General features: G+C 38.4%; 40 protein-coding genes and 2 pseudogenes. 21 read left to right on the top strand and 21 right to left on the bottom strand.

Annotated elements, in window-relative coordinates; all coding sequences use genetic code 11:
• Positions 1–216: 216 nt before the first annotated feature.
• Both FJR37_RS05325 and FJR37_RS05320 read right to left on the bottom strand, forming a co-directional pair.
• Positions 217–3,015 carry an Ig-like domain-containing protein gene (locus FJR37_RS05325; protein ID WP_254434518.1) on the bottom strand — a complete coding sequence of 933 codons (2,799 nt, stop codon included), beginning with the start codon at positions 3,013–3,015 and terminating at the stop codon, positions 217–219.
• A 1,619-nt stretch (positions 3,016–4,634) separates the two neighbouring features.
• Positions 4,635–4,868 carry a hypothetical protein gene (locus tag FJR37_RS05320; RefSeq protein WP_027402261.1) on the bottom strand — a complete coding sequence of 78 codons (234 nt, stop codon included), beginning with the start codon at positions 4,866–4,868 and terminating at the stop codon, positions 4,635–4,637.
• A 362-nt stretch (positions 4,869–5,230) separates the two neighbouring features.
• Here FJR37_RS05320 and FJR37_RS05315 point away from each other — a divergent pair, with 362 nt between their 5' ends.
• Complete coding sequence (locus FJR37_RS05315) at positions 5,231–7,273, top strand: NAD(P)/FAD-dependent oxidoreductase (RefSeq protein WP_168465494.1); 2,043 nt, start codon at positions 5,231–5,233, stop codon at positions 7,271–7,273.
• 400 nt (positions 7,274–7,673) lie between these two features.
• On the opposite strand, the gene dnaX is transcribed toward FJR37_RS05315, so the two are convergent.
• Together dnaX and priA are read right to left on the bottom strand one after the other, a co-directional pair.
• The gene (gene dnaX, locus FJR37_RS05310; protein WP_168465493.1) at positions 7,674–9,992 is read right to left on the bottom strand and encodes a DNA polymerase III subunit gamma/tau; all 2,319 of its coding nucleotides are present in this window, start codon (positions 9,990–9,992) and stop codon (positions 7,674–7,676) included.
• Positions 9,993–10,645: 653 nt separating this feature from the next.
• Complete coding sequence (gene priA / locus FJR37_RS05305) at positions 10,646–13,114, bottom strand: primosomal protein N' (protein WP_168465492.1); 2,469 nt, start codon at positions 13,112–13,114, stop codon at positions 10,646–10,648.
• A gap of 1,106 nt (positions 13,115–14,220) precedes the next feature.
• On the opposite strand from priA, the gene FJR37_RS05300 reads away from it, so the two are divergent.
• The 5 genes from FJR37_RS05300 (at position 14,221) to FJR37_RS05280 (ending at position 19,167) form a co-directional block, all read left to right on the top strand.
• A complete protein-coding gene (locus FJR37_RS05300; protein ID WP_039200267.1) occupies positions 14,221–15,390 on the top strand; it encodes an RpoD/SigA family RNA polymerase sigma factor in 1,170 nt (389 codons plus the stop codon).
• A gap of 232 nt (positions 15,391–15,622) precedes the next feature.
• On the top strand, positions 15,623–16,108 hold the full coding sequence (locus FJR37_RS05295) for a GNAT family N-acetyltransferase (protein ID WP_039200265.1): 486 nt from the start codon (positions 15,623–15,625) through the stop codon (positions 16,106–16,108).
• A gap of 258 nt (positions 16,109–16,366) precedes the next feature.
• Positions 16,367–16,705, top strand: coding sequence for a cytochrome c6 PetJ (gene petJ / locus FJR37_RS05290; RefSeq protein WP_039200264.1), 339 nt, complete (start codon positions 16,367–16,369; stop codon positions 16,703–16,705).
• A gap of 177 nt (positions 16,706–16,882) precedes the next feature.
• Positions 16,883–18,505, top strand: coding sequence for an energy transducer TonB (locus FJR37_RS05285; protein WP_168465491.1), 1,623 nt, complete (start codon positions 16,883–16,885; stop codon positions 18,503–18,505).
• A 98-nt stretch (positions 18,506–18,603) separates the two neighbouring features.
• On the top strand, positions 18,604–19,167 hold the full coding sequence (locus FJR37_RS05280) for a hypothetical protein (protein ID WP_168465490.1): 564 nt from the start codon (positions 18,604–18,606) through the stop codon (positions 19,165–19,167).
• A 57-nt stretch (positions 19,168–19,224) separates the two neighbouring features.
• Here FJR37_RS05280 and FJR37_RS05275 read toward each other — a convergent pair whose 3' ends face one another.
• The 8 genes from FJR37_RS05275 to FJR37_RS05240 all read right to left on the bottom strand — a co-directional run bounded on the left by FJR37_RS05275 (position 19,225) and on the right by FJR37_RS05240 (position 27,850).
• Entirely contained in the window at positions 19,225–20,328 is a 1,104-nt protein-coding gene (locus FJR37_RS05275; RefSeq protein ID WP_039200261.1) for a fatty acid desaturase, read from the bottom strand.
• A 438-nt stretch (positions 20,329–20,766) separates the two neighbouring features.
• Positions 20,767–21,648, bottom strand: coding sequence for an ACP S-malonyltransferase (gene fabD, locus FJR37_RS05270; protein WP_168465489.1), 882 nt, complete (start codon positions 21,646–21,648; stop codon positions 20,767–20,769).
• Positions 21,649–21,726: 78 nt separating this feature from the next.
• Positions 21,727–22,728, bottom strand: a complete 1,002-nt coding sequence (locus tag FJR37_RS05265) for a beta-ketoacyl-ACP synthase III (protein ID WP_039200259.1) — start codon at positions 22,726–22,728, stop codon at positions 21,727–21,729.
• Positions 22,729–22,947: 219 nt separating this feature from the next.
• Entirely contained in the window at positions 22,948–23,973 is a 1,026-nt protein-coding gene (gene plsX, locus FJR37_RS05260) for a phosphate acyltransferase PlsX (RefSeq protein ID WP_027402242.1), read from the bottom strand.
• Between the two features lie 236 nt (positions 23,974–24,209).
• Positions 24,210–24,347, bottom strand: coding sequence for a DUF4351 domain-containing protein (locus FJR37_RS05255; RefSeq protein WP_371416098.1), 138 nt, complete (start codon positions 24,345–24,347; stop codon positions 24,210–24,212).
• A gap of 63 nt (positions 24,348–24,410) precedes the next feature.
• The gene (locus FJR37_RS05250) at positions 24,411–24,614 is read right to left on the bottom strand and encodes a hypothetical protein (protein WP_152608789.1); all 204 of its coding nucleotides are present in this window, start codon (positions 24,612–24,614) and stop codon (positions 24,411–24,413) included.
• A 298-nt stretch (positions 24,615–24,912) separates the two neighbouring features.
• A complete protein-coding gene (locus FJR37_RS05245; protein WP_168465488.1) occupies positions 24,913–25,743 on the bottom strand; it encodes a DUF4351 domain-containing protein in 831 nt (276 codons plus the stop codon).
• A gap of 634 nt (positions 25,744–26,377) precedes the next feature.
• The gene (locus tag FJR37_RS05240) at positions 26,378–27,850 is read right to left on the bottom strand and encodes a leucyl aminopeptidase (protein ID WP_168465487.1); all 1,473 of its coding nucleotides are present in this window, start codon (positions 27,848–27,850) and stop codon (positions 26,378–26,380) included.
• 175 nt (positions 27,851–28,025) lie between these two features.
• On the opposite strand from FJR37_RS05240, the gene FJR37_RS05235 reads away from it, so the two are divergent.
• From FJR37_RS05235 to FJR37_RS26840, 7 genes are all read left to right on the top strand, one after another.
• Entirely contained in the window at positions 28,026–28,526 is a 501-nt protein-coding gene (locus tag FJR37_RS05235) for a thioesterase family protein (protein ID WP_168465486.1), read from the top strand.
• Positions 28,527–28,579: 53 nt separating this feature from the next.
• Positions 28,580–29,188, top strand: coding sequence for a hypothetical protein (locus FJR37_RS05230; RefSeq protein ID WP_039199260.1), 609 nt, complete (start codon positions 28,580–28,582; stop codon positions 29,186–29,188).
• Positions 29,189–29,939: 751 nt separating this feature from the next.
• Complete coding sequence (locus FJR37_RS05225; protein WP_174763393.1) at positions 29,940–30,704, top strand: cobalt-precorrin-6A reductase; 765 nt, start codon at positions 29,940–29,942, stop codon at positions 30,702–30,704.
• A gap of 109 nt (positions 30,705–30,813) precedes the next feature.
• The gene (locus tag FJR37_RS05220; RefSeq protein ID WP_168465485.1) at positions 30,814–31,149 is read left to right on the top strand and encodes an alfin; all 336 of its coding nucleotides are present in this window, start codon (positions 30,814–30,816) and stop codon (positions 31,147–31,149) included.
• 156 nt (positions 31,150–31,305) lie between these two features.
• On the top strand, positions 31,306–32,151 hold the full coding sequence (locus FJR37_RS05215; RefSeq protein WP_168465484.1) for a DNA adenine methylase: 846 nt from the start codon (positions 31,306–31,308) through the stop codon (positions 32,149–32,151).
• The gene (locus FJR37_RS26845) at positions 32,144–32,500 is read left to right on the top strand and encodes a hypothetical protein (protein ID WP_254434517.1); all 357 of its coding nucleotides are present in this window, start codon (positions 32,144–32,146) and stop codon (positions 32,498–32,500) included. Before FJR37_RS05215 ends, FJR37_RS26845 begins: the two co-directional genes overlap by 8 nt.
• Before the next feature lie 116 nt (positions 32,501–32,616).
• Entirely contained in the window at positions 32,617–33,024 is a 408-nt protein-coding gene (locus FJR37_RS26840; RefSeq protein WP_254434516.1) for a hypothetical protein, read from the top strand.
• Positions 33,025–33,454: 430 nt separating this feature from the next.
• Here FJR37_RS26840 and FJR37_RS05205 read toward each other — a convergent pair whose 3' ends face one another.
• Positions 33,455–36,376 (bottom strand): tetratricopeptide repeat protein, encoded by a 2,922-nt coding sequence (locus FJR37_RS05205; protein ID WP_052149722.1) that lies wholly within the window; start codon positions 36,374–36,376, stop codon positions 33,455–33,457.
• A 275-nt stretch (positions 36,377–36,651) separates the two neighbouring features.
• Entirely contained in the window at positions 36,652–37,299 is a 648-nt protein-coding gene (locus FJR37_RS05200; RefSeq protein WP_254434515.1) for a hypothetical protein, read from the bottom strand.
• 123 nt (positions 37,300–37,422) lie between these two features.
• On the opposite strand from FJR37_RS05200, the pseudogene tnpA reads away from it, so the two are divergent.
• Positions 37,423–37,779, top strand: a pseudogene (gene tnpA, locus FJR37_RS05195) (IS200/IS605 family transposase).
• Between the two features lie 3 nt (positions 37,780–37,782).
• Here tnpA and FJR37_RS26835 read toward each other — a convergent pair.
• Both FJR37_RS26835 and FJR37_RS05185 read right to left on the bottom strand, forming a co-directional pair.
• Positions 37,783–37,896, bottom strand: a pseudogene (locus FJR37_RS26835) (element excision factor XisH family protein); the annotation flags it as partial.
• 123 nt (positions 37,897–38,019) lie between these two features.
• Entirely contained in the window at positions 38,020–39,159 is a 1,140-nt protein-coding gene (locus FJR37_RS05185) for a TRAP transporter substrate-binding protein (protein WP_039199256.1), read from the bottom strand.
• A 262-nt stretch (positions 39,160–39,421) separates the two neighbouring features.
• Between FJR37_RS05185 and FJR37_RS05180 the strand changes: the two genes are divergently transcribed.
• From FJR37_RS05180 to FJR37_RS05170, 3 genes are all read left to right on the top strand, one after another.
• Complete coding sequence (locus tag FJR37_RS05180; RefSeq protein WP_039199254.1) at positions 39,422–40,228, top strand: Uma2 family endonuclease; 807 nt, start codon at positions 39,422–39,424, stop codon at positions 40,226–40,228.
• Positions 40,229–40,469: 241 nt separating this feature from the next.
• Positions 40,470–41,093, top strand: a complete 624-nt coding sequence (locus FJR37_RS05175) for a TRAP transporter small permease subunit (protein ID WP_174763392.1) — start codon at positions 40,470–40,472, stop codon at positions 41,091–41,093.
• A gap of 9 nt (positions 41,094–41,102) precedes the next feature.
• Entirely contained in the window at positions 41,103–42,446 is a 1,344-nt protein-coding gene (locus FJR37_RS05170) for a TRAP transporter large permease subunit (protein WP_039199252.1), read from the top strand.
• 88 nt (positions 42,447–42,534) lie between these two features.
• On the opposite strand, the gene FJR37_RS05165 is transcribed toward FJR37_RS05170, so the two are convergent.
• Complete coding sequence (locus FJR37_RS05165; RefSeq protein WP_235334439.1) at positions 42,535–42,966, bottom strand: putative toxin-antitoxin system toxin component, PIN family; 432 nt, start codon at positions 42,964–42,966, stop codon at positions 42,535–42,537.
• On the bottom strand, positions 42,944–43,162 hold the full coding sequence (locus tag FJR37_RS05160; RefSeq protein WP_039199250.1) for a hypothetical protein: 219 nt from the start codon (positions 43,160–43,162) through the stop codon (positions 42,944–42,946). Before FJR37_RS05160 ends, FJR37_RS05165 begins: the two co-directional genes overlap by 23 nt.
• 539 nt (positions 43,163–43,701) lie before the next feature.
• Here FJR37_RS05160 and FJR37_RS05155 point away from each other — a divergent pair.
• Positions 43,702–43,887: a hypothetical protein gene (locus tag FJR37_RS05155; protein ID WP_168465482.1), complete on the top strand. Its 186-nt coding sequence runs from the start codon at positions 43,702–43,704 to the stop codon at positions 43,885–43,887.
• Positions 43,888–43,970: 83 nt separating this feature from the next.
• Here the strand turns inward: FJR37_RS05155 and FJR37_RS05150 are convergent, their stop codons facing one another.
• From FJR37_RS05150 to FJR37_RS05140, 3 genes are all read right to left on the bottom strand, one after another.
• Positions 43,971–44,549 (bottom strand): Uma2 family endonuclease, encoded by a 579-nt coding sequence (locus tag FJR37_RS05150; protein WP_028091459.1) that lies wholly within the window; start codon positions 44,547–44,549, stop codon positions 43,971–43,973.
• Positions 44,550–44,808: 259 nt separating this feature from the next.
• Entirely contained in the window at positions 44,809–45,252 is a 444-nt protein-coding gene (locus FJR37_RS05145; RefSeq protein ID WP_027402220.1) for a type II toxin-antitoxin system PemK/MazF family toxin, read from the bottom strand.
• Positions 45,246–45,488: an AbrB/MazE/SpoVT family DNA-binding domain-containing protein gene (locus FJR37_RS05140; RefSeq protein ID WP_027402219.1), complete on the bottom strand. Its 243-nt coding sequence runs from the start codon at positions 45,486–45,488 to the stop codon at positions 45,246–45,248. Before FJR37_RS05140 ends, FJR37_RS05145 begins: the two co-directional genes overlap by 7 nt.
• A 374-nt stretch (positions 45,489–45,862) precedes the next feature.
• On the opposite strand from FJR37_RS05140, the gene aspS reads away from it, so the two are divergent.
• The 3 genes from aspS to FJR37_RS05125 all read left to right on the top strand — a co-directional run bounded on the left by aspS (position 45,863) and on the right by FJR37_RS05125 (position 49,940).
• Positions 45,863–47,650, top strand: coding sequence for an aspartate--tRNA ligase (gene aspS, locus FJR37_RS05135; RefSeq protein ID WP_168465481.1), 1,788 nt, complete (start codon positions 45,863–45,865; stop codon positions 47,648–47,650).
• 284 nt (positions 47,651–47,934) lie between these two features.
• The gene (locus tag FJR37_RS05130; RefSeq protein ID WP_168465480.1) at positions 47,935–49,188 is read left to right on the top strand and encodes an AAA family ATPase; all 1,254 of its coding nucleotides are present in this window, start codon (positions 47,935–47,937) and stop codon (positions 49,186–49,188) included.
• Positions 49,189–49,202: 14 nt separating this feature from the next.
• Entirely contained in the window at positions 49,203–49,940 is a 738-nt protein-coding gene (locus FJR37_RS05125; RefSeq protein ID WP_168465479.1) for a hypothetical protein, read from the top strand.
• Positions 49,941–50,073: the final 133 nt, after the last annotated feature.

Raw genomic sequence — 50,073 nt, 5'->3', positions numbered from 1 at the left:
GGGACTAAGGGGGGTAGCAATGTGATGAAAATTACGGAATAACACTTTTCAAACATCCTCTAAGAGAACTCCACAAAAAAGATGATTCAACCTTGTGGGATGGGCATCTTGCCCGTCCTTATATTATTAGCGGGCTTTTCGGCCCGCACCACAAGAAATTTTGGGATATTTTTTTAATTGGAAGTCTCTTACCCCTACCCGGAGAATCAAATAGGCTTACGCTATCGCTCCAAAAGAGAAAACCGCATCATTAAAATCGTAGTCACTTATCCCCACACCCGCAGGTAGATCTTCAAAACCAAAGGTGTTATTCCCAAAACTTCTCAAATGAGCCGCACCGTCCGGGTTAGCTACCCCAAAGCTAAAATAGGCTACAGGTAAAGTCGTGTAATTTTGCGCGGTAGCCGGACTATTATTAGGGTTCGCAGCAAAGAAAGCATTAATCGCTTGTTGGAGATTACCGGAGAAGTTACCACCATTAGCAATTACAAAGGGAGAATAGATTTTACCACCACTGACAACGACATCACTCGCAGCACCACTACTTGAACCCCCTACCCGCACAATAAAGTTATCTACTACCTTACTCAAAGCGGCTTTCGCATAACCGATTTCCCCGGGTTTAATGCCATTTACAGACCCCGTTACATCATCCACCTCATAGAGACCGAACAGATTATTAAAAGCTGCGGTGGTCTGATTTAGGGCATTTTGCAGGGAGTTTTTGACAAGGGATGGGTTGTAGTTATTAGGAAATTCGTAGCCCAATTTATCAACAATACCAGTTAATGTACCTGCTTCCTTGGGAATCAGTTTATCAACAGGAGCAATTGAGATTAGCTGAGTTGGTGCTACTGTAGCAGTTGTAGCTTTACCCGTAACCGTCACCCTAACATCAGCACTTGCGGAAAGACTACCATCAGAGACAGTGTAACTAAAGACATCATTGCCCAAATAATTGCCATCTAACAGCGTATAGGTCAAATTATTGCCATTGATATCTACTTTGCCATATTTACCGTCGGTTTTGCCGGTGAGCTTTAAACTATCTCCTTCAGGGTCACTATCATTGTTTAAAGGGTTGATAGTTCCCGCACTTCCTTGACTGACAGATAATTGATCATTTTTTGCAACGGGAGGATCATTTACCGGAGTCAGATTGATTGTGATTGTAGCAGGATCAGATTCTACTTTTGGAGTACCATTATCAATCGCTGCTACTGTCAATGTGGCAACATTACCATTAGCATTAACAACGGGATTATATCGCAGATTAGCTAGGTCATTAACTAATATCTCTTGATTTTTAGTCACTTGTTGACCATTCACAAAGGTTAGGCTTCCAGCGGTTGGTAAACTTATTACCTTAATTGCCATTAAATCATTATTGTCTTCGTCTTGATATTTACCCTTGTCTTTGAAGTCTCCAATACCAAAACTTATTATTTGATCTTCTTGTCCATTTTGGGTGAAGCTTTGCAGATTTGGTTTTTTGTTATCATCCGTTGGGTCATTGGTAACATTAATAGTCACATTCGTAACCTGGGAAGTAGCCTCTGCTGCATCTTTAGCAATAATCCCTAATGTAAAACTATTAGGACTGCGTTCAAAGTCATTGGCTGCACTGGTCACTCCCTTGTCCGTCAGGGTGATTATACCTTGATTATTAATGTTAAAGAAACCAGAATCATTTCCACTGGCGATCGCAAAACCTGTTACAGCTATGTCATCCGTAGCCAAAACAGTTCCTACTTGGAAATTTGCTGTTTTGTTTTCAGTGTAGCTAAAGATTTGATTTGGTTTGACTTCGGGAGCATAATTTACATCTGTTACCGTGAGAGTGAAGTTGGTAAAAACATCAGGAGTATTACCTACGGTGGTATCATCAACATTGACTGTTACACCATAACTGTTCTTGGTTTCATAGTCCAACTTTGTGTCTTTTTTGATGTAAAGAACTGTTTCTTCTACTTCAAAACTAGTAGCATCTACACCTGTTAAAGAGATAGTATTGCTTCCTAGTCCATCATCCGTAATAACAATATCAGCTACTTTGAGCCTAGTTGTGGTACTTGTCCCTTCAGAAAGGGTTGTAATTGGATTTTGTAGAGTAATATTTGTGGGAGCTTGGTTTATAGGTGCAGCATCATCATTATTAATAGTCCCTTTCGCTGTACCATTATTAGGACTGATAACTGCACTATTTGTAGGATTACTCAAACTAACAGTGAAAGTCTCATTGCCTTCAAATAGGCTATCTTGAGTTGTTTGAACCGTAAAGGTTTTGCTAGATTCACCTGCTGCAAATGTGAGAATTTCTGTTTTTGCAGTTAAGTCATTTGCACTAGCTGTATCATCAGTACCAATAGACGTAGATACAGTTACACTGCGAGTAGTTTGCTTATCTCCTGTGCGGGTGACAGTAAAATTGATTGCACTTCCTTCTATTGCTGAAGCTGAAGTAATCGTAAATATTGGTAATTCATAATTTTGATTTTTAAGAATAGTAAATTGTGTATTATTTGCACTAATTACAGTGTCATTTCCTTGAGCCGAGAAACTGAGCTTGTCTAATTTGATACCGTCAATATCAATTCGCAGATTATCATCTGCGGGATTAAAGTCTGTAATGATATTTGGACTGTTGGGATATTCGGCATTAGCCAGCCAGAATGTATCTTTACCCGCGCCACCAGTTAAAGTATTGCCACCGCGATTACCAAAAATTGTGTCATCACCTGCGCCGCCTAAAATAGTATCATTACGGTCAGCAAAAATAATATCATTACCATCCCCACCATCTAAGGTATTGCCACCATTACCCTCAGAGTGGAGTTCATCATTTCCTGCTTCTCCAAAGAGTTTATCATTAGTATAGGCAAATAACTCATCATTCCCATCACCACCTTGAAGGATATTGTTTCCCCCTCCAGTTAAGGCATCAAGAATATCATCTTCTGCCGTACCAACTAGGGTGTAATTCGTGCTACCTGCTGGTACAAATGATGTTGTCATTGTCATGCTCCTGTTCAAAAATTAGTAGATACTGGTTTAAATTTGTTTACGTATTTTTATTAAAGAACGCTGATAGAACCAGGAGGAAATTTCGGCTCTTGCGTCTCTTTTATGGTGATTGAGGATTGATGATAACAAAACCCTTACGGGACAAGGGTTATAAACAATTATTTCCATATTTTCAATGAAATGCCTACACAATAGGGCTTTCAATGATTTTGAACTAGGTTTTCCATAAAAATAACCGAAGAACCGAAATTTCCAAAGGAAAGTTTCTACAAAAGTTTATCATAAAAATACCCGGTAAGTGGGAAACTCAGACACAAAGCGTGCTGAGAGGGAAACGACTCGTGCGGTTTTAACCGCCTTGAATATTTTTTCATTACCGCCTTGGAGTTGGTAAATTCGGTGTACTTTTGTAATGTACTTTCAACGGGACAATTACCGATTCAAAATTCCCAACTCTGTACGCATAATGTGTTGCTCCGAAGAGCCTCCCATTTCTGGGGTAATGTTAGCTGATGCCTACGGCACGCTGCGCGAACGTCAATGTTTTAAGAGCTTTTTAGACTTGCAACACTGTTTCAGTGACTTTAAAACTGTTTAATTGCAAATGACAGAGCAGGGAACTAGCTACGCATTCCGGGGTGTCGTGACTCAAAAAACGTAGTCAGTGAAGACTTAGACTGGTCAGTACAGCTTGCAATTTCTTACAAGCTCAGTCCCTTTAGGGCTGAGTTACTGACTGTTATTAAAATAATTGCATTTGAATGTTTCCATTTTTGCAATTAGAGATTTGTTGTTACTTATTCTGCTGTGAGGATTTTAGTTTTCTTGAGATTTAAAAAATGCCTAAAAATTTGACTACATAGCAAACTTATCTTAGATTGGTTAACAAATAAATAATTAAGGGTTAAGAAAAAATTAAAAAAACTAAGAAGATGTTTGAAAAGTTTTTAATGTATAAATAGGGCTTGCTGAATAAGTTGTCTGTGAGGGCAGGGAACAGTTTTAACTGTCTGGATATCCTCAATTTTCCAAATCCGACAAAGAAAAATTCACCTATTTTGAGACACCATTAGCCAAAACCTCTATCTATTATAGCATGGCGCAAATAAAGCAAGCATTCTTAATAGCCATTACGGGTTGGGGTAAATAAATTTCATACTGTTATACTCAACACGGCTTAATTATTTGATTCTGTAGGTAGAGGTAAAGCAAGAGCTTAAGCTCTTGCTTTAACCCTACAAATCAGGGTTTTTCGTGATTTTACAAAATTCCATCTCTCAGCCGTGTTTAGTATATTGATGAATCGTTTCTGGGCGCAGACCCTGCGCCCCTACTTTCAGGTCAAGTATCTTTAACTTCTGGAGATGTCTATTAATTACAATGCTTAAAAATGGTTGCTTTATTTACACCATAATATACTAGTAATTGCTACACCATTTACAATAAACAGTGACATACTCCACACACTCCCTTGTGCCTTGCGGTACTCTTGCGCGAACAGGTGAGTGTGGGCTTCTCGGCGACTCTTCTATGAAGACATTGACCGAGCTTTAAAGTCCTAAGAAAAAGACTTTTACGCTATGCTATCAGCAAGTCCTATTATAGGTGCATCAAGGAAAGTTTTCCCATACTTGAGCAACTAACTGACTTAACCAGCGTCTTTGTTGTCTATCTAACATTTGATCATCTGCTAATACTTGGGTCGTTAATTGATCTAAGGACTGACCCTGTGCGCGAACAACTCTAACTACACCAGCAATTACCGCAGCAACTAGTTCTTCATCAACTGGCTGTTTTCTGAGTGCAGATATTTCTTGGGGACTGTCTGGGATAGGATAATTCATGGCGTGGGTTTAGGAAATTTACAATATGAACAATAAACGTAAGAATTCAGGGGTCAGGAGTCAGGATGTAGGGGCGCAGGGCTTGCGCCCAGTCAGGAGTCAGGAGTATGGCTAACGCCACGCTACGCTATCAGGAGTTTAGGAGAAAGAAATTGAAGAATAGAGAATGGAATTTCTCCCCTGTTCCCTGTTCCCTGTTTCCTTCCATCTCAAACCTTATGTATCCTGAGTCCTTATACTTGATAAATCATTAAAATTCTTTATGGGATCTTTATGAAGTTAATCAGCGCAGATTCTAACCTAGTTTCTGCCTTTTTTTAATCTGTCTAACTGAGTAGATTGATAGGAGATATCAGAAAAATATGCAAGAACTTCTTTATTTAGAAATTCCTACGCCCGATACAGTATCCGTTAGCAAATGGCTACAAACAGATTTTGTTGTTGAAAATGGGCAAAAATTAGTTACCCCAGATGGTTTGCGGTTGAGAAGCGCGGTTCAAAGTACCACTGCTGGTGATGTGGAACTGTCTATATTTGTGTGGTCGGTGCAGCGAACAACTTATCTCAAGGTATTCCGTTGGGGAGATGAACCTTTTCCAGGGGAGAGAGGTATTCTCCAATCTCTGACACAGGAAATTAGAGGTCGCTTTCCTAATTGCTACCCGGAACTACCTGTCATTGATGCCCAAAATTCAATTTTCGCAGAGCTAGAACCTTATTATCCCTTAACTGTTAAGTATTTTCAGAAAATGTCTAATGGGGAATATCACCTCAACCGGGCTTACTGGTGGGAACAACGGTGGCGCGAAGGGGTAAGAAATCCGCAAAAGCCCCGTCAAGTGGTATTTTATCAAGGGAATAGTCAGGAAACATCACCTGTTCTTTCTCCTGCTGCTAGTCCTGAGTATGACCTGATTTATATTGGTGGTGCTTTGGGGTCAATTCATGCCGCCGTCATGGCTAAATTGGGCTATAAAGTGCTGTTGGTGGAAAGATTACCTTTTGGTAAAATGAACAGAGAATGGAATATTTCTCGTGATGAAATCCAAAGTTTAATCAATTTGGGTTTATTAACCAATGCTGAATTAGCAGAAATTATTTCAAGAGAGTATAAGGACGGTTTTAATAAGTTTTTTGATGGGAATAATCCTGCTAAGTTAAAATCCCCTGTTCTCCACACTCCTACTGTTCTGAATATAGCTTTAGATTCAGAAAGGTTACTAGCATTATGTGGAGAAAAACTTCAAGCTGCTGGTGGTGATATTTGGGACGAAACGGAGTTTTCCCAGGTGAATATTAGTTCTACACAAGTTGCTATTAATGTCAAACATTTGCCTACTGGAAATGAACGGCAAGTGAGTGGAAGGTTGTTGATAGATGCAATGGGAACGGCTTCACCGATTGCTTGGCAATTAAATGGTGGTCGGGCTTTTGATAGTGTGTGTCCAACGGTGGGAGCGGTGATTGAAAAGGGCTTTGAGCCTGGGGTTTGGGATTCTGAATATGGGGATGTTCTCTATAGTCATGGGGATATTTCTAGGGGACGACAGTTGATTTGGGAGTTGTTTCCTGGGGTTGGGGAAGAGTTGACGATTTATCTGTTTCACTATCATGAGGTGAATGAGCAAAATCCTGGTTCTCTGTTGGAAATGTATGAGGATTTTTTCACAATTTTGCCAGAGTATCGGCGTTGTGACTTGGATAAATTAGTGTGGAGGAAACCCACTTTTGGCTATATACCGGGACATTTTAGTGTAGATAGTAGCGATCGCACTATTGCAGTTGATAGATTAATTTCCATTGGTGATGCTGCTTCTTTGCAGTCTCCTCTAGTTTTTACTGGTTTTGGTTCTTTAGTCCGCAATTTAGACCGATTAACTACTCTGTTAAATATCGCGCTCAAACATGATTTATTAAGTCAGCAACACTTAAATAAAATTCGGGCTTACCAAAGTAATGTGGCGGTAATGTGGTTGTTTTCTAAGGGAATGATGGTTCCCACTGGGAAATTTATCGCCCCCCAAATGATAAATGCGATGCTGAATACTTTCTTTGGGTTATTAACAGATGAAACCCCGGAAGTTACAGATAATTTCATTAAAGATCGTTGTGATTGGTTCACTTTTAACCGTCTCGCTTTGAAAGCAGCCATGAAAAATCCGGCTTTATTATTGTGGATTTGGCAATTAGCTGGTTGGCGAGATTTATTACGTTGGCTGGGTAATTATGTGAGTTTTGCTCGTCATGCTTTAGTCAGTCTGATTTTGGGGACATGGTTTCCACAATTCTTAAAATGGAATCAATCTTGGTTAGAAAATCGCTTTCCAGGATTATGGTTACAATTGTTAGTAATTAACTATGCAATTTCTACTGGTAGACCACGATTACCGCCAGTGTTGCGTTAGTTTTAGGGACTTCCAAGAAATAAATTATCCTGATTAACGAACCACGGAGGCGCAGAGGACACAGAGGAATAAGGGTTTGAGAGATTTTTGCGTTAGGTGGTTTATCGGTTGTCAAGAGATTGCTTCCTTTCACTCGCAATGACAACTCATGCAGCACAGGTTTATTAGAGACTTCCAATCAAAAAAATATCCCAAAATTTCCTGTGGTGCGGGACGAATTGCCCGCTAATCATCAAGGACGGGCAAGGATGCCCATCCCACAAAATTGGATCATTTTTTTGTGGAGTTCTCTTAGGAACGCAAATTTAATAACCTGCAATTCTGATGTAACCTGGAATGGTGCGTTACGCTGTCGCTAACACACCCTACTTTTGCACCTTATTTAATTCACATTCCTTATTTAATTATATTCATCATCAACATAGGATTCATATATCTCCGGTGTTTCTGCGGAACTAACAGAGTCCGATAGTTGGAAACTGTCATCTGTCATCCGAATAATTTCTCCCGAAAAGAATTTGGCTAAACTTTCCGCAGCTTTAACGACTCCATCATGATCCCAATTTGATGGAGATGGTGACACTGGTGGCGGAGAAAGAGTTTGTACTGGTGCTGTATTGGTAACAACAGACTCAATTTGGACTGGTGTAGGTGATGGCGTGGATACTGTAGCTACTGGTTGTGGTGTGGGTTGTGGTTCTGGTGTTTGTTGATATGTTTGTTGCGGTGGTTGTTGAACTGGAGGAGAAGTTGGTGGTGGTGGATTTCTTCTGGTAGATGTGGCGTTTGCAGTGGTAGCTTTTTCTAAAGTAACTTGAATTTCTTGCTGGAAAGTTTGTCTAAAGGCTGTGGTGATAATAGGTAAATAAGATTTCACTTTGTCATACCAAACCGCTTTTACACCTACACGGGCAGTATTACCATTAAATTCCATTAAATGGCACATTTGACCCAGTAATGCTTGTGTGGGTAACTGTTGAATATGTCCACGAACTTGTTGCCAAAGTTGAGTTAAATCATATTGTGAACTTTCTCCTACTGGTTGATGGTTTATGGGTGGTGGAGATACAAGTTCTTGGGGTGGTGGTGGTGCGAAATTAACAGATGGATTATGATTTGTGGGTGGATATGCTGGTGGTGCAGCAACGGGTGGATATGTTGGGGTTGCGGTTGTATTGGTTCTTGGCGGGATATTTGCAGTTGGGATTTGAATATTGGCACTGGGTAATAATCCCAGTAATGTTACTTCTAACCATAACCGGGGTTGAGTGGTGTTTTTTAGTTGGACTTCGGCTGTTCTCAGATGTTGTTGTCCTAGCAAGATGGTACTGATGTCAAATTTTTGGGCAAATTCAACTAATGATGTCCAAGTTGACTGAGTACAAGCAACTAAATCTTGACGATTGGGGGCAGTTTTAGCGATGAGAAAATCTCGATAAAAAGCGGCGAGATTTTGGAGAATAATTAGGGGTTCTCGTCCTCTATCGAGGATTTTCCGGGTAGTGTCTAGGACTATTTCTGCTTGATCTTGAGCGATCGCTTCTAACAATCCAAATAGGTCTTTTTCGCTGACTGAACCCACCAAATCCCAAACTTTATCTGGTGTCACTTCCCCAGTGACTAAAGCTAATTGATCTAATAAACTTTCTGCATCTCTTAATCCCCCTTGGGCAATTTGTCCCACTAAAGTCAGGGAATCATGGGAAATATTAATACTTTCTTTATCGGCAATATGTGTTAAATGTTTTACCATTGCCTCTAACTGAATTCGTCGAAAATCAAACCTTTGACAACGAGAAATAATTGTTGGTAATACCCTTTGTGGGTCTGTTGTCGCCAGAACGAAAACAACGTGCTTGGGTGGTTCTTCTAGGGTTTTAAGTAACGCATTAAACGCTGCGGTACTTAGCATATGACAGTTATGTACTAGTAATCCATTAGCTACAAAGTTATGATTATCCTCAACTTCCAGATCATAAACTCGCTCAACTCCAGCGAGGTGAACAGATTCTACCTTCTCCAAATTTGTAAATGAGCGTGCCGCATCCACATTCACAGGGGATAGTATCTTCATTCCTTCTTTTACGTCTTTGGCTGCTATCCATCCCTGATCAGTCCTGATTAAATGATTACTTGTACACTTAATTTCTCTGTGAGTTGTTTTGATAACTAAAGTTTGCTTTTCCCCTTGATCTAACCAACGGACAACTTTTTTAAATTCCCATTTTTTAGAGGATTCATTGTAACTAAGAACTTTTTGTCCTTTAATATTCGGGTTGTCAATGCGAACAAGTCCGGTATTAGTGAGAATTAAAGAATCTCCTGTTAGACATTCATCAATCACATATACTTTATAACGGCACTGCATCGGGGCAAACTGCGCCCGTTCAATCAGTTCCCGGATATTATCAACACCAGTATTACTAGCAGCGTCAATTTCAATAACATCAGTAGAATAGCCTTTAGTAATACCCTGACAGATTTCACAAACGCCGCAGGGTTGGGGGGTTGGCTGGTTGCCTTGGAGACAATTGAGAGATTTAGCAAGAATTCTCGCACTGGAAGTTTTTCCTGTACCTCTGGGGCCAGTGAACAAATAGGCAGGGGCGATTTTCGCTGAGAGGATGGCATTTGTTAGGGTAGTAGCGATCGCCTCTTGACCCACTAGTTCAGCGAAGCTCTTTGGCCGATACTTATGGTGCAGTGGTTCGTAAGACATGGAGACAGGTTTAAATCCGTATATCCCAGGTAAATTTTAGGGTTTTACCATTCTAACAACTCATGGCACTCGATTTTGGATTGACAATTTTGGATTTTGGATTGACTCCACCCTAAGAGAACTCCACAAAAAGAAATGCCCAATGTCATTCTGTTCGCGCAGCGTGCCAGAGGCATTACGAAACGAAGTGTAGTGAAGAATCTCTTGAGATGCTTCGTTTCGCTAAGTAGTCGGATAAAATTAAATTCACTCGTTGAGAGAGAGAGACAGGGAACTCTTAACTGGGAACAGAAAAATCAATTGTGTAATTAATTCTGTCCCATTACTTAGATAATCAATTGATCTTTGACAACATTCACGACCATTATCAATTAAGTAGGTTTTCTAAAATCCTGTAAATCCTGATTCTGACAATAATTTATTTTCCGTTCTATAAAACTTACCCAAAATTACCAAAATCTAGACACATCTGGACAGCGATAAATCACCTTTGCAGTTTAAGGTGTTGCCTGGGGTCAGAGAAAAAATTAAAACCGTCCCTAACACAGCAGCAACGGTTAAGGGAATTTGTTGATCAACTAATTGAAGACTTGGACAAACAGTAATATATGGATAGTTATGGGGAGAAATTATCAAGCTGTTCCTACCCCCGACTACATAATATTAATGGGATCTACATCAATTGTTAAACTCACGGAAGCAGGAGAAAGCGATCGCACTTCTGGCCAATCTGGTAAATTAGGTAAAGCATCAGGAGCAAACTTGAGTAATATTTGCCAGCGATAACGGTTAGCTACTCGTAAAATACTAGCAGGTGCGGGTCCTAATATCTCAAACCCTTCCTTATCGTTTAAAAATGTAGCAATGATTTGGGCTGTATTTTGGACTTGAATCGGATCTAAACTACTTAACCGCAATAAAATTAATCTCCCATAGGGAGGATAATTCAGAGCTTGTCTTTGTGCTAACTCTGCATCACAAAAAGATTGATAATCATGTTTTTGCACAGCTTCAATAATCGGATGTTCTGGAGTATAGGTTTGGACAATTACCCTCCCCGGATCATCCCCTCTTCCTGCCCTTCCTGCAACTTGAGTCAGAGTTTGAAATGTGCGTTCATTGGCGCGATAATCAGATAAATGTAATAATCCATCCGCCGCAACTACACCCACAAGGGTAACTTGAGGTAAATCTAACCCTTTAGTTAGCATTTGTGTTCCCACTAATAAATGCGCTTCACCGTTAGCAAATCTAGTTAGGAGTTCACGGTGCGAACCTTTCTTTGTAGTGGTGTCGCTATCAAAGCGAATTATTTTCAAATTGGGAAATTGTTTAGTTAATTCTTGCGCTACCCGTTGAGTACCGCTTCCGAAAAACTTTAAATAAGGGGAACTGCATTCGGGACAATGGGGAGGATGTAAACGCCCATAATTACAATAATGACAGCGCAATAATTCTGGCGCTCCCGCTTCCACATGATGATAAGCTAGGGAAACATCACAATGGGGACATTCCAATACATAACCACAACTGCGACAAGAGACAAAGGTACTATGTCCTCGTCGGTGAATAAATAAAATTCCCTGTTGTTGTCTTGCTTCTAATTGTTGCAGTGCATTTTGTAACTTTCTACTAAAAATAGACCGATTTCCCTCTTTTAACTCTTGACGCATATCCACAATTTCCACAGGTGGTAATGGACGGGAGTTAATCCGTTCTGGTAACGATAAATATTGATGATTTCTACTTACCCAACTTTCTAAAGAAGGAGTCGCAGAACCTAAAATTAGCGGACAATGTTCTAATTCGGCTCGCCATTGAGCGACAGTGCGGGCGTGGTAAGTAGGAATGGGGGAATCTTGTTTAAAGCTGCTATCGTGTTCTTCGTCCAGGATAATTAAGCCTAGATTGGGCAAAGGGGCGAAAATGGCGCTGCGAGTCCCAATGATGATTTGCGGCTCTCCTGTGAGCATTTGTCGCCAAGTGTCGTAACGTTCACCGTCGGAAAGGGCGCTGTGATAAACGTGGACTTTGTTTCCAAATCTGGCGCGGAATCTGTCTGTGAGTTGGGGGGTGAGTCCGATTTCGGGAACTAAAACAAGGGCGGATTTTCCTTGTGCGAGTAATGGTGATATGGCTTGTAAATATACTTCTGTTTTTCCTGAACCTGTCACCCCATGTAACAATACTTGAGTAAATCCAGTTAAAGAATTAATTGTTTCTAAGGCGTTATTTTGGGCTGGTGTTAAGGATTTAGCCCAATCTCCGGCTACTGTGGGTCCTTGTTCTTGGCGTAATATTTCTCTGTCTTCAATGACTATATAGCCTTTATCTACTAAGGCTTTGAGTGTAGAAGTGCTGGTAGCGCAAAGTTGCAATAATTCACTTTGCCACATTTCTCCGCCTTGTCGGCGTAAAACTTCGACAATTTCTTTTTGACGGGTTGTTAAATCGTCATCATGATTATCCAGAAGTGTGACAGCTTTTTGTAATTTAGGTTGGGTGAGTCGTGGCGGTTCTAAATAGTTTTCTGCTAATCCCAAACGGATTAATTCCCGAATACCTCTATATGCAGCTTTAACTTTTTGTTGAATGTAGTGATAACTATAGTCTGCTGTTGGCGTTTTTTGTAAAAGTGTGATTACTTGCTGGGCTGTAGGGCTAATGTAAATAGAAAGATTTTCTCTACCCAAGGGAGTTAACCGCAAACGACGTTGTGATCTTCCTAATAATCCCGGTGGTAATGCGACGCGAATAACTTGAATTAGAGGTGTATAGTAATAAGCTGCAACTCGGTTAAGTAATATCCAATAGCCAGCAGGAAAAAACCCTTCACTAACCACATCTTCAACTTCTCGAATTTTTTCTAAGGGAATATCTAGATTAGGTTGAGTTAATAAGCGAATAGCGATCGCACCTACCTGTGTTGCACCAAAAGGAACACTTAAAATATCCCCTGGTTTGATTTCTAACTGTTCCGGTATTTTATAGGTAAATAAATCTGAACATCCTGGACAATCTACAAGCACTTCAACCCATTGAGACAACTTTGTTTGAGATTGATATAATCCTCCTGGTTCAGATACGGTTATAACCGATGAATTTACGCTAATACTATACATAACTTCTCAATTTATAAACAAATATTCTATTTACAGACTTGGTTAATTCTATTCAATCTTACTTAACTATATCCTTTGATTTTACCTGATGTAAATAGTATTTTACAATACTTCAATTACACATAATACTTGATAATCTGGAATTTATGTAATCTACCAGACAAATTATCTTCTAGTATCCGAGTAATAAATAGTTGAAAATTGATTTACATACTTGTGTCCTCAATCTACCAACCCTATCTTGAGAAATACATTCAGAGAATGAGTAATTATGAGTAATAGGCAATGAAGTAAGGATTCAAAATACAGAATAAATCTGAGATAACCCTTTTAGACAAATTCTTGTCTAACAAGTATTCTAACTCTTAAATACCCATACTATACCTATACTATGAGTGAATTAAGTGTTGAATTATTATTTCTAACTTCTTACGTGATTGTGTTATTAATTAAAACTCATTTTGAACTACGAAATCAGGCATAGAGCTTTTCCACCCATTGATAGATATTAAATATTTTTTCAATATGCGATGCTTTTAAACGATAAATATTATCCGGATTGTAAGTTTCTATTTTTGTATTTTGGATTATTTAGTAAATTTTCGTAGGAACAAATAAATCTAGTAACAACATGGCGATTTATCCAATTACTCTCATCTTCCAACCCGGACAAACATAGAAACTTTGCAAAAAATACACAAAAATTTAATATATAGCTTTCCTGGCTTATTCATGGAGGTGCTAAACAGACAACAGGCAACAAGCAATAGATTTTTTCACAGATCATTTAGGATGGATATATAGGAGTGTTTATCTACATTTTGGATATTTGTTAAAGTGATGATCAGGAGGGTTGACATATTTGCTAATTAAGAAAAGAACGAAGAATATGCCGATATATCTTCCAAAAAAGATAGTTTTTTGTGGGTGCTAAAACCAGTAATGATCATGGGTTGTATCTAGCCATAACCAAAAATAATGGACAAATACTGATTTACCTTCCAGATAAGGAATGATCAAAAAGGGAGTCTTTTGCTAGAGAAAAAGGGTGTATTTGTCCTGAAGGGAAAACTACCCAGTCTGAAACAGGCTGTTGTGATTAAATTATGTACCAAACAAAGCAACCATCCCTAAAGGAAACTATGAATCTTGCTGAATTGGGAACAATGGAAATACTAGAGAATATTACTGATCATGAAGAACCAACAATTGAGAGTTTAGATCAAGTAGTATATGAAGATACTGCAATTGTCGAAAACTTGGAATCAGAAGAACGCAATGGCGATGACATGGCCGCAGCCCGTCCTTCGGGATATAATAAAACCGAAAATGATGATGCTGTAGGCGCATTTTTTAAGGAAATGGCACGTTATCCACTACTCAAACCTGATGAAGAAGTGGAATTAGCCAGACGAGTCAGATTTTTGGAAGAAGTCAAAGAATTGCAAGCGGCTTTAGAATTGGAACTAGGAGCGTACCCTAGCAAGGTTCAGGTGGCTTCGCAATTGGAAATGACAGAAAAACAACTGGACAGCCGCTTGTATCAGGGTAGAGTCGCCAAGCGAAAAATGATTCGCTCCAATCTCCGGTTAGTTGTCTCTATTGCTAAACGATATTTAAATCGTGGTGTCCCTTTTCTCGATTTGATTCAGGAAGGAGCAATGGGTTTAAACCGCGCTTCTGAAAAATTTGATCCCGATAAAGGATATAAGTTTTCTACTTATGCTTATTGGTGGATTAGACAAGCAATTACGAGAGCGATCGCTAATGATGCCCGAACTATTCGCTTACCAATCCATATTGTTGAGAAACTTAATAAACTAAAAAAAGCACAACGGGAACTCAAACAAAAACTCTCTCGTAACCCAACGGAAGCCGAAATGGCTGAATCTTTGGAAATTACGGTTCACCAACTGCGTCAACTGCAACAACTTCGACGACAAGCACTTTCCCTTAACCACCGTGTCGGTAAAGAAGAAGACACAGAATTAATGGACTTGCTAGAAGATGAAGATAACCAGTCTCCCGAAGCAAAAATGAACGAAAACATGATGCGTCAGGAAATTTGGGAAGTTCTAGGAGACGTACTCACCCCAAGGGAAAAAGATGTCATTTCCCTCCGCTATGGACTCACCAGCAGCGAACCCTGCACCCTAGAAGAGGTAGGTAATATGTTTAACCTTTCCCGTGAACGAGTTCGCCAAATCCAAAGTAAAGCCATGCGAAAGTTACGTCGCCCCCACATAGCCAAACGGTTAAAAGGCTGGTTAGTATAAGTCATTAGTCATTAGTCAGTTGTCATTAAGTAGGTGGGCGTTAAAAATTGTCGTTGGGGTAAGGGAACAGGGAACAGTGAACAGGAAGGGAGTTTTGAGTGATTTTACTTTTCTTCACATACCTTTAAATTTTTCTGTTCACCTACTTAGTTAGTTGCCTGTGGTTAGAAAAAATTAGACCTCTTGAGTATAAACTGTGAATTAATGACCAATGACTAATGACTAATGACTAATGACTAATTTAATCATCCGTTTTGCCCAACCCAGTGATTCTCATACCCTATTTGCATTAATTCAAGGACTTGCAAAATATGAAAAACTATCCGATGCTGTGATTGGTAATGCTGAAGCCCTCAAAGATCATTTATTTGGTTCACCAAAATATGTAGACGCAATCTTAGCTGAATCTCAAGGTCAAGCTGTAGGTTTTGCTATATTTTTTCATAATTATTCAACATTTCTCACCAAGCCAGGACTTTACCTCGAAGATATCTTTGTTTTGCCAGAATATCGCCGCCAAGGTATTGGTAAAGCACTTTTGGCAAAGGTAGCTCAAATAGCCTTAGAAAAGGATTGTGGGCGCTTAGAGTGGAGCGTTTTAGATTGGAATGTGTCAGCCCAAGCATTTTACCGGAATATGGGCGCGGATATTTTAGATGATTGGCGGATTTGTCGTGTCACTGAAAAGGGTATTTCAGGATTAGCCAATCAAAAATGAAGTTTAAAAGATCAAGGAGGAATCCGAATAATTTACCTTTTATGTTTCATAATTAATTTCCTTTTGCTAATTGTAAATTTAAATTCACATAAATTTACCTTCAGCCTAAACCCTCAAGCTATCAATCAATTAATCGCCAATTTCCCATAATTGAGAACCAAGTTTGACAGCTTGTCGTTTGACTAATCCCACAAAATCAAATGAGAATTGTAGAGGATACTTGCACGGATTCAGACATTGTTGTAGAGAGAACACCACATGAAAAAGATCATCTCAGTATTATTAATAGGCATAGCCATCTTCACCTTTGCCTTCAGTAGTCCCGCTTTGGCCGCGGACGCTGCTAGTGGAGCTAAAGTATTTAGTGCTAATTGTGCTTCTTGTCATGCGGGTGGCAGAAATTTAGTTAATGCTGCCAAAACCCTGAAAAAAGCAGATTTGGAAAAGTACGATATGTACTCGGCTGAAGCAATTATTGCTCAAGTTACTAAGGGTAAAGGCGCAATGCCAGCCTTTAAGGGTCGGTTAAAAGCAGAGCAAATAGAAAATGTAGCTGCTTATGTCCTACAACAAGCTGATAACGGCTGGAAGAAGTAAAGTTACATCTAACTTGATGGCTTAACAATGTGCGGGGCTTTTCGCTTATTGTTCCTATAGTTATAGCAGTATTCACTCTTTGTGAAATCCAGCCAGCAACCCGCAAAGCCTGTAGGGGCGGGGTTTCCCCGCCCTCTATTGTATTACTGTCATATTATTAATAACTAATCATAAAATATGAGTTTATCAAGCATCACTATAGAACAGCGCGAAAAAGAGGCTGAAGCCTTAAAAACTTTCCTAGTTTTTAGTTTTATTGGCTCATTAGCATTACATACTGGACTACTAGCTTTAGCTATTAATAAATTCTTCTTCAAAGTACCTGAAGTTATAAGTGAACCAATTGAATTGACAATTTTGGAAACTCTCCCTCAGAAACCAATCCAACCAGCACTAGAGATGAAATCCCAACCAAAAATAAATTCTGGTGGTGGTAATCAAGGTGGCGAAATTTCCATACCTAAAAAAATAACTATTAGTAAAATTAACTCTTCTGTTGCACCTGTAAGCAAACAGTCTCAACCAACAGCCAAGAATAATCTTCTTAGTAAACAATCCCCAATACTCACGCCTCCTCAAACCGCAATCATACCAAATCTTGTAAAAAATACCCCAATAGTCAACACAAATCCTGAACCAACAATAGCACCAATCCCGACAGAAACTAAACCAATTCCAAAATTAGATGAAAATTCAAATACCCTAGCATCTACTCAACCTCAATCAGAAACTAAACCTACAGAAATCCCATTATTAAAGCCAGAAACTCAACCCAATATTAGTTCTAATAATATCCCCAGCAACTCCACTACTTCCACGCCAGTTTTGCAGAATAGAAATATTTTAAATAATTTAGGTAATCATCGCTGGAGAAATATTTTAGGTAAAGATTCCGGTAATGGTGTGGTGAATAATTCCGGTAATGGTGTGGGAAATAATTCCGGTAATGGTGTGGGAAACAATTCCGGTAATGGTGTGGGAAACAATTCCGGTAATGGTGTGGGAAACACAGCAAAGCCAGAAAATACACCAATAGCTACTGCACCCAAACCTCCCATCGAAAACAGTTCTAAATTGAATCGTGCGGATTGTCTACAGTGTCAAATTAAGTATCCAGAGAGAGCCAGACGGCGAGGCACAGAAGGAAATCCAGAAGTTGCTATTGACACAGATAATAAAGGTAATGTTACGAGAGTACGGTTGATCCGTTCCAGTGGTGATAGTGAACTAGATGAAGCTGCTCAAAAAGCTGCTCAAGAGTGGAAATTAACGCCCACAGAAGCAGGAAGAGAAGGAGTAAGAGCCTCGGTTAACTTTGCTATTAAAGGATCACAGCGTCACCGTAAACTTCAAGAACGCCAAATAGAAAAACAGCGAGAAGCCATTAATAAAAAACCGGAACAAGAAGCTGCTGCTTCCACTTCGATAGAATCACGTCAACGCAATCGCAGAAAAACGAATGTTATTATTACCGATATTCCATCCGAAAATATAACTAGACAGAGACAAGAATCTGCACCCTCCAAAAGTAAACCAGTTTCACTACCCCGTCAGTCTATTGAACCTGAACAACCCAAGCAAACAGAAGAATCTCCAGCCCGTCGCCGTTCAGTTCAGCCCGTAAAATCTGACACGAGTAATCAATCGGACGAAGGTAGAACCGAAAGAATACAAAAAAGTCAGAGACGCTTAACAGAAGTCCTCCGTCGTCGTCAAAAGTCTGCTGATTCACCACCAGCAGAATCTCCCGCACCACTAGAACCTGCGACTACATCACCAACTGAGTCTAAAAGTCAATAGTGCTAAGATTAGCACCTGACAACAGATTTTTAGTGTGAAACTTGGGTAAGTCCTATGCCAAAAAGCGTTACTCTAGATGATAAAGTTCAAAGATAATTATGACACCGGAAGACATAGCGGGTACGTTAACAGAGTTATTTAGTGCTGAAGTTGTAAAATCTATTGCCCCTGGTTCTTGGCAAGTAGAAACTGCTGATTTTCGGTTGTTGGTGCTGCTTTCAGAAGATAATACCTGGTTGCGGATATTATTGCCAATTATGCCTTTACAAGAAGCCGCAACCTTTATGACACAGTTTCTAGAGGCTAATTTTGATGATACTCAGGAAACACGATATGCTGTTTATGATGATGTAATTTGGGGAGTATTTCAACATAATAGTGGCACTTTGACTAATGGGGATTTTGCTAATGCGATCGCTCGTCTGATTTCATTATATCAAGCTGGTGTTCATGATGTTTTCAATAATTTAGTAGAAACTCGTATCCGCGAAATTATTAAAGCCGCAAAACAACAGGGACAATCCTTAGAAGCCACTATGCAAAATCTAGACCGTTTTTATGCCGAAGGATTATTAGGAGATATTGACCAAAATGCTCAGGGAAGAGAAAAAGTTTTGGCAGCTTGGCAAAGACAATTAGAACGTCTTTGGATGGAGATGTAATCGAGTTGACGGGGAAAGTCTCTACATTACTTCTCCATAGGTTCTGATTGAATTTGACTATATATCGCTGAGATTTATCCCTAAGATTGGACAGTTTACAAATTTATTTCCAGACCAATCTGTGAAAGTATGATCATTTTTGTAATGTCTGGGTGTTTGCATCATTAATTCCCAGGCTTTTCCCGCATTTAATAAGTTAAATCTTTCAGGGTAATATGTTTGTAATAGTTCTTGCACCATTGGCGCATAATCTGAATTTATGCCGGGGAAAATGTGATGTTCTGTATGGTGAGAAAAGTTTAAATGTAAGACATCAAATAGTTTAGGAACTCGAATAGAGAGACTATTAATGAGAGGATCATTTACATTTGTCATTCGGCACAACATATGATTGGTATAGATATAAAATATCAGCCCCGCATAGCCTATCCAAATGGGCAAGAAGTAGCTAAGAAGTAGTTTAATGGGGTGGAACTCCAGATAGGTTAAGATAGTGGTATGGATGGCGATAATCATGAGTAATTCTATAGCGATCGCCCGTTGTTCTTTCCCACTAACTGTAAAAGCCACTACAGGATACTCAGACTTACCATTATTGAATAATAAAACTGAGGTCAAATTCCGAAATGTGTGAACGCCCCAAGCATGACTCATTCCTATAAATAATAAAATAGGATTTACCTCAGATGACGGCACAAAAGCATTCTGAATCCATTTACCCCAATTTTTAGGTTGATTATCTAAATAATTACGATCTGGATCTTCCAAAGAATTTGTTTTATTATGATGTTCTCGATTGTGTACTGCTTTCCATAAAGTTGGCGGCATCCATAACATTGTGAATCCCAATAAGCTAATTATTTGTCTCAACCAAGGATTCGTAACTGTGCGGCTGTGAAGCAAATCGTGGGTACTAAAAAGCAAAACAATCACACTATTAGCCATCACTAATGCTAATGGTAAATACAGCCAAAGAAAATACCAATTCCAGTCATCAAGATGATTGGCAATTCCCCAACCTAAAATCATAATTGCCAGATTAATTAAGAGAATCCAGAGTTTATTGATATCAGGTAAAAATGCTTCTGTCGGCAGTAAAGGACGCAACTTTTTAGCATACTCTGCTTGCGTCATCCAAGTTTTTTGTTCAAGTGTATTCATGAATATTTTTAGGTTTATTTGCAGGTTGATTATGCCAAGTTCTAGGCAATTTCAAAAAAGTGTCAGGTTGGGTTTTTGGCTATCTTACTTTAATTTTGATAAATTACTGAGGTTCATTAACTAAATGTTTAAACAATATTTGTTAGTTAAGTTCAAACAATGAAATTGCGTAGGTTTGTTTGACGAAAGTAAACCAAACCCAACACTGTTCGGTCAAGGCGAAAAATCATTATATGGTAGGTTAGTTTGGGGAACGAAACCCAAGGTTTACGAGTATTTTTTGGGTTTCACTATCGTTCAATCCAATTTACATTTCCTTAACCGAACAATATTGAATGTTTAGATAATAGAACACAGACATCATAAAAAGTTTATGTTGCCAATACCGTCCCCATTAGGACTTATTTAATTTTGAATTGATCTGGCAAATCTACTACTTTATTCAGGTAACTCAGCAGCATTACGAATATTTTGTAAAATTAAACTAGGTGCAGTTCGTTTAACTAACCCAGTTAATACGTTTCCAGGACCAATTTCTACAACTTTCTCAATGCCATCTTCTACTAATTGCAAACAAATTTCTCGCCAGCGGACAGAACCAGTCATTTGTTGGGAAAGACGCTGTTTTAAAGTTTCCGCTTCTATTGCTGGAATTGGATCTACATTAGATAAAACTGGGACAGTTGCTGACTGAAAAATAACTGAATCGAGAACTTCTTGAAATTCTGTAGCGGCTGCTTTCATTAAATGGGAATGAAATGCACCCGAAACCTTTAAGGGGATAGCCCGTTTAGCTTTAACTTGTGAAATGACAGCCTGTACAGCGTCTGGAGTTCCAGAAATAACAACTTGGAGAGGACTGTTATCATTTGCTAAAACTACATCAGGTGTGGCGCTAATAACTTTTTCTAATTCTTCTCGGTCAAAGTTCATTAATGCTGCCATCATTCCCCCAGCAGCACTATCCATTAATTCTGCCCGTCGTTTTACCAAGTGTAATCCAGCCGACCATTCAAAGACACCAGCGACATAAAGGGCTATATATTCGCCTAAACTATGACCTGTAACTACGTCTGGTTGCTGTCCTTTTTCCCGCAAAATATCAGCAATAATACTTTCGATTACATATAAACTAGGCTGGGTATAAAGTGTTCTTGATAAGGTGTCAATATCACTTTGACATATATCTATTACAGACCAACCCAAAATTTCCTCAGCTTGAATAAATTTTTCTTTGGCAGATGGTAGAGTTAACAAGTCTATTCCCATTCCCAATGCTTGAGAACCTTGTCCGGGAAACACCCATGCAGTTTTAGTCATTTGTTATTAGTCGGTGGTCAGTTGTTAGTTGTTGGTTGTTATTAATTTTCTAATTCTCAATTCTCAATTTTTAATTATCTATCTTCCCCATTGGAAAATGGCTGCCCCCCAGGAAAGACCTGCACCAAAACCAGATGTGGCAATGATATCATTAGGTTTAATTTTCCCGGCTCGCACTGCTTCATCTAAAGCCAGGGGGATAGATGCAGCGGAGGTGTTACCATAGTCGGCGACATTGCTGATAATTTTATGTTCGGGAATCTCTAAGCGTTCAGCAACGGAATTGATAATCCTTTGATTCGCTTGATGTAATACTAGCCAATCTATATTTTCAACTTTGAGATTAGCTGCAAATAGGGCTTTGTCTATCACTTCTGGGACTTTTTGCACAGCGAAGCGGTAGACTTCCTTACCGTTCATGGTAATAGGATGATATTTGCCTGTAGATACGTGAATATCTGGCGTTAATTCTGTGCTAGAGGCGTTATAGGCTAGGTTGAGACAATTGTTTTGAGAACCATCGCTTTTGAGGCAAAATCCTAATAAGCGATCGCTCTTATTAGCCTGTAATACCACTGCCCCAGCCCCATCACCAAATAACACACAACTGCGTCTATCTTGCCAATCTACCCACCGAGAGAGGATATCAGCCCCAATTAAGAGTACATTTTGATAAACACCTGTTCTGATGTATTGTGCGGCTGTAACTAAACCAAAGACAAAACCAGAACAAGCGGCGGTTAAGTCAAAGGCGACTGCTTTGGTAGCACCTAATTCACCTTGAACACGGCAAGCAGTGCCAAATAGGTCATCAGGGGTGGATGTGGCCAATAAAATTAAATCTATGTCTGCTGCTGTGATCCCGGCGGCGGCAATGGCCTGTTGACTAGCCGCAGTGGCCAATGATGCCAGTGAGTCAGGGGGCAACGCTAACCGTCTTTGACGGATTCCTGTTCTTGAGGCAATCCACTCATCTGATGTTTCTACCAGTTGAGTTAACTCTTGGTTGTGTAAACAAGTTGCTGGGACTGCTGAACCACTGCCTGTAATTGCTATACCACCGTTAAAAAAATTTTGCACTTCTTTTTTTCCTCAATTGTCAATTGTCATTTGTAAATTGTCAGTTGTCTTGTTTGTAAGCATTAATAACGAGTACCAATGACAATCCCAATTTTAGATTTGAGATCAAGAACAATAGATTTATAAAAGTAATTATGAATCTAAAATCCGCAATCTAAAATTGGATGACAAGTGACAAATGGCTGTTAGCGGAGGATCTCTACTTTTGAGAAGTAATAGTTAACTACTTTCATTTTGGAGAATTTGATATTGGGATTGAAGTCTTTCTAACACCTGATTATCTACGGCTTCTTTAGCCATGCGAATGGCACTAAAAATAGATGGTGCTTGGGAACTGCCATGACCAATAAAACAAATACCGCTGACACCCAAAAGCAAAGCTCCTCCGTGTTCAGCATGATCCATGCGTTGTTTAACGCGCTTCAGATTAGGTTTTAAAATCGCTGTACCGATTTGACCATGTATCCCTTGGGGTAATTCTTCTCGAAGAATTTGTAGAATTACGCCCCCAACTGCTTCGGCAAATTTTAATAAAATATTACCCACAAAGCCGTCGCAAACAATCACATCAAATTCACCAGATAATACATCACGCCCTTCAGCATTACCAGTAAAATTAATTTGAGTATTTTCCCGTAACAATTGGTGGGCGCGGAGAGCTACTTCGTTACCTTTAGTATCTTCTTCGCCAATATTCAATAAACCTATTTTGGGATTGTCGGTTCCCAAAACATACTGACTGTAAATTGAACCCATAACTGCAAACTGCTCTAAAAATTTAGGGCGACAGTCTACATTAGCGCCGACATCCAGAATCATTACTGGCTTGCCGGCTTTGATGGTGGGGAATACTGTGCCAATTGCTGGGCGGTCAATTCCCGGTAATCTGCCTAATCGCAGCAAAGCTGATGCCATAGCTGCACCAGAGTGTCCAGCAGAAAATACAGCATCTGCCTGTTGATTTTTGACTAAATCCATCGCTATGTTGATGGAAGATTTCCGCTTGCGTCTAACTGCGTTGAGAGGATCTTCATCCATAGCGATCGCTTCCTCGGCAGGAACAATCTCCAAATCCGCCATAGTTGTCTTTGGCGGCATTATAGCCTCAATTTGTTGGGGATCTCCAACCAGTAATATTTTTACACCCAGTTCCTCTCGCGCCCGCAGTGCGCCGGCGACGATTTCAGTGGGTGCATGATCTCCCCCCATTGCGTCAATTGCGATCCTTACACCAGTCGATCCCATTGCTCAGAGCTTATAGAAACCTTACAAATTTTATCAGATTGCAATACTTAAAAATTTAAAATTCTCAAAAAAGCATAAGAAAATCTACTTTTTCTAAAATCAAGAGAATTAATATACTTAATTTCGTTAAAGTCCGCTTGCCAATACTTACTTGTAATTATATTTACTAGTATCCAAAAAAAATCAAAAATTTAGATTCCCGACTTTTTCAAAAAATCGAGAATCTGGAAAAAACCTTATAAACTTCTAGGAATATGTGTATCTAACCAAGTAACTAGATCAGATATTCCTGAAAAATCTAAAAACTCTTCTCCCAATATTTCTAATTGTTCAGTAGGCAATAAACGAATCCGTTCAACTATAAATGAATCCATTTCCCCAAACCGCCGATTTAAAAGACGATTCAGAACGGAAAGCTTCTTTCTGTTCTGATACTTTTAACCGAGACATTCGCCGACATCTGAGATATCGTGAATATCCAGTATAACATCACCAACTGAGTTAGTGAAGGTGGTATCCCACATTGCCTTAGAACATAATTCTAAGGCTCTTGATTGTCTATCAACGAGTTCAATACCCAAATTTTCTCTAGAACTACCAAGTTTTCTAAGGAAAGGTTTATTTTCTTTGTAGCCATTCAAGTCTATTCGGAACCATTACAGTTACTCAAAATATTTATTGACTTTAAATTAACTACAAAACTCTCGTATACATATATAATATTATGAACCTATTGTCGGGAAATGTCAATAGATGCCTGAAGATTTGATGTCCTATTCTTTGCTCCTATTTTTTCTCCTTTCTGTTCACCCTTTTGCAAAATATCCTGGTAAATTACAGATTCTTGCATAATATCCTCACTCAATAATTGACGAATTAGATTTTTCTCGAATCGCAAACCTGCTAAAATCTCAAAAAATCGAGAATCTGGAAAAAATCCTATAAACTTCTGGGAAGGTGTGTATCTAACCAAGTAACTAAATCAGATATTCCTGAAAAATCTAAAAACTCTTCTCCCAATATTTCTAATTGTTCAGTAGGTAATAAACGAATCCGTTCAACTATAAATAAATCCATTTCCCCAAACCGCCGATTTAAAAGACGATTCAGGAAACGAAAAGCTTCTTTTTGTTCACCCTTTTGCAAAATATCCTGGTAAATTACAGATTCTTGCATAATATCCTCACTCAATAATTGACGAATTAGATCTTTCTCGAATCGTAAACCTGCTAAAATCTCCGTGTAAGCAGCAGTATTCTGTCTGGCTGGTACATCTGTAATTTTAGCAATTTCTGTGGCAACCTGGGATAATAATTCTGGTGCGGAATTTGTTTTTGTTAATGGTGCTAAGGGAAGTAATGCGGGGTTATTGAGAAATAAAGCTGAATCTTGCTCCCACATTCGGATGACTCGATGGCGATGATTTGTCATTTCATCAATATAAGCCTCGGTAAAAGCGATTTCATTAGTTGTTTCCTGCAAGAAAATCACCACTTGGGTAACAGGTAGATGATATTGTCTAACTAATCTGACAAAATAATCCAACATTCTTAACGGAATGGGAGTTTCTGATTTGGTTCTAGTTTGAAATTCTAAATGTAGGATTCTGTTTTTTGTTTGCAGCAATATAACGGAATCTGCACGAATTGGTTCAATGCTTAATTCGGTTTTTAAGACTTTGATCTTTTCGACTGTTTCCGGTAATAACCAGTTGGCAAAATCAAGAGGATATTTTTCAGCTAGGATTTTACAGACATTATCAAAACTCACGATTTACACCCTTTTTTGGCTGATAGTCAGTAATTCAATATTCAGGTTTTCTTTTACATCTTCTGGGGGTTCAAACATATACTCAAAACGGCTTGATTGTTTGATTCTAAACGTAGGGATAAAGCAAAAGCTGATATGTGTCAACTTAAGCTCAAATCCCTACCACATCTCGTTCCTAGTCTCTGACTAGGAATGCAGTTGATGAGGCTCTGCCTCTAATATCATTTAAGGCAGAGCCTTCTAGAATTCATTCCCAGTCAGAGACTGGGAACGAGATGAACGAGATGATTTAGCAAAAGCTGATATGTGTCAACTTAAGCTCAAATCCCTACCACATCTCGTTCCTAGTCTCTGACTAGGAATGCAGTTGATGTGTCTGTTAGTCTCAGTCTTGCAAGGTGTGTATCTATGTTTGCTGGATCTTCCGATTCATAAACTTTTGAGCGATCGCACTTTTATCTAAGTAGGTGAACCGAAAAATTTAAAGGTATGTGAAGAAAAGTAAAATCGCCCAAAACTCTCTCCCTGTTCCCTGTTCCCTTGCCTCAACGACAATTTTTAACGCCAACCTACTTAGTTCCTATACAGAAACCGTAGGGACGGGGTTTCCCCGCCCTGTTGAGGTGAAATTAAATTAACTCAAAACCCAGCTAACCAGTGTTCTCACACCAAAACCAGTTGCCCCAGCACCATTGTAGCCATGTTCCTTATCAGCCCAAACTGGTCCAGCAATATCTAAATGCGCCCAAGGGGTATCCTTAACAAACTGCTTGAGGAATAAAGCCGCAGTAATTGAACCGCCATAACGGGGTCCAGTATTTTTCATATCAGCAATACCCGATTTTAGCCCGTCAAAATATTTATCTTCCATCGGCATCCGCCAAATTTTCTCACCGGCATTGTCAGCGGCGGTTTTTAGTTGGGAAGCTACCGTGTCATCAGGTGTAAATAAACCGGCGATATCTTCGCCCAAAGCCACCACACAAGCACCTGTAAGGGTGGCTAAATCAACGATCGCATCTACACCCAATTTATCAGCATAAACCAAGGCATCAGCCAAGGTTAACCGCCCTTCAGCATCGGTGTTATTAACTTCGATTGTTTTGCCATTTGATGCAGTTAAGATGTCTCCAGGGTGCATAGCCTTACCGCTAATCATGTTTTCAGTAACTGCGGAGATAAAGTGAACTTCTACATCTGGTTTTAACTGCCCAATAGCCTTAGCCGCGCCTAAAGTTGCCGCTGCACCACCCATATCCATTTTCATGGTTTCGATCCCACTACCAGCGCCTTTAATGTTCAATCCACCGGAATCAAAAGTTACACCTTTTCCGATAATTGCCAGTTTCCGCTTAGGTGTACCGGCTGGTTTATAGATGAGGTGAATGAATTTTGGTGGTAAATCAGAAGCTTGGGCGACTCCCAAAAATGCCCCCATGCCTAGTTTTTCGCATTCTTCCTGTTCCAAAATTTCCAGTTCTAACCCGTGTTCGTGAGCGATCGCTTGAGCAGTTTCTGCCATAGTAATAGATGTAACCGCATTCGCTGGCGCTGCTACCAACTGTCTCGCCAAAATCACACCGGAAACAATTTGATTTGCACGAGTAATAGCGACTTCTTGTCCAGCTAAACCAAGTAAATCAATGGTTTCGATATTGGGATTTTTATCTTCTGGCTCGGATTTAAAGCGAATATCTTGGTAAAGTGCCAATTCTATGCCCTCAGTCAAGGCTTGGGCTGTGGCGGCTGGGTCATCGTTCCACAATGGTAAACTGATTCCCAAAGTCTTGGTTTTTTGCTTTTTAGCGGTTTTGGCTACAGTTGCGGCTACACGGCGTAAACTGTCTAATTTCAGCGCGTCTGGTTTACCCAAACCAACCACAATCACCTTCTTCACTGGACTAGTCCCAGCTAAACGAATAACAACGGTGCTATTTGCCTTACCTGTAAACTCTTCCTCGGCAATTACTTCTTTTAAAATTCCCGCAAATTTATCATTTAAGTTGACCAGATCACCGGTTAACTCCACCGCATCTTCAAATAGACCAAAGGCTAAAGTATCACCAGTCCAATCTAATAATCCTGTATTTGTAAGTTGAATCGTCATTTTTGTAATTTCTGTCTATCTTGCTTCATGTACCAGTATTGCTCAAATTTTCCGAATCATGGGCGTTTCACGCAACGTCTTGACAATCTGGTAAGATGAAAAATAGTTGACAAATATCCAATTTACAAAGTTTTATCGGTTTTTTAGCCATCCGTTGCTTGTAAAAATTATTCCTATGCCTAAAGAAATCAATCAGCCCCAATTACCACCCACCAGCGCTATTGACAGTGTGACTAATGTTGCATTTGAAAATTGGTTTGAATATCCAGTTCGGTCCCAACCTCACCACACTGATTACGCAGGTATAGTTTGGCATGGTACTTATTTAACATGGATGGAAGAAGCACGGGTAGAATGCTTACGCTCTATAGGCATTGAATTTGCTGATTTAGTAGCTTTAGGTTGTGATTTACCTGTTGTAGAATTGTCAATTCGTTATCATCAGTCGGTGAAATTAGGAATGCCAGTCCTAGTAAGAACACGGATGGCTGAGGTAACGGGAGTGCGAATGAACTGGGACTACACCCTTGTTTCTCCTGATGGTCAGGATTTATATATTACTGCTCTGGTAACGTTAGTAGCTTTGGATCGAGAAAAAGGTAAAATTATGCGTCAGTTACCACCCGCGTTTCAAGATGCTTTGGCGAAAATTTCCGGTTCTCGGAAGATTAGGTAATGGAAACTGGGAACTATAATAAAAAAACTTTTCCAGCAACCCATAGTCTTAATATGTCTAAATCAGTAAAAATATCTGATCATTTAACACAAAAGGTTCGAGAAAAAGAGAAAGAGAAAGAGGAACAACTAATTAATGAACTTAGACTATTATTAAAAACCTTGATTTATCAGGAAGAAGTTACAATTAAAGCCATCATAGATTGTCTTTATGATGTTGGTTCAACTAATTTGATAAATCATAAGCTGCATTTTGGAACTCTCAATAAGACTCTAAAATTTATGACTAAAATGTCGAAGCCAGTATTTAAAATCCTGGCTTGGCAATGGTTTAATAAAAATTGTCCTGAGTTAATTACTAAATGGCTGGAAAGTAAGGTGACATTTGCCAGAGTGGAAGAAACGAAGATAGAGGTGATGGTAGATAATGAAAATCTCAGTTTAGCTTCTATGTCTCAACTTCCAGAAGAAAATCAAGCTAATCAGGTAAAACATCTGCATTTCCAGGTGAAATTGTTAACAGGTATTTTAGTTGTAGTTTTAACTATCTTTTCCGGTAGTTTTATTTGGTTGAATTATTCATTAAAGTTATCGCATTTGCAAACTGTAGAAAAACTCCAAAATCAAGTTAAAATCCTAGAATCTGGTGTCAATAGACATTAGTAAGTAGGTGGGCGTTAAAAATTGTCGTTGGGGCAAGGGAACAGGGAACAGGGAACAGGGAACAGGGAACAGGGAACAGGAAGAGAGTTTTGAGTGATTTTACTTTTCTTCACATACCTTTAAATTTTTCTGTTCACCTACTTAGGAACGCAAATTTAATAACCTGCAATTCTGACTTAACGTGGAATGGTGCGTTACGCTGTCGCTAACACACCCTACTTTTGCACTTTATTTAATTCACATTCCTTAATTAAAAATGATTGAAGAAGGAGTCAGGAGTCAGTAGCCAGGAGTCAGAATCAATCAGTCGAGGATTCAAACCTGCGACTGATTAAAGACCACCAAATCTACGATTTGGTGGGGGTCTTAAACCCAGTTATTCATCCGCCACTCGCACAGAATTCATTCTGAATTCTGACTCGGTGACTCCTGAATTCTGTTCGATAAACATACAGCACTTTGTAGTGTTATGAAGTACAAGAACCCCACCCCCAACCCCCTCCCCGCAAGCGATGAGGGGGCTAAGATGTACCTTATATGATTGAAATCGCTGTAATTTGTGTGTACACGATAGCCACGCAACCTAGGATGGGACTAGTACCGCAAAGCGGAAGTCAAAAGTCAAAAGTCAAAATGAAGACAGTATAGGCTTTTAGAGGATTTAGAATGGTTGGTTTATTTACGCCGTTTTGTACTAGGATGTATTTCATTCAAGTGCAAACTTCGTAGAAATCTAAAATCTAAAATTGATATGTTGCGGGTTTTAATTCTCGGTGGCATTGGTGATGCAGTGGAATTGGCTGCTAAGGTAGCAAATATTCCTGGTATTGAGGCGATCGCTTCTTTAGCCGGTCGAACTCGTAAACCTGCTAATCTTGTTGGTAATGTGCGGATTGGCGGTTTTGGTGGTGTCCCAGGATTGGTTCGTTATTTGCGAGAAATGCAAATTGATATATTAATTGATGCTACTCATCCTTTCGCTAATCAGATTTCTGAAAATGCCGCCGCAGCGACACAGGAAATAGGTATTCCGCGATTAATGGTAATTCGTCCACCTTGGGAAAAATTAGGAGATGATTGTTGGTTAGAAGTAGAAAATAATCTCGCTGCTGCTGCTGTGTTAGCAAATCAAGCTAAACGAGTATTTCTAACAATTGGTAGGCAAGAAATTGCGACTTTTGCACATTTACAGGAAATTTGGTTTTTAATGCGGATGATTGATCCACCAAATACTGATGTTATCGTCCCATCTGGATTAATTTTATGCGATCGCGGTCCCTTTACTTTAGAAAACGAACAGGAAATCCTGCTCAAATACAATATAGATACCATTGTTAGCAAAAATAGCGGTGGTAATGCCACCTATCCCAAAATTATCGCCGCTAGGAAACTCGGAATTAAGGTTGTGATGGTAAATCGTCCACCAGTACCCCCAGGAGAACAAGTTCCAGACGTAGATAGTGCGTGCAAATGGTTGTTTGACAAGTTGGATATTTCGTTACAGAATGGTAAATAATCCTATAATCTTACAATTGATGTTCTAAAATTTTATAATACATAACAGATCTTGGGATATATGGAATATATGTAACACTTACGAACGAGGAAATTATTTATTTTTTAATGTGCCTTTATACTCAAGTAATACTGAGTGGCAATTAATTGATGTGAGTGATAATGAAACTGAATTTCATATTTTAGGTGTTTTACCTGGATTGATTCAACTCCCTTACCCTCCATCACATAAATCAACTGCCTCTCCCATGATTAATTATCAACCTACTATTGAAGAAAGATATGATTGGACACTTGAATTTGCTAGACGACTTGATGCTTGGTTAGCTGCTATTATTTTATATACTGTTAGCTTATATCAGCAAGAAGATAAACTTCAAGTTTTTAATATAATAAATTCGATGGACTCCATATCTGATGTATGTACTGATTGGGAATTTGATTAATATGAATGTCAATTAAACTGGGAATAGTCCAATAATTCTCAAAAATCCAGATTTTCTCCAAAAATATAGTATAATTGTGACTCTATACGAAAATATTAATTATATAGTACAATGGTATTAATGAGCTATTGTACTATATAATTTGCAGGTCATAAAATGGTATTAGTTAATCCGTTAGTCAAACCCTTTGTAAAGTGGGCAGGAGGAAAAAGACAGCTTGTACCGACAATTCTAGCCAATTACCTCCCTAAAAATTATAATCTTCAAACCTACTACGAGCCTTTTATTGGTGGTGGTGCGCTTTTATTTAGTCTGCAACCTAAAAAAGCTGTCATTAATGACAGTAATGCTGAATTGATAAATTGTTACAGAATAATTAAAAATTCTTTAGATGAACTAATTGAGGATTTAAAAAATCACAAAAATGATGAATATTATTATTATGAGATTAGAGACTGGGATCGAGAAAAGAATTTTAAGTCTAAAACAGAAGTTCAACGAGCATCGAGAATTATTTTCTTAAATAAAACTTGTTATAATGGGTTATTTAGAGTCAATTCTCAAGGTCAATTTAATGTACCTTTTGGCAAATATAAAAATCCAAACATTTTAGATATAGCCGTTTTAAAAGCAGTTAATAAATATTTAAATGAAAATCAAGTTACAATATTAAACTCTGATTTTCAAAAAGCTGTTAAAGATGCAAAGCGAGGAGATTTTATATATTTTGATCCTCCTTATGATCCGGTTTCTGAAACTGCTTCTTTTACTGGCTACGATGTTAACGGTTTCAATAAACAGGAACAGAGAAGATTAAAAGAGGTATTTGATGATCTAAATAGTAGAGGTTGCCATATTTTACTAAGCAATGCTTATACAGAATTTATCGAAGACCTATATAAAGATTATCTGCACACAAAAATATCAGCTATAAGAGCGATAAATTGTAATGGTAAAAAAAGAGGTAAAGTAGATGAGATTTTAGTAAAAAACTATGAGTGATACAAATATTAAAAAAACAGAAACCAAAAATGATCGTGCCTGGGAAGAATTATTTACAAAATACTCTATTTTGGAAAAAATCAATGAAATAGGATACTTTGAGATAGAGTCAAATAGTATTAATGAATTCAGAGAAAGTAGGTTAATGGCTAAGTTTGATCATTATGAAACTTTGCCTAAAATTTTTAAACAACATAAGCTGTCTATATTACCTATTTCCAGAAAGAAATATATAATAGGCAGATTTGATACTTACCTAAATGTTGATTATGACCCTTTTCTAGAGCCTACTCCTGTTGATTTTCCTTCCAGTATAGAAAGTATAGATTATTGTAATCTCCAGAAATAATCACTCATGATGATGTATCTGAAATATTTAAATCTATTACGATAGCGCCTGAACCAACAGATATTCCATTTCCACAAGCAAATACATTTGCAAGAATTATAGATTTACTAACAATTTTGTTAAATAAAGAACTTACAAAAGAAGAGATTACAGCAAATTATCAATTTAATCAACGACAGACTAATTATTATACTGATGCTGCTAGATATCTTGGATTTGTTGATAAATATAAAGACATAAATACTAAGGAAATCAACTTTAAGTTAAGTGATGAAAGCACCGATTTTTTAAAAAAAAGGCATAAAATAAAAATACTATATTTTATTAGAAAAATTTTACAATGTCAGGTTTTTTATAAAACTTTTGAATCTACCCTTTCAAATGGTGAAATACCGGATAAAAATGAAATTATTAAGATAATTTTATCCTGTAACTCAAAGTTAAATCATAAAACTGCGGATAGACGTTCTAGCACAGTTAGACGATGGATAGCATGGATATTAAGTATGATTTCTGATGAGTAAATTAGATATAGAGGTGTAAGATAATAGCCTATCCCTCTTAGAGGATGTTTGAAAAGTCGTATCCCGTAATTTTCATCACATTGTTACCCCCCTTTCCCCTTATAAAGGGGGGTAACAATAAAAATCCAGTTCCCTCCCCTTGTAAAGGGGAGGGTTAGGGAGGGGTAAAAAATATTTGATACATCAACCATAACTTTTCAAACACCCTCTTAAAGTTTAAATATATTAAGAGGGATAATTAAAAGACATTACCAATGATGATCATTATCATTAATTGGGAACTTTATTTCTTGGCAGTCCCTTAACAGCGAAACCTAACAAAATCCTTGATAATGTTGGGTTTCGTTCCTCAACCCAACCTACCGTATAATTACTTTTTAGGCTTAACCGAGCAGTATTACCTTAACAGTCAACTGTTAACAATCATCTCTTAATAACTCAGAAAATCCTGAGAAATAGCAAAGGTTTCGCTAATGATTTCTGATGCTAATTGATTCCTATATCGCGCTTCGCTATCAGATTTAAGTAGAGGATAGTCCTGATGACCATTAGAAGATGATTGAGATTGTAAATAAACTCCCATAGCTACACTGGGTAGATAGCTAATATTGTAATTTGCCACCTTTGCAGAGGCTACCGAAACAAAAGACAGATTAAATAAACTGTGCAAAGGTAACTTGTACAAGTCACGGTGGGGAATTAAAATGATTGTCTCTACCCCTTCCAATTCTTGAATAATTGTGGAAATATTCAAGATATTTTGCAACTCTAATAGTTTGGATAGTGTTGCTGACTGTTGCCAATCTGCTAACCATTGTTCAAGCTCAATTAAGCGTCTTACTCCCTCTGGAATTGCTTCTATATCTTGGATAGGTGTAAAAAGTAAAATGGGAGATGGGGCTTGATCTTTGATAATGAATGTGTGCAAAGCGGCTGGACTAATATGCCAATAAATTATAGCTGTGGAGGGATTCAGTAATTTCTGAATAACGTAATAATTTCCCGACTGAAGTTGATAATTTAAATCAGGTATTAACCACTGTAAACAATTATTTTTACCCTGTTCAGCGATTTCCCAAGCTTCTACTAAATCTCCTGTATTTACAGCCAAATCAACTGCTAGTTGTCCCAAACCTACGAATTTTAGTAACAGTTGTTTTTTATTTTCATCAGAACGAGTGGGCTGAGTGAGTAATTGTTGTAATAGTTCAATTCCCCATTTTTGTAGTTCTTGTGCGGTTGTTGTTTCTCCTAAGCAGACAAGGACTTTGGCGAGAAGTTGCAAAATTTCTAAATGGAATTCGGGAAAATCTTCTGGTGTTAGGGTGGATAGTGCCAATTGGTATTCAGACATGGCATGATGCCAATAATCCCGATGTGCAGTTTCTTTTTTGCCTTGCTCGTAATAAGTATTACCAACAGCTATATGTAATCTTCCCCAACCTTCTGGATGAGTATCGGGGCGAAGATATTTTAAACCTTCTTGATAACTGGCTAATTTGCCTTCATAACCGCCTAAGTTCAGGTTGGGATTGGCGGCAGAAATGCTACTAACGATAATTAGTGATGATTGTTGGGGGGTGAGATGACCAGCAGCCGCCCCTCTTCCTAGCCAAGCTTCCCAATAGTCTAGTTTCATTTCCAAGGCACTGTCATAGCAGGAAATGGCTTGAGGGAAACGATCTAGGTAAAATAGGGCTACAGCTTGATTATACCATGCCGGATGGAAATCGGGTTTGATGGCGATCGCTTGTTGATAGGAGGCGATCGCATCTTCCCGACAACCTAAGTTTTCAAAGGACACACCCCGGTTATACCAAGCTAAATAAAATTCTGGTTGCACAGCCAGGGCTTGATCCCAAGACTCAATCGCTTCTGACCATTGTTTTAAACTAAATAGCACTACCCCCCGGTCTATCCATACTTCATGATAGTTGGGTTCGAGATGGAGAGCTTGGTCGTAACTAGCGATCGCCTCTGCATATTGCTCAACCACAGCTAAAGCTATACCTCGGTAATACCAAGTTTCCGCATCTTGGGGTTCTAAATTCAAAGCTTGATCATAACTATCAATGGCTTCCCCGATCAAACCTAACTTGAGTAATGCCAAGCCTCTGCTAGACCAAGCTGGTTGGTAATTTGGTTGAATAGCGATCGCTTGATTAAAAGAAGCAACAGCCGCATCAAAGTCTCCCAACTCACCGAGAATACCGCCTCGGCTATACCAAACCTTATAGAAATCGGGTTTGAGAGCCAGTGTTTGGTCATAAGCAGCGATCGCCTCTGTAAACCGTTGCAAATAAAACAGTGTCAGCCCCTGATTAAACCAATATTCATAAGCTTGAGGTTGGATTTGACTAGCTCGTTCATACAAATCCAAAGCCGCTAATAAGTTTCCAGCCTTAGCTTGCTGTAACCCTTCATAAAATAAACTTTCTGCCGGATTAGTAACAACCATTTGTGATCTAGATTGCTGCACAATCTGACCATCACGAATTGCCAATTCCGACGCTAACTGCTGAACAAGATTGTTACTTTGCTCTAACCGCACCACCAACTCATCGAAAGTGGATGCTAACTGCGGTTCTAAATTTACCCAAGGCTCATGCCAGCTTTTCTCCATTCGAGATTCTGGATCGGCAATTACATCCTCAACATTCTGGGAAAATTCCTGAATTTTATGCTCATAACTCTGATAGTCATTTTCCGTTTTGGCAGTATTGTCAAAAATATCTTCAGCCAAAGACTCATGACTTAACTCTAGAGACTCACTAGTGAATAGATCCTCAACCATTGGGGATTGTGGATGACTCAGAGGTTCCATTTCCTGATATTGCCAGATTTGCTCCCCAAATTGGCGCAGCAATTCTTGACCAGGAGTATCTAACTCCTCCTGTGTAGGGATGGAAATTTCCCACTCCTGTGACTCTTGCGTACTTTCATACTCCTGATTAAGATTGCGCCGCAATAGCTGCATCCCAATGTCATAGGACAAGTTACTAACCTCTCCAATACTCAACTCACCCAGTTTCACCATCCGCTCCGCTAACTGAAGATTCGGTGCGGGAGAAGCTAATAATTTGTCTCCAAATATCAACAGCCAATCTATCCAACGGTCAACAGTAATACGCGGTTCCATCCGCTGTAAATACTTGAATGCCCATTGTTGTCCTCGCGCTTGATGTACTCCTTCTAGGAGTTCGTTAAATAAGGACTCTAGATCCGCATTCGTAAGTTCTGGTGGTTGATCTGCCACCAGATTGCCTTGACTAGACTTGGGATCACTTATCCCAAGACTGCCAAAGGGGTACTGTAAAAATCTGTTAAGCCACTGCAAGAGCCACCTGAACATCTGCCAATTTATGGGATTTTCTTTCTCCTAGATTGTAGCTATTGTTGTGTCAAAAAAATTATTAATTACGGAAAGGTCTAGAAAATTTAATAGACCTGCGTAACAATACTAATAGCTACACCGAACAAATCAAACTTGAGTTATGGGACTTGTCTTCATCAGACTGAGTTAAAAATCCTTTTTATACTATTTCACAAAAAGCGTAATTTTCCCTAATCCTGTGTTTCCTAGAACTGAAGACTATAATCACGAAAAGTGTCAGTCCTCAGTTTTTATTATACAGAAGGTTCGTTCGCTTCATTATACTGATTAACCAATGCCTGAATAATCTCTTCGGGATTTTGTGTTTCCACTCCTAGTTGTTGGGAGATTTGCTCACATAGGTTCTCATCCTGTTGTAACATCATCAACAGTTCATCTAGGGTAACAGTTTTGTATTCCCCTTCGGATAAATTTTCCTCTGTGTTGGCAGATACTAAGGGATTACTCTCCACTAGATCAGGACCGTCATATTCCCAAATTGGTTCTCCTGGATTAAGTGTTAAGACTTTCATGCCTATATTGTAGGACAGATTACTGATTTCCCCAACTCCTAGCTCACCAAGTTGGACTAATCTGGCTGCTAATTCATTATGAGGTTTAGCAGATGCTAATAATCTGTCTCCAAGACGGATTAACCATTCTAACCACTGTTCCGTACTAACACGATGTTCAAGACTATGTAACCATTTTTGCGCCCAAGCTTGTCCCTTGACTTGATGAACCCCTTCTAGTAGTTCTGTAAATAGAAATTCTAAATCTGTATCACTTAGGGGTGGAGCTACTTGTGTGCGGACTTCCTCTCGACTGAGGGTGAGATTTTGTTTACCACCAAACAAGTGCCGAAAAATTTTTTTGAGCCATTGAATTAGCCGCTTGAACATTTGATGCACCATTGATGTTGCCTATTAAAATTTTAGCTGTGAGAGTGACTAAGTAGGTGAACGGAAAAAAACCGTAGACGCGGAGCGGCTTCTCGAAGGTACGAGAGTAATGCGGTATCACTACTGAATTACCACTTTGTATTTATTCCTAAGCGCCGAAAAAAAGTCCTAGTAGGTGCTATTGCACCAGAGGTTACAGCAAATTATCTGTGAGTTGGTTATAGAAAATAGGTGGAAAATTATTGCTATGGAGATTATGCCAGATCATGTCCATCTGTTTTTAAATGTGTTGCCAACCGATGATCTATCTAGTATTATATATGAGGAAAATTAAGGGGAGAGCGTCTCATCATCTGGTGGAAAGAATTTCCTGAACTTTTAAAAATACCTACGTTGTGGGCACCAAATTATTTTGTTAGTACCGCTGGGAATATTTGTACAGAAACAGTGAAAAAATATATTGAAGAGCAACGCAGTTAACGTCAATGCAGGATGAAATTCACTTACTGCTGAGCTACTAGCAAAGTTTTTGATTTCTACAGCAATCTTTTCTTCTCCTTTATCCGCAGCAATTAATCTTTCTGCACCTAACTGCACCTAAATCAATTCTAACTTCTTCTAAATCCTCCTGATAGCGCAGCGTGGCGTTAGCCATACTTCTAGCCCTCACAGACAACTTATTCAGCAAACCCGAAATAAATCTCTGGCTGACATTCTTAATTATTTCCCTACTTTCAGTTTCCCATAGGCATAACGGGTTAAACTGCCTTCATTGAGATTATTCCAAGCATACATCCGATCTCTAAAAGGTTTCCACTGTTCATAAACGGCTTTAAAATCAGCATCTTTAGCCGCAAATTCATCATATAAAGCAAAAGAGGCTTTTTCCGCTGCTTCCAAAATTTCTTGACTATAAGCACGCAGTTGAACCCCGGTTTTTAATAGTTTCTCTAATGCTTCACTATTACGGGTATCATAACGAGCTAACATTGTTGTATTCGACTGATATGCAGCGGTTTCTAAAGCTGCTTGGTATTGCGGTGGTAACTTTTTCCATTCGTCCAAATTAACTTGTACTTCTAAAGTTGGACCTGGTTCCCACCAACCTGGATAATAATAAAATTTAGCGACTTTATTTAAACCCAATTTTTCATCATCATAGGGTCCCACCCATTCAGCCGCGTCAATAGCACCTGTTTGTAAGGCTTGGAAAATTTCCCCACCAGGGAGAGTCTGTACGGTTACTCCCAGTTTAGCCATAACTTGCCCGCCTAAACCGGGAATCCGCATTTTTAAGCCCTTGAGATCATTAAGTGTTTTGACTTCGTTACGAAACCATCCCCCCATTTGTGTCCCCGTATTTCCCGCAGGAAATTGAATCACATTAAATTTACTGGCGTAAATTTCCCGCAGTTTGGTTAAACCTCCACCTTCATATAACCAAGCATTTTGTTGTTGGGCATTGAGTCCAAATGGTACTGATGTACCAAATCCTAGAGCGGGACTTTTACCAATGTAGTAATAAGCAGCAGTATGTCCGGCTTGGACTGCACCTTGGGAAACCACATTGAGAACTTCTAAACCGGGGGCTATTTCTCCAGCCGCACGGGGTTCGATGATAAATTTCCCATTAGTGAGAACTTTGACGCGCTCTGCTAAAACCTGCGCTCCGCCAAAAATAGTTTCTAAAGACAATGGCCAACTTGTAGCCATTTGCCACTTGATTGTCGGTAGGTTACTGATATCGGTTTGACCTGTAGATGCTTGATTTTGCGCCTTTTGACAACCACCAACAATTGCGACTCCTGTAGCTGCGATCGCACTTTGAGATAATCTGTTAACAATAGCTCGACGTTTCATAAAAATGAATATTAGTAAGATTTACCTACAATATCATAATCATGTAAAATTTTAGCCACTACAGGGTAGGTTGATGTTAAAATTTTTCGTTGGGACAAGGCACGGGGAAAAAAGGTTTTAGACTTGTTTACTTTTCCTTATACAGTTTGATTCTATGGTGCTGATACACTTAAAACTTATTATTTCTTATAATTTTGCCAATTGCTGATCATTTCAGATTAGTATAAAAATATTAAGTAATTTCTAACTAAATTTAACGGCTATGTTAGAAACTGTTTTGGCTGAACCTAGCATTAAACTGCCACCCACCCAGGCAGAACTTCCTTGTGATGATGGTATCCCCATGGAGACACAAAGACATAAATTACAAATGGATATTTTAATTGATACGATTCAGCCTTGGTTAGATCAAAGGGCTGATGGATATGTAGGTGGCAATATGTTTGTCTACTACAGTTTAGCACAATTAAAAAATCAAGATTTTCGCGGTCCAGATTTCTTTGCTGTTTTGGGTGTGCCAAAAACAGAACGACTTTCTTGGGTAGTTTGGGAAGAAGGAAAACCCCCAGATGTGGTAATTGAATTACTTTCAGAAACCACAGCTAATAATGATAAAAATCAGAAAAAATTGATTTATCAAAATCAAATGCGGGTTTCTGAATATTTCTGGTATGACCCGTTTAACCCCAATGATTTTGCAGGTTTTGATCTTAATAGTGGTGCATATCAACGGATTGCCCTAAATGAAAAAAATCAATTGGTAAGCAAAGTTTTAGATTTGGCTTTAGTGCGTTGGCAAGGTAATTACAGAGGTGTTGATGCAACTTGGTTACGCTGGGCAACTTTGGACGGTGAATTATTTCCCACTTCTCAGGAAATGGTAATAATTACACAACAAAGAGCAGATGAAATAGAACAAATTGCAGAACAGGAAAAACAACGGGCTGAACAAGCCGAATTGCAATTAAGACAAGTTGCTATTAAGTTGTTACAGAATGGAATGTCTGGAGAACAAGTGGCACAATTAACAAATTTGGATATTTTGGAGGTAGAAAAATTGATTAATTAATACTTCAGTAAAACGGGCGGTTTCTCGTTCCCATACTCTGTATGGGAATGAATTCGAGAAGGCTCTGCCTTCAATAAAAAAAGAGGCAGAGCCTCTGTTAGGGCATTCCCAGTCAGAGACTGGGAACGAGATAAAAAATGACTAAACCTGGGACGATTTCTGAGTCTTTAGACAGGGAATTTATTCCCTGGCTGAATGGCTGACTGTATTCTCAAGTCTTGCCTTTAATTTATTATGTTCTATGCGTCACTCAAAAAGATTTGCTTTCATCAGTAAGCTATTAAAATTTTCGCAGTTTATTGACAATGGTGCTGATAAATTAGGATGGTTATCAAATTGGCTGGTTTTACTGACCATTGGAGTCGGTTTCTTTAACGTTGTTGCCCGTTATATGGGTCGCTTCATCGGCGTGCAATTGTCTTCTAATGCCTTATTAGAACTGCAATGGTACTTATTTTCTCTCACATTCTTATTCGGCTTTGTTTATATTTTACGTCATGGAGAAAATGTGCGGGTTGATTTTCTCTATACTAATATGAGTGAAAAAAAACGCGCCTTAGTTGATTTTGTTGGCACAGTTTTATTTTTAATTCCCTTTTGTTTAATTGGCATTTGGGTAACATTCAACCCTGTTTTACAATCTTGGGGAAGGTTAACTGATGGTAGTTGGGGAACATGGGAAATATCTTCTGACGCGAATGGGTTACCCCGCGCACCCATAAAAACTATGGTTCCTGTGGCATTATTTTTCCTGCTTTTACAAAGTATTTCTCAAACAATTAAATATTTAGCCGTATTATTAGGCTATCAACAAGTAGCAGAACAAATTCGCTTAGAAACTTCTGAAAATATCAATATTGAATAGGAGATAATTATGGGTTCTGAATGGTTAGCAATTTTAATGTTTGTCGGCTTTTTCTTTATTCTCATGAGTGGCTTTCCTGTCGCTTTTTCTTTTGCCGGCACAGCCATTGTTTTTGGACTTATTGGTACAGCAGTTGGGTCTTTTAATCCGGCGCGTCTCCTCCTATTACCTAATAGTTGGTTTGGCACAATGTCGAATTTTACCTTACTTGCTATTCCCTTCTTTGTGTTTTTGGGCGCAGTTCTAGAAAAGTCAGGATTAGCTGAAGAATTATTAGAAACTATTGGCATTGTATTAAGTCGTGTCAGAGGAGGATTAGCTTTAGCAGTTGTCTTAGTAGGAACTGTTTTAGCAGCCACAACTGGAGTTGTAGCCGCCACAGTAATTGTGATGGGAATGTTATCATTACCGCTGATGTTACGCTATGGCTATGATAAAAAATTAGCTTCAGGAGTAATTATTGCCTCTGGTACTTTAGCCCAGTTAATTCCTCCCAGTTTAGTTTTAGTGATTCTCAGTGATCAAATTGGTGTTTCTGTGGGAGATTTATTTTTAGGGGCATTAATTCCCGGATTAATGTTATCTACTTCCTATATTCTCTATATTTTAGGACTAGCTTTTTTTCAACCGGAAAAAGTGCCACTTATCCCTGATGATGTGGTAATTCCTCAAGGTACTCAATTAATTAAACAAGTTTTTAAAGCTGTTGTACCCCCAATTATTTTAATTTTTGCGGTGTTGGGAAGTATATTCTTTGGTGTGGCAACTCCCACAGAAGCCGGGGCTGTAGGTGCTGTTGGGGCTTCTATTCTCGCAGCTTTTAATAAACGTCTTACACCACAATTAATTCGTGATGCTGCCCATTCTACCGCAGTGATTACGGCTTTGGTGGTGATGATTTTATTCTGTTCTTCTATGTTTAGTTTGGTGTTTGATGCTTTAGGTGGAAAAACTCTGATTACTAATTTATTAATAGGTTTACCCGGAGGATATTGGGGATTTCTAATTGTTAGTAATATCGTGATTTTTATTTTAGGAGCTTTTTTAGAATTTATTGAAATTTGCTTTATTGCTATGCCTTTATTAGTACCAGCGGCACAGGCTTTAAATATTGATATGGTGTGGTTTGGTGTGGTAATGGCAGTGAATTTACAAACCGCATTTATTTCTCCACCTGTGGGCTTTTCTTTGTTTTATTTACAAAGTGTTGCCCCTAAAGAAGTGAGTACATTAGATATTCATAAAAGTGCGATTCCTTTTATAGTTTTACAGTTTATTGTGTTATTAATTGTGATTGCTGTCCCACAAACTGTTCGCTGGTTAATTGATATTTCGGCAACGACTGGGGTTTAAGCCATTTTTGGGCGGTTGGAAACCGCGTCTACACGGGCAAAACCTGCCTACGCAGGTTAAAAGATTTCTGTCTTATCATATTTTATGATCAAACTGAGAAAATTTCTAAAAATTGCGTGGCGGTAATAATATCAACTCCTTGAAAGGGATGAAGTTCTAATAAATCTTTATCTCCTGTAATAATATGAGTTGCATTACCATTAATAGCAACCTCAAGAAATTTATCATCTTTTGGATCTCTACACTCCTTAATCATCTTAACTATTTCAGTTTCTTCTGATTCAAGTTTGAATTTAGCTAAGAATTGAGTACGAATACTCACAGAAATATATTTATCGAATTTTGACCGATTAAGGATTTCTTGTAGTTCTTGAAAAGTCGCATCTGAAAATAAAATTATTCCTAAACTTCTGGCTTTTTTGAATGCCACATCTGGAATAGATGACTTAATCAAAACGGCACTAACTAAAATGTTTGTATCAACAACAAAACGTAATTCATCCATTCTGAAGAATCTCATTTAAAATTTCTGGAGTTAATCCCCTATTTTTCCCTTGTTCTTGCATTTCTTGGATAATGTCATCTAGAGATTTATCTTGAATAATTAATTTGAGCAAATCGTTCACAATAGTCTGAATTTTTTGCTGTTTTTGCGGTTCTGCTGCTTGATAGGCTTTGGCAACTTCTGCATCAACTTTAATGGCAATTGTTTCCATTTTTTGATAGAAAAAGTAAATTACATTTGTTTGATTATAGCATTTAACAGATAAAAGATCAGGTGGGGTTTTCTCATTCAGCTATATCTAAACTACATTACTGCCTTCCCGTTGGCAGATTACCTGAAAACTGACAGATTACGGGATAGATATAAATTGATCAAATTAGCGGTGGGAAACCGCGTCTATACAGGCAAAATCTGCCTACGCAGGTTAAAAATCCCATTAGGTAAATTTAACCAAACGATCAAAAAAGCCCTTTGTCAAAATACATTATGTATAATATAATTTATCCGTCCTGTATATTCTCTATACAGAATTACAAACATCCAAGGGTTAAATCATGGCAAGTTACATTAAGTCTAAAGTCCAACAGTCTCTGAGTTTTCTGCTGGTCTTGGTTACCTGAAAACTGACAGATTATGGAATAGATAGAAGTTAATAAAATCGGCGGTTGGAAATTGGAAAGCGCGTCTACACAGTCATAGCGTTACACTGTTGAATCCATATCAAAATCGTGAACTAAGGAGATAAATAAAATGTCAGAAGAAGAGTTTCAACAAAAAATCTTAAATTCACTCGAAGAATTAAAAACTGATGTGGCAGAATCAAATGATAAATTTGAAGTATACAGGCAAGCTACACAGTCACTGGTTAATTTGGCTTTCGGTTTGATTGCCAGCACTACGATAATTACGGTGGTGTCATCAGTTTTTAAGAGGTAATTTCTGAATACCAAGAAGGCATGGATTTGAAACCCATAATGATGAGTTTTGCCTGTGTAGTAACTGGAACTTGAAATATAGACTTAAAGAAAAATCGGCTGTAAATCTAAAATAAAACCTGGTAATACATCTTCTCCAGATAAACTTATAGGAGATTGTAAAACTTCTATTTCTTGATTTTGACGATAAATTTCTACTTGTTTGGTTTTAGGATTAATTAACCACCCTAAACGTAAACCATTGGCTATAAATTCCTGCATTTTTGCTTGAGTATCTGCTAAATCATCACTTTCAGAAACTAACTCAATCACAAAATCGGGACATAAAGGCAAAAACTTTTTTCTTTGTTCTGGTGTGAGTACATTCCATCTTTCTATTTTAATCCAAGACACATCTGGGGAACGGGTAGCACCATTAGGTAATTTAAAACCTGTGGAAGAATCGAAAGCTTTTCCTAAATTATTTTGGCGATTCCAATACCCTAAATCAAGACACATTTCAAAATTACGATTTCCTGTTTCTCCTCCAGTTGGTGACATAATAGTTAATTCTCCTTGATGTGATAATTCTAAACGCAAATCTTTATTAGCAGCGACTATTTCCACAAATTCATCATCTGTGAATTTTAATGATTGTGGTATTTGTAAAGTTACAGCAGTCATGATTCATACCTCTTGAATAATCTTGAATAAGTAGGTGAACACAATAAAACCAATCTGTGTAAAGAAAAGTAAAATCGCCCAAACCCTCTTCACTCTTGCCTCTTGCCTTTTGCCTCTTGCCTTGCCATAACGACGATTTTGAATGCTAACCTACTTAATACTTTCCATTATATCTGTTAAAATGGCGGTTAGAAACCGCAGCTACACAGACGAAACCCACCTTCGTGGGTTAAATTCCGTGAGTCCGCGTAGGCGCGATTTATAAAATTAATGTTTCAAGTTTCGCTTGTACTTCTTCTATTAAATCTTGGGTAACACTCTCAACAAATTTTACCTTTCTAGCTCTCCAATCTAGTGTTTTAATTTGGTCAGCTAACACAACTCCTTTTGTTTTCATTCCCTCAACAAGTGGAACTTCAAAACTCAGCCCTTTTGGATTGCTAGTTATAGGACACACTAGAACTAAAGAAGCCATTCGATTATATTTAATTGGAGATATAACAAGAACAGGACGATAGCCGATTTGTTCACGCCCAAGTTGTTGTAATTCGTTATTTAATGTCTTAGCAATATCATCAAAAGACATTCCTGACGCTTGCAGGGAAAATGCACGCTTAATCGAATCAGCAGTAAATCTTTGTGTGTTCCCAAATTCTAATTTAACAATATCTCCTCGATTGGGAAAATAAGAATTAACTACCAATCTTCATTCCCCACAGCGTTTCCAGTTTCAAATTCAGGATGAAATTTATCAGGAGTCATACCTTCAAGCAACTCATCCAGGGTATATTTTTTTCTTTTTTGTGGTGTAATCACAATCCTGTTACCTTCCACACTAAAATTTATCGCTATCCCTTCCGTTACTTGCGCTTGTTCAGCTACGGATCTGGGAATCCGAATCGCTAAACTGTTTCCCCATTTTGCCACAACTGTTGTCATAGTTATCTCCCAATATTTTGTTAGAAATCTACAGGACTAAACTTGAGGTTTTCTCCAGTCAAACACTCTTCACAACTTAGGTCAATGTATATACTTTGAGTATACATATTTAATTAGCGGGTGTCAATAAATTTTTTAACCTGTAGAAAGGAAATCGCCCTGATCACTTCCCCCGTCTCTGATCTACGGTTACACACAAGTTCCGAAATAAATACGTTGTAGCAATCACCGGTAGAGTAACCCAACGTCCTGAAGCCAAAGCTAAAATAACTGATTTTTCCAGAACTAAAACTACTACAATGACAATTGATGCTAGATAATGGGAAAGCCTTGACATTTACCCAACCTAGCCCGGAACCAAAGAACTAACAATTATGCGAACTCACTATTGCGGCGAACTCCGAAAAGAACATATTGGTGAAACTGTTACCTTTTACGGATGGGTAGACCGTCGCCGCGATCACGGTGGTGTGATATTCTTAGATTTGCGCGATCGCTCTGGTATTGTCCAAATCGTCAGCGACCCCCAGCGCACCCCAGACTCCTACGAACAAGCTAACACACTCCGCAATGAATACGTTGTGGCAATCACCGGTAGAGTTACCCAACGTCCCCCAGAATCTCTAAATCCCCGGCTACCCACAGGCGAAGTCGAAATCTATGCTGATAAAATAGAACTCCTCAACGCCGTCCGTAAACAGTTACCTTTCCAAGTTTCCACCGCAGACACGGAAACAGTCAGGGAAGATTTGCGGTTAAAATATCGTTATTTGGACTTACGACGGGAACGCATGGCGCAAAATATGCAATTGCGTCACCAAGTCATCAAAGCCATGCGGCGCTACCTGGAAGACTTAGAAGGGTTTATCGAAATTGAAACCCCCATTCTTACCCGTTCTACTCCCGAAGGGGCGCGAGATTACATTCTTCCCAGTCGTGTGAATGAAGGTGAATGGTTTGCTTTACCGCAATCACCGCAACTATTCAAACAATTATTGATGGTATCGGGAATGGATAGATACTATCAAGTAGCGCGATGTTTCCGGGATGAAGATTTACGCGCTGACAGACAACCAGAGTTTACCCAATTAGACATGGAAATGAGTTTCATGTCTGAAGATGAAATTATTGAACTCAATGAAAAGTTAGTTTGTCATATTTTTAAAACCGTTAAAGGAATTGATTTACCTCGTCCTTTTCCTCGGCTTCCCTACGCGGAAGCTATGAATCGTTACGGAAGTGATAAACCAGACACCCGCTATGGTTTAGAATTAGTTGATGTTTCCGACATTTTAAAAGATTCCGGTTTTAAAGTTTTTCGAGAAGCTGTTGCTAACGGTGGTATCGTCAAAATTCTCCCCATTCCTAACGGTAACGATGCCATTTCTAATGTTCGCATTAAACCAGGTGGGGATATTTTCCGAGAAGCCGCAGAAGCAGGTGCGAAAGGATTAGCTTATATTCGCGTTCGAGAAAATGGCGAAATTGACACCATTGGCGCAATTAAAGATAATTTGACACCGGAACAAAAGCAAGAAATATTAACAAGAACAGGTGCAAAAGCTGGACATTTGTTATTATTTGCGGCAGCTGATAGGTCCACTGTTAATAAAACTTTGGACAGAATTCGCCAATTTGTGGCTAAGGAATTTAAGTTAATTGAAAAAGATAAGATTAACTTCCTGTGGGTGACAGAATTTCCCATGTTTGAATGGAATGCAGATGAAAACCGTTTAGAAGCATTACATCACCCTTTTACAGCCCCTCATCCTGATGATATCAGCGATTTGAAAACCGCCCGCGCTCAAGCTTATGATCTAGTATTAAATGGCTTTGAAGTTGGTGGGGGAAGTTTGCGAATTTATCAGCGAGAAGTTCAAGAACAGGTGTTTTCAGCTATTGGTTTATCAACGGAAGAAGCACAAAGTAAATTCGGCTTTTTGTTAGAAGCTTTTGAATATGGCACTCCTCCCCATGGTGGTATTGCTTACGGTGTAGATCGTTTGGTAATGTTGTTATCTGGAGAGGAATCAATTCGTGATGTGATTGCTTTTCCTAAGACTCAACAAGCTCGTTGTTTGTTAACAGATGCTCCTGCAAATGTAGACGCAAAACAATTGAAGGAACTTCATGTTGCTTCGACTTTTAAACCGAAAACCTAAATTACAGGATTGATAAGTAGTGAGACAGAATTAATTACACAATGTCATTGCGTTGGCGCAGCGTGGCGTTAGCCATATGGAACGAAGTGAAATGAAGCAATTCCAAGGGTTGTGATTGCTTCGCTTCGCTCGCAATGACTGTAAATATTTTTGTCCAATTACTTACCGCTATAAAATAATTAGATTCTTCTTGAAAAAGGATCTATCATCTTTTCTTTAGTAGCCAAGCAGGTGTATTATTAATAGTAACAATCTAAAATGATAGTCATTACTAGAAAAAACTTATGTTTACGCAAGTTACACTTAAAAACTTTAAAACCCATAAGCTAACTACTATAGACCTTCATCCAGTCACCTTACTCATTGGTAATAATAATTCGGGCAAGTCTAATCTTTTAGCAGGTATACAACATTTCTGTAGACTTGTCAGAATAGGTCGTCCTGGAAATACTGAAAAATGGGTTAATGTTCACAGAGACTTATATCCTCATCGCTATAGACTAGCTGATGGTGAACCAATGGGATTTAAAATAGCTTGGAATAACTCTAGTGGAAGTATTATTTATGAAATAGAGTTATCTGACAATAAAGATTTTCCAAAATCAGCTATTTGCAAAGAGAAGATAAGTATAAAACTAGATAGTGCAGGTGAAAACATAATTACCAGTGGATATAATAAGCAAACTAATTTAATGACATTGAGACAAGATATTGAAGATAATACATCTCTACAAGCAGCAGAAAAAAAATTATGTAGAGACTTTTTTGGGGATTTTGCAAACACATATAGTTATCACTTCCAACCTGATTTTCTTAAAGGTTTAGTTAAAGATGATCAAATTCGTAATCTTGATGATTTTCACGATGAAATAGGAAAGAGTGATTTTATTAAAATTCCTTCTGAATTAGGTAATACAGGTCGCGGTTTACAAGCAGTTATTAAATATATCAAAGAAAAAGAAGAACGGACATTTACAAGATTTACGGCTTTAATGAGACGATTTGAAAATAACTTTCAAGGTGTTCGCTATAATGATAATATTTCCAAACTAGTTTGGGAATTTGATTTAGGAAGAAAAGGAATTGTCGAAGAATTTCCACCAGATTCAGTTTCAGATGGATTTATGAAAGCAGCAGCTATTAGTCTTCTTGCTTCTCTTCATAGACCACCAACTTTGATACTTTTAGAAGAGATTGAAAATGGTGTAAATCCTGGTAATATTCAAGAACTAATGCGTTGGATTTGGCAAATGACATCTCCAACTTCAGAGGGATTCACATCTCAGTTTATCATTACATCTCATAGTCCATCTGTTTTACGTGAGTTCCATGATCATTTAGATCATGTTTATACTGTTCGCTTAGAAAAACGTAATAGAACTAGTGATGTCAGAAATCTCAATACATCTCTAGAAACCCTTGTAGGTATAGGTACTGTAGAAGGTGATATAGTAGATGATGAAACTACAGGTAAAAAGATAGTTGAGATACCAAAGTATCAGTTGGCAGAACTTTGGTATTCAGGGACAATTGGGTAATCAGGTAAAATCTAATGCTAGAGAGAAACATAGCAATTGTTGGAGATGGTGCTACTGACAGGGCAATTTTTAAAAAAATCTCTGAGTGTATTTTATCTGATGGGGATGAAAATAATGTAACTCTTAATTATATTGAGTTAAGTCGGCAAAACATTCATGATGCCGTAGAAAGATATTGTAAAGAGGTAAATAAAATTAATAGTGGTTGCTATCTAACAGGTGAACAAGCTTCACAATTCAGAAAATCAGTTACAAACACTCTTTATACAGCTTTTACAGAGTTTGAAAAGGAAATAGGAGCAATTTGTAACCGAGATATTTTATTGCTCACTGCTGATACTGAACAGACGCTTTCCGCTCCTGATGACTACTTTAAAGACTGGAGATTCAGTATATCTAAGATATTAGTAGGAAGTATAGAAGAATTTTATCGAGCCAAGGCAAGAGACGGTTATACACACGAATATTTGCCTGTAGTAATTCCAGTCGTCACGTTTCCCTCAACTGAAATATTTATAGCTGCTGCTAAAATAGACCCCAAAAAATTAATTAAGGATGCTTATGGTAAGAAACCAGGAGAATTAAAAACCTTACTTTATGGTACTAAAGAACTTAAAACTCTTAGTGATGAAGACTTTAAGAAGAAAGCATTAGATTTTATCAACGCAGAAAGTATAGGCAAAATTTTTCAGAATGTACCTGAATCTCGTACTTTTATTCAAACTTTATCTCTTGGTAAATATTACATCTAACCCACATTCCGCACCCCTCAGTATCACAATCGGTAATTATGGCTAACGCCACGCTCCGCGTTATCCAAGTTTCCACCATAGGAACAACAACAGGTATAGAAAATCTATTAGTGTAAAAATCTCAAGCCAAAAA

Origin of the sequence: Aphanizomenon sp. UHCC 0183 (genome assembly GCF_009712065.1) — a bacterium.
In the GTDB taxonomy this organism is placed as follows: domain Bacteria; phylum Cyanobacteriota; class Cyanobacteriia; order Cyanobacteriales; family Nostocaceae; genus Dolichospermum; species Dolichospermum heterosporum.
This window is presented reverse-complemented; position numbering and strand designations above follow the sequence as displayed.

What these genes read in the sequence shown, in the direction of transcription:
- FJR37_RS05325 (WP_254434518.1), bottom strand. Translation starts at nt 3,015, where the DNA reads ATGACAACATCATTTGTACCAGCAGGTAGCACGAATTACACCCTAGTT.
- FJR37_RS05320 (WP_027402261.1), bottom strand. Translation starts at nt 4,868, where the DNA reads ATGAATTATCCTATCCCAGACAGTCCCCAAGAAATATCTGCACTCAGA.
- FJR37_RS05315 (WP_168465494.1), top strand. Translation starts at nt 5,231, where the DNA reads ATGCAAGAACTTCTTTATTTAGAAATTCCTACGCCCGATACAGTATCC.
- dnaX (WP_168465493.1), bottom strand. Translation starts at nt 9,992, where the DNA reads ATGTCTTACGAACCACTGCACCATAAGTATCGGCCAAAGAGCTTCGCT.
- priA (WP_168465492.1), bottom strand. Translation starts at nt 13,114, where the DNA reads ATGTATAGTATTAGCGTAAATTCATCGGTTATAACCGTATCTGAACCA.
- FJR37_RS05300 (WP_039200267.1), top strand. Translation starts at nt 14,221, where the DNA reads ATGTACCAAACAAAGCAACCATCCCTAAAGGAAACTATGAATCTTGCT.
- FJR37_RS05295 (WP_039200265.1), top strand. Translation starts at nt 15,623, where the DNA reads ATGACTAATTTAATCATCCGTTTTGCCCAACCCAGTGATTCTCATACC.
- petJ (WP_039200264.1), top strand. Translation starts at nt 16,367, where the DNA reads ATGAAAAAGATCATCTCAGTATTATTAATAGGCATAGCCATCTTCACC.
- FJR37_RS05285 (WP_168465491.1), top strand. Translation starts at nt 16,883, where the DNA reads ATGAGTTTATCAAGCATCACTATAGAACAGCGCGAAAAAGAGGCTGAA.
- FJR37_RS05280 (WP_168465490.1), top strand. Translation starts at nt 18,604, where the DNA reads ATGACACCGGAAGACATAGCGGGTACGTTAACAGAGTTATTTAGTGCT.
- FJR37_RS05275 (WP_039200261.1), bottom strand. Translation starts at nt 20,328, where the DNA reads ATGAATACACTTGAACAAAAAACTTGGATGACGCAAGCAGAGTATGCT.
- fabD (WP_168465489.1), bottom strand. Translation starts at nt 21,648, where the DNA reads ATGACTAAAACTGCATGGGTGTTTCCCGGACAAGGTTCTCAAGCATTG.
- plsX (WP_027402242.1), bottom strand. Translation starts at nt 23,973, where the DNA reads ATGGGATCGACTGGTGTAAGGATCGCAATTGACGCAATGGGGGGAGAT.
- FJR37_RS05255 (WP_371416098.1), bottom strand. Translation starts at nt 24,347, where the DNA reads ATGGATTCATTTATAGTTGAACGGATTCGTTTATTGCCTACTGAACAA.
- FJR37_RS05240 (WP_168465487.1), bottom strand. Translation starts at nt 27,850, where the DNA reads ATGACGATTCAACTTACAAATACAGGATTATTAGATTGGACTGGTGAT.
- FJR37_RS05235 (WP_168465486.1), top strand. Translation starts at nt 28,026, where the DNA reads ATGCCTAAAGAAATCAATCAGCCCCAATTACCACCCACCAGCGCTATT.
- FJR37_RS05230 (WP_039199260.1), top strand. Translation starts at nt 28,580, where the DNA reads ATGTCTAAATCAGTAAAAATATCTGATCATTTAACACAAAAGGTTCGA.
- FJR37_RS05225 (WP_174763393.1), top strand. Translation starts at nt 29,940, where the DNA reads ATGTTGCGGGTTTTAATTCTCGGTGGCATTGGTGATGCAGTGGAATTG.
- FJR37_RS05215 (WP_168465484.1), top strand. Translation starts at nt 31,306, where the DNA reads ATGGTATTAGTTAATCCGTTAGTCAAACCCTTTGTAAAGTGGGCAGGA.
- FJR37_RS26845 (WP_254434517.1), top strand. Translation starts at nt 32,144, where the DNA reads ATGAGTGATACAAATATTAAAAAAACAGAAACCAAAAATGATCGTGCC.
- FJR37_RS05205 (WP_052149722.1), bottom strand. Translation starts at nt 36,376, where the DNA reads ATGTTCAGGTGGCTCTTGCAGTGGCTTAACAGATTTTTACAGTACCCC.
- FJR37_RS05200 (WP_254434515.1), bottom strand. Translation starts at nt 37,299, where the DNA reads ATGTTCAAGCGGCTAATTCAATGGCTCAAAAAAATTTTTCGGCACTTG.
- FJR37_RS05185 (WP_039199256.1), bottom strand. Translation starts at nt 39,159, where the DNA reads ATGAAACGTCGAGCTATTGTTAACAGATTATCTCAAAGTGCGATCGCA.
- FJR37_RS05180 (WP_039199254.1), top strand. Translation starts at nt 39,422, where the DNA reads ATGTTAGAAACTGTTTTGGCTGAACCTAGCATTAAACTGCCACCCACC.
- FJR37_RS05175 (WP_174763392.1), top strand. Translation starts at nt 40,470, where the DNA reads ATGCGTCACTCAAAAAGATTTGCTTTCATCAGTAAGCTATTAAAATTT.
- FJR37_RS05170 (WP_039199252.1), top strand. Translation starts at nt 41,103, where the DNA reads ATGGGTTCTGAATGGTTAGCAATTTTAATGTTTGTCGGCTTTTTCTTT.
- FJR37_RS05165 (WP_235334439.1), bottom strand. Translation starts at nt 42,966, where the DNA reads ATGAGATTCTTCAGAATGGATGAATTACGTTTTGTTGTTGATACAAAC.
- FJR37_RS05160 (WP_039199250.1), bottom strand. Translation starts at nt 43,162, where the DNA reads ATGGAAACAATTGCCATTAAAGTTGATGCAGAAGTTGCCAAAGCCTAT.
- FJR37_RS05155 (WP_168465482.1), top strand. Translation starts at nt 43,702, where the DNA reads ATGTCAGAAGAAGAGTTTCAACAAAAAATCTTAAATTCACTCGAAGAA.
- FJR37_RS05150 (WP_028091459.1), bottom strand. Translation starts at nt 44,549, where the DNA reads ATGACTGCTGTAACTTTACAAATACCACAATCATTAAAATTCACAGAT.
- FJR37_RS05140 (WP_027402219.1), bottom strand. Translation starts at nt 45,488, where the DNA reads ATGACAACAGTTGTGGCAAAATGGGGAAACAGTTTAGCGATTCGGATT.
- aspS (WP_168465481.1), top strand. Translation starts at nt 45,863, where the DNA reads ATGCGAACTCACTATTGCGGCGAACTCCGAAAAGAACATATTGGTGAA.
- FJR37_RS05130 (WP_168465480.1), top strand. Translation starts at nt 47,935, where the DNA reads ATGTTTACGCAAGTTACACTTAAAAACTTTAAAACCCATAAGCTAACT.
- FJR37_RS05125 (WP_168465479.1), top strand. Translation starts at nt 49,203, where the DNA reads ATGCTAGAGAGAAACATAGCAATTGTTGGAGATGGTGCTACTGACAGG.